Origin of the sequence: Jeotgalibacillus marinus (assembly GCF_040801915.1) — a bacterium.
Taxonomy (GTDB): domain Bacteria; phylum Bacillota; class Bacilli; order Bacillales; family Jeotgalibacillaceae; genus Jeotgalibacillus; species Jeotgalibacillus marinus.
Genome location: NZ_JBFMIA010000001.1, coordinates 1 through 57,671 on the forward strand (window position 1 = coordinate 1; position 57,671 = coordinate 57,671).

Sequence of the window (57,671 nt, forward strand, 5' to 3'; positions counted from 1 at the left end):
CCAGGTGATGATGAACCAGGTGATGATGAACCAGGTGATGATGAACCAGGTGATGATGAACCAGGTGATGGACCAGGTGATGGTGGCGAAGATACACTTTAAGAGATCGCCTATCAGGTGTCTCCTTGAACAAAAGCAGAAGCGGCTAGCTCCTTGAGGAACTAACCGCATGCGTTGCTACACAATAAGAAAAACGCACTTAGCATATTGCTAGGTGCGTTTTCTGTTCTTTATCATCTGATTTTTTGCTATCGCTTTATGAAGCTCCGTGAAAATTTCATCCAATTGTCTATAAGAGAAATACATGCTTGGCCGGTTGATGATGAATGATAATCTTTCAACTGGATTAACAAAGGATACTTGGAGTTCTTTAATCGAAGTCTCCCAATTATTCAAATCAACTGCTCTACCGTTTGACCAGTAGATCATCATATAAAAGAGTGATAAACCTTTCACCATTAACGGCTCTGCTTCTTTGCTTCGAACTTCGAATAATGGTTGAAGCTCTTCTTTCAGTAAATTCCACTCATTAAGCAATATTTCTAACCAATTCTCAAATGACTCCCATGGCGGGTTATAGCCATGATAAGTAGCTTGCAGATCCGGCTGAAAAAGTGGGCTATAAAGGGCATGTTCTTCACCATTTCGAGGCAGCTCCACCTCTTGTTCTTTGAAAAAAAGAGGATGCATGTAACGATCAGCAAGTGTGATACTACCCTTGTTCATTCATCTGCCCCTTCATCCGCTTCTTCCCTTCTCTACAAACGATAAGTAATGGACAAACGTCACATTTAGGAGATTGAGCTTTGCAATGATAACGTCCAAAGAATATTAATCGATGATGGCTAACCGACCATTCTTCTTTAGGAATTTTCCTCATTAATGTTTTTTCAACTTCCATAACGGAGTCTTTCCATCTACAAATTCCTAGTCTTTTTGACACTCTCTCCACATGGGTATCTACAGCGATTGCAGGCTCTCCGAAAGCGACAGATACAACAACATTCGCAGTTTTCCTCCCCACCCCTGGCAACGTCGTTAATTCAGCGTGCTCTCTTGGAATTTCACCACCATAATGTTCAATCAATCGCTCACACAGATTGCGGATATGCTTTGCTTTATTTCGAAAAAGCCCGATCGACCGAATGTCATTTTGCAGTTCGTCTAACGATACTGCTAAATAATCTTCAGGTGTTTTATATTTTTCGAATAAATTTTTTGTCACTTTATTAACTAGCACATCTGTACACTGTGCAGAAAGCAATACAGCAATCGTTAATTCAAAAGGATTTTCATGTACAAGTTCACAATGAGCGTCTGGGAATAAGTTTTCCATTTCGTCTAAGCAATAGCGTATGTTCGCTTTAGTAAGCATGGATGCGCTCCTATCCTATTTTTCTAACCAATTATAAAAAGGAACCTTTTTAGTTGTCGGTTTATCCTGTGCTAATTCTTGTTTTTGAGGTTGTCTAAATTTCTCGCTTTGTTTTCTTGCTTGTTCAACTGTTTCGATTCCTTGCTTTTTCCATTCGAATAAAATTCGGTCAATATAACGAAAATTTAGTTTCATCGAAATAACAGCTTCACGTAACGCTGCTTTTATTAGAGTGGGGCTTTGGTTATCTTTGTCGATCCACATCGCAAGTGTTTCACATTCAAGAGGAGATAATGGACGACCGAATTCTTGTTCGAATAGTGTAAAGAGATCAGTTTGGGCCTGCAGAGTGTTCGTTAACTTTTCATGTTGCTGTTCTTTTATGAGCTTGTTCATCAGCGTGTTCCAAAGTGGTAAAAGCGAATAACTTTCCTCCCGGACATCTTTGACTGAAGATTGATCGATCCCTAGTACCCCTTTTTTTAACAACTTTTGTATTACTGAAAAACATTCTGAAGCTGAAAGTGTCATCCGGTTAGATAGCTCTTCTGGGGTTGGAAATGAATTTCCTTTTTCGATATACGTATGGATGTGTATTAACATCATACATTCCGTTTCATTGATTCCTAATAATGAATAATTTTTTAGAAGGATTGCTGGAATTGAAACCTGCCCTTCTTTAATCCATTGTTGCCATGGGATTGATTGTTCCATGATCCCACCTCCTATTTCTCTGGTTGAAAAATGACCGAACAGCTTATTTAAGCGCGTCCGGTCATTTTTATTTCTTAACCTATTGATAAAACGAACAACTTTATTCAGAAGTCTGCTTCAAGAGCAGCTAAGCCCCACGTTATGTTCGTAAGGTGGCGTAAGCACTTCTAATTTTTAAGGATATAATCTGTTCAATAAACGAGGAAATGGAATGGATTCACGTACGTGCTCTACTCCACTAATCCACGCAACCGTACGTTCAAGTCCTAGACCAAATCCAGAATGAGGTACAGAACCGTATTGACGTAATTCCGTGTACCACTTATATGCTTCAGGATCTAGTTTGTGTTCGTCTAAACGTTGCTTAAGAAGATCTAGGTCGTGAATACGTTCAGACCCACCAATAATTTCTCCATATCCTTCTGGTGCAATTAAGTCAGCACAAAGGACAACGTCTTCACGCGTTGGATCCGGCTGCATGTAAAAAGGCTTCAAACTCGTTGGGTAATGAGTAATGAATACCGGCTTATCATAGCTTTCGGCAATGGCTGTTTCATGAGGAGCACCAAGATCATCCCCCCATTGGATGTCAGTAAATCCTTTTTCGTGTAAGAACTTAATTGCATCATCGTAATGAACACGCGGGAATGGTGCTGATATGTTTTCAAGTACAGACGTATCACGACCAAGACGTGTTAATTCAAGCTTACAGCTTTTCAATACTGATTGAATGATGAACGACACGTATTCTTCTTGTACTACAAGGTTATCTTCAAACTCGTAAAATGCCATTTCAGGCTCAATCATCCAAAATTCAATTAAATGACGGCGAGTTTTCGATTTTTCAGCACGGAACGTTGGACCAAATGAAAACACTTTTCCTAGAGCCATCGCTGCCGCTTCCATATATAATTGTCCACTTTGAGATAAATAAGCATCTTCGTCAAAATATTTAGTATGGAAAAGTTCTGATGTTCCTTCAGGCGCACTGCCTGTTAAAATTGGTGGATCCACTTTTACAAAACCATTTTCATTAAAAAATTCATATGTGGCACGAATAATTTCGTTACGAATTTTCATTACAGCATGCTGACGATTTGAACGCAACCATAGGTGGCGGTGATCCATCAAAAATTCAGTGCCATGTTCTTTAGGTGTAATCGGATAATCTACGGCTTCATGGAGTACATTAATATCCTTAACTTGTAATTCATAGCCAAATGGTGAACGTTCATCTTCTTGAACGACTCCTGTTACATAGAGAGATGATTCTTGTGTTAACGATTTTGCTTTTTGGAAAATTTCATCCCCTACCTCACTTTTTACAACCACTCCCTGAATAAATCCTGACCCATCACGAAGTTGTAAAAAAGCAATTTTACCGCTAGACCGTTTATTACCGAGCCATGCACCGATGGTCACTTCTTGACCAACAGACTGACTTACTTGTCCAATTGTTGTTTTCACACTAATTCCCTCCAAATATACTGTTCCTTTTACTAACCGATGTAAATACGTTCCTTATTATACCTTTGATCAAGCCGTCATTCAATTCTTTGTCAAAGAATAATGATTTTCTACATACGTTGAAATGCGCTTTATCGCCGTTTCAAGAGACGCTAAATCTGTTGCGTAAGATAGTCGAATATTATCATTAGCACCAAAACCTGAACCTGGAATTATTGCAACATTTGCTTGTTCCAGTAGATCAGTAGCAAAGTCGTCTACCGTCTCGAAACCGCATGCAGTTGCTGCCTCTTTTACATTTGGGAACAAATAAAAAGCACCTTGTGGCTTTAGACAACGAAATCCTGGAATGGCATTCACTGTGTCGATCACTTTATTTAAGCGTTCTTCGAATGCCACTCTCATATCTTCAACTGGTTGCTGGGTGCCAGTATAAGCAGCTAACGCACCAAATTGAGCAGTTGTCGTTGGATTTGAAGTTGAATGACTTGCAAGATTAGTCATCGCTTTAATGATTGATTGATCACCAGCAGCATAGCCAATTCTCCATCCAGTCATGGAGTGAGACTTGGAAACACCGTTTATGACGACTGACTGTTTTTTAAATTGATCAGAAACCGATGCAATGGAAAGATGTTGATTATCACCATACGTAAGTTTTTCATAAATTTCATCTGATACAACTAAAATACCTTTTTCAACACATATCTCACCAATTTCTTGTAACTCATCTCTTGAATAAATCATGCCGGTTGGATTACTCGGTGAATTTAATATGATCGCTTTTGTTTTCTCTGATATAGCTGCTTTTAATTGATCTGGTGTGATTTTATATTCATTGCTTTCTTTGCCTTCGATGTATACCGGCTTGCCACCTGCAAGTTTAACTTGTTCTGGGTAGCTCACCCAGTATGGAATCGGTATGATTACCTCATCATCTTCGTTTAAAATCGCTTGGAATAAGCAATATAAAACATGTTTTGCTCCACTACCAACAAATATTTCGTTCGCTTGATAGTTAATTTTTTGATCATCTTTAAACTTCAGGATGATCGCATTTTTTAACTCAGCGGTGCCAGCTGCAGGTGTGTATTTTGTTTCACCTGCTTTCATTGACTCATAGGCTGCTTCGATGATGTGATTAGGCGTATTAAAATCTGGTTCTCCAGCACCTAACCCAATGACATCTTTGCCTTGCGCTTTAAGATCTTTTGCCTTTGCCGTAATAGCTAATGTGGTTGAAGGGGTTAAGGCTTTCACTCGATTTGCTAGTAACTGTTTCATCTATTGATCCACTCCTTAAAGGTTACTTATCTTTTTCCAATACTCACCATCATCAAAATTAACATAGTAGTAGTTCAACGTTTTTTCTTGATCTAAATAAATAATTTCCCAGATCGGTCCAACGCTTTCATAGCCAATTTTGGCTGACACGATTTTAGAAGGGGCATCCTCCTTATAAAGCATATCTAACACTTCATCCTTTGAAATGCCCTCATCAACTAATCGCGTAACCATCTTACCTTCTGCCTCCATGGGCAAAAATACAACCAGCGATTCTTCTTCAGCTGTGTTGCCAATTACAACCGTGTAGGATTGAGAACCATTGTATACATAAGAATCCTCAATTGATTTCAGTTGAAATTCTTCTTTCGCCACAGATTCTCCTTCTTCGATGATTGAGTTAAGGGGTTCTCTTGCTATGACATAGACTGTCACACAAAAAGTGAGAATACATACAACAATCAACGAGGACACAATGACAAACCATTTCTTCATGTAATCCCTCTTTTATGTACGATATATAGTAATTACAGCCTTTTCTTGATCCTCTTTATCCAACGCCAATCCGAACATTAAATCTCGATCTTTTAATGTTCGATTGAGTTGATCGACGATTTTATAAAGATCAGAGGATTTTTGAATGGTTACGGTCGATAACACTTCGATTTTACTTTCCATATACGATCACTCCGATTTCTTTTAGGCTATTCCCTCATTTATTATAACAGTTTTATTGCATTGATTTTGTATTTTTATAGCCAATGGTCAATTTCTTTTACTATAGAATTTAATTCTCTCTCTTCGATTGGAATGGATGGGATTGATGATAAAAAATGGTCTCCATAAGAAGTCATAATCAAACGTCTATCAAAAACAACAATCAGTCCACGGTCCTGTTCATGTCGAATGAGTCGACCAAACCCTTGGCGAAATCGAATCACAGCTTTAGGAAGTGATACTTCTAAAAATGGATTGCCTCCGTTGTGTTTCACTTCATCCGATTGAGCTTTTGTTAACGGCTCATCTGGCGGAGAAAACGGCAAGCGGACCATGACTAAACACGACAAATCTTCTCCCGGAATGTCAATGCCTTCCCAAAAACTACTCGTACCGAACAAAATCGCTTTGTCAAAACGTTGAAAATTCCGGGTAAGTTTCGTACGACTTCCATTCGTAATCCCTTGAGCCATCAATACAAAGTCTTCCATCAGTCCACTATCTTTCATTAGTTCATACGTATGCCGAAGCATTTCATGAGAAGTAAACAGAACAAGCATTCTGCCTTTTGTCGCTTGCCCCATCGCAATCAAATGATCTGTGACCATTTCCACGTATTCTTCTTGTGAAACGGACTTAATATCGGGTAAATCTTTTGGTACCATCAGGCGTACAGATTGTTTATAGTCAAACGGTGAAGGATGAATAACGCAATTGATGGTCGCTTTGTCAACTCCTAGACCAGATAAAAAAAACTGAAAGGAGCCATCAACAGTAAGTGTTGCACTCGTTAGGATGACTGATCTTTTTTGTGTGAAAAAATGATCATTGATTTCTTGTTGCACATGTATGCTTCGGGAAGTTAAGGTCAAGCTTCCTGGAAGTGAGCGTAAGTCACCTTCTAGCCACATAACACGATCTTCTTCATTTTTAAGAAAAAATAACCGGATCGCATCCATCCATTCTGACCACACCAACAAAAATGAATAAATCTCTTCTGTTAATGCTTTCTTGGCATCCGTTAGTTTTTTTGTGCTTTTTTTCGCTAGATCTAAATTATGTTGTAAGACGCGATCTACTTGTTTCATATGTGAGAGTAAACGTTCAAACGCATAACCCACGCCTTTCCAATAGGAAGAACTCTTAACATCCTGTGTTAGCTGCAACGTGTATTTTTGTGTTCCATGTCTTACCGATGAGGATGACTTTAATAGGCTACTAAGTTGTTGAAAAGATGCATCCGCTTCTGCGCTAAGATCACATATAAATTCATCTGTCATTTTCTTGCTGTTTTTTGATTCATTTAGTTGATCAAGTAATTTGCTCAATCGCCCGACTAATAAATCTTGATTGTCTCCACCCAATTGACCAATGGTATACTTTAAATTCATATAATCAAGCTGTTGACCCCATTGTCTCCTGCATGTGTCTTCAAAATGATGTGCTTCATCAATGACGAGATAATCATGTTTGGGAATGAGGGGTTGCTTTCTATTCGTATCATGTACGAGCATGGAATGATTTGTGATCACGATTTGAGCATTGTTCGCTTTGTTAAGAGCACGTAAATAGAAATCTTTTTCCTTCCAAGGATCGTTCTCTTCTCCTAAAAACCATCCGTCATGTCGAATCCGATTCCAAAATAAGCGCCCCCCACTGGTCAGATTCAATTCGTCTACATCACCGTTTGATGTTTCAGTCAACCACGTTAACAACTGCATTTTTGTTAAAATCACATCATACTGCGCTTCATCTTCAGCTAGAGCTTGCTCAAACTTAAACAAATGTAAATAATGTCTGCGCCCTTTTAATAAGGCAAATTGTATATCTCCATCCAACTGTTGCTCAATCAGCCTTGCTTCTTTTTGTAAGATTTGCTGCTGCAACTGGACTGTTTGGGTGCTAATCACTACTCGATTGCCTTTTTTTGCATACTTTACTGCAGGTAAAATGTAGGCCATCGATTTTCCTACACCCGTTCCTGCTTCAACGGCTAAATGAATTCCTTTTTGGAGTGATTCATCTACCTGATTCATCATGTCAAGCTGTGCTTCACGTTTTTCATAATGTGGGAATGCTTTCTGTAAAATGGATTGGACTTTCATCTCTTTGGTTTCTGAGTATTTTTCTTTGTCATTCAATAGAGGATCCTTTTTAAGAGCAATCCCTCGTACGACTTCAATATCCTCTCGCAAATTACATATGTTTTTTCGTTTACCTCGAATCATACTCGTTAGTAAAAGAGCAATATCACTTTTTAAATGAACGGCTAAGTGTTGCATTTTTTCAATCGTTACAAGCGGGAGCTCATTCAGTTTATCGATAAACTGAATAAGTAAATGAGCTGTCGCAAGTGCATCACTATCCGCTTGATGAGGACGGTCATGTGACAAAGCAAATTGCGCAGTTAATTCAGTTAGCTTAAAGCTGTCTGTGGTAGGAAGAAGAATCCTAGCAAGTTCAACCGTGTCGATAATGGACCCTTGCCACTCTGGAAATTCTGCTTCTTGCATCTCTGTTTGAATAAACGGCAAGTCAAAATGAACATTATGCGCAACAAAAACAGCCCCTTCTAATCGTTTCTTGATCTCAGGAGCAATTAAATGAAAAAGTGGCGCTTCTTTTACCATTTGATTTGTAATACCTGTTAATTCTACAATAAACGGCGGAATGGGCTGTTGAGGATTTACGTATGATGAATAGGTATCAACGATTTCATTGTTTTCTATTAAGACAATCGCAATTTGCATAATGCGATCGCCTTTTTTTGCAGCATTCCCTGTGGTTTCAATGTCCACAACAGCCATTTTGTTATTTAACATTGCCGTCACAACCTTTGCGTCTTTTACCAATTCAATTAGGACATGATTGTAGCTTCTGGTTCGTGGTTAATCATGTCGACGATGTCATTATGTTCGTTCATGATAGCTACCTTTGGTTTATGCTCCAATGCAAGCTCATTAGGTACCATCATATAAGAAATGACAATAATTACGTCACCTTCTTGAACAAGCCTTGCTGCTGCACCATTAACGCACATTACGCCACTGCCTCGTTTACCTTTTATTATATACGTTTCAAAGCGAGCACCGTTATTGTTATTAACTATTTGTACCTTTTCATTTGCATACATGCCTACAGCATCTAATATATCTTCATCAATTGTTATGCTACCAACATAATTTAAGTTTGCTTCTGTTACACGTGCACGATGAATCTTGCCGCTCATCATAGTACGAAACATTATTTTTCCTCCTTTAACGTTAACACAATGTTGTCGATTAGCCGCGCATGAGCAAACTGTACAGCCAGTGCAATAATTATTTCGCCTTTTTTTTCAACAACTGGTTCAAGCTCTGGGTAGTGTAAAATTTGAATATAGTCGATTTTTCCACTTGTCGTTTCTTTAAGAAAAGAGGTCATGTCATCGATCGTCTGTTCAATTGACTTGCCGGATAACGCCTCAGCAGCACTATTTAATGCACGTGACAACATTGGCGCTTGTTGTCGCTCTTCGTCTGTTAAATAAACATTGCGGGAGCTTTTTGCTAGTCCATCTTCTTCCCGAACGGTATCAACTGCAATTACTTCTATAGGAAAATGATACGCATCAACTAGTCCTTGAACGACCGCTACTTGCTGTGCATCTTTTCGTCCGAAAAAAGCTTTTTGTGGTTGAACAATGTTAAATAACACCGTTAAGACAGAAACAACACCATCAAAATGACCAGGTCTTGAGGCTCCACACAACACATTCGTTCTTTTGGTAGCTGTCATCGTAACTGGCAATTCTTTTGAATACAAATCATCTACAGTTGGACAAAAAAGAAAATCTACACCCGCTCGCCTCGCAAGTTCTATATCTTGCTCAATGTTTCTTGGATAGCGATCAAAATCCTCATTTGGACCGAATTGCAATGGGTTAACGAAAATACTCATCACCGTTACATCACAAGCTTTTGTCGATTGGTCAACTAGTGATAAATGACCTTCATGTAAAAATCCCATTGTTGGCACGAAGCCAATCGTTTGATTTTGTCGAATTAATTCTTTTGAAAATCCTTGCATCTCTTTACTTGATAACACAATTTTCACCGATTCAATCCTCCGTACAATGCAACTCGCTCTTCTTCTTTCATATTAAATGAATGCTCTTGATGAGGGAATTCTCCATTTTTCACTTCTTCTATATAATGTTGCAATGCTTTTTCCATTTCAGGATACACGTTTGCATACTGTTTTACGAATTTAGCTAATTTATGATCTCCAAAACCAATTAAATCATGATAAACAAGGACTTGTCCATCTGCTAGAGGGCCTGCACCAATCCCAATTGTTGGAATAGATAATTGGGTGGTGACCTGCTCAGTAATTTGCTGAGGAATACATTCCAATACAACGGCAAATGCACCTGCTTGTTGACAACTGATTGCGTCTTCTACAAGTTGCTTTCCTTGCTCAGCTGTTTTTGCTTGGACTTTAAACCCTCCTAATACACCAGCTGTTTGAGGAGTCAGCCCTAAATGTGCCATGACAGGGATACCTGCATTTGTTAATGCTTGAATCATTGGTATAACATCCTTTGCACCTTCCACCTTCACAGCATGCGCCCCTGTTTCTTGCATCAATCTGGCGGCGGCTTTTAACGTTTCACTTTTCGACATATGATACGTCATGAATGGCATATCAACGACGATAAACGTATTTGGAGCTCCGCGCTTAACCGCTTTTGAGTGGTGGATCATGTCATCTAATGTAACGGGAACCGTTGAGTCATAACCGAGTACGACCATTCCCAATGAATCACCCACCAAAAGAATATCCATTCCTACTTTTTCAGCAATTTTTGCGGCTGGATAATCATAAGCTGTCACCATTGTAATTTTTTCATTCATTTGTTTCATTTTCAAAAAATCAGTTGTCTTCTTCATCGTTTACTCCTCCTTTATCATTCAGAGGGTAACGAAACACGAAAAATAAATCCTCCGTATAGACAGAAGGATTCTACATACTCTTTCATTGTTTCGATCCTCTGTCCCTGTCACAAATCGGATCAAGGCAGAACGGGTTATAAAATTGGCCATGACAAGGTGCAGTTCATTTGATACTGCCCACCGTTAGTATAGCAGATTTTCACTCTTTTTAGAGATTTTTTGAACTCCATTCAATATCTGCAGAATAAATCTGATGTATCGTGCCATTTTCATCTTCTAAAAGCAATACACCTTCATCGGTAATCCCTAATGCAATCCCAGTAAGTGTTCCATTCATCGTACGTGCTGTTATATGTTTGCCAATCGACAGTGCATAGCTTTCCCATAGCAACTTGATCGGTGCAAAACCTTTTTCCATGTATATCTTGTAGTACCTCTCTAAATGAAACATCACATGTTGCACAACTTTGGCACGCGAAATAATCTCGCCTTTTGCGATGGAAAGAGATGTTGCAATATCCAATAATTCTTCTGGAAAATCATCTGTTTGTTGGTTGACATTCATACCAATTCCTATTATTAACGAATGAATTTGCTCACTATCTGCTTGAAGTTCCGTTAAAATGCCTGTTATTTTTCGATTGTTTACTAATATGTCATTCGGCCATTTTATTTCCACTTGAATATCACATACATCCTGGATTGCTTGGACGACGGCCACAGCTGTAATAAGCGTAAATTGCGGTGCTTTTTGTGGTGGTAACGTTGGGCGCAGTAATACACTCATCCAAATTCCAGTACCGCTTGGAGAATACCAAGCTCTAGCCATTCTTCCCCTACCCGTCTTTTGTTCTTCAGCGATTACTAGCGTTCCTTCTGGTGCTTGATCTTGAGCGAGTTGGTGTGCAATTTTTTGCGTTGAATCGACTGAATCAAAATACACAACATTACGACCAAATGTTTTCGTTTCTAGACCAAGTAAAATATCGTTTTCTGTAAGTTGATCACTTCTTCCTACGAGACGATAACCTTTTTTTCTGCGTGATTCAATTGTAAATCCTTCGTTCCTCAGTTCTTCGATATGCTTCCAGATAGCCGTTCTTGAACAACCTGCTTCGTCTGCAAGTTGTTGCCCAGACAAATAGACATCTTGATGAGATGATAAGGAAACTAATACTGATTTTCGTATTTTTGATGCCATTGTGTCACCCACTTTTTAAGTTCACTTGAATTATTTTTTACTTTTCCTTCAATAACATCTTGTTCAGCTTCATTGAGAATGGAACCAAGCCAAGGGCCACTGCTCCGGTTTATCCAGCTTAAAATATCCTTGCCGTTTACTTGCAATTCGCTTTTGGTTTTGATTGGCAACGCGTTCCACAAGTTTTCCAGTAGCTTTCCTTCATCTTTTACCATTTCAATAATTGAAAATAACTGTTCCGCTTCTTTCGCCATTTCTAGACCCGTTTTATACAAACTGTACGGTGTAAATGGTTGTTTTTTTCGAGCATAAAAAAGTTCAACAAGACTCGTAACATGTCTGATTCGTTTTGTTGAGTGCCGCCATTGTTTTAAAAACTTCACTGGATCTTCGATTTCAAGCACAATAATTACAACTGCCCACCGTTGCTGTATGTTTAATTGGTCAAGCGTTATATTCGTTACACATTCGCATCCTTTAGAGTCCAGAGGAAAATAAGGCATTGATTTGACCAAGTCTGCTTTTTCCAAATAATAAAGTCCTTTGGAAACCTTTGGTCCGCTTAACAACTTGTCCATTTCCATCCGTTTGCGCTCTACTGCTACATGTGAAAGAAGTGAACTACACGAAAACATCGCTTTCAACGTCTCCTCTTCAATCGTAAAGTCTAATTGAGCTGCAAAACGCGCCCCACGAAGCATCCGTAGTGCGTCTTCTTGAAATCGTTCAGTTGCTTTTCCCACTGTTCGAATAATACGGGCAGTAAGATCTTTCTGCCCTTGAAAAGGATCGACAAGTTCAAATGATGGCGACATCGCCATGGCATTCATCGTAAAATCTCTTCGCTTTAAGTCTTCTTCCAATGTTCGAATAAACGTTACTTCGTCTGGTCGACGATGGTCCGTGTATGTGCTATCAGAACGAAACGTTGTTATCTCAAAACCTTCACCTTCATGTAGGACTAAAACCGTACCATGCTCAATTCCTACATCCACTGTTTTTGTAAACATTTGCTTAATTTCATCAGGGGTAGCGGAAGTAGCGATGTCGACATCATTTATGTCCCGTTGGAGTAGTAAATCTCTAACACAACCACCAACGAAATAAGCTTCATAACCATGGTCCGTAATCTTTTTTAATACAGGGAGCGCATCAGAAAACGATTTCGGTACAATCATCTTAACACCTTATTTCTCAAAACCTCAGCATATAGGTCTTCATATTTTTTAACGATTTTGCTTGAATGAAAATCTTGTTGAACCGACAATAGCGCTTGACGCGATAATGCTTCATATAATAAAGGATCATTTAACAGTTCCACTGCTTTTCTAGCGACTCCAACAATGTCTCCAACCTCACAAATTATGCCGTTTTTACGGTCGGTTATAAGCTCAGGAATGCCACCTACATTTGTACCAATACAAGGCACTCCACACGACATTGCCTCAAGTGCTACAAGACCAAAACTTTCTTTTTCAGAGAGCAACAACATGACATCACTGATTGAATAAAGGGCTTCCAAATTGTCTTGTTTGCCTAAAAACAAGACGTGGTCTGCAATTCCTAATGTAGTCACCTTTTTACAAATGGTAGACATCTCTGGACCATCCCCTACGAGTAACAGCTTTGCATTCACTTTTTCTCTTACTTTTGCAAATGACTCAACAACATCTCCGACTCGCTTTACTGCTCTGAAATTAGACACATGGATCAACACTTTTTCATCTTTAGCAATTTTATAATCTTGCTTCAACGAGGGAGCTGATACTTTTCGATACACTCGTTCATCGATAAAATTATGAATGACATCAAGGGATTTGTCTGGTGAAATTAACTCATGCGTTTGTTTTGCTAACGAGTTTGAAACCGCCGTCACTCGGTCGGATTGTTCAATTCCAAAACGAATTGCATCCGTTAGGGATGGATCAAATCCAAGTACAGTAATATCGGTTCCATGGAGAGTTGTAACGATCCCTACAGAAGACTTCGCAATTTGTTTGCCTAAAATGGCACAAACTGCATGCGGAATCGCATAATGTACATGTAAAATATCGAGATTTTCACGTTTAATCACTTCCGCCATTTTATTGGCCAGTGCAATATCGTACGGAGGATATTGAAAAACTGAATAATTATTTACTTCCACTTGATGAAAGTATATATTTGAATACATTTTATTTAAACGGAACGGAATGCTAGATGTAATAAAATGAACTTCGTGCCCTTCTTCTGCAAGCAACTTCCCAAGCTCCGTTGCAACAACACCAGATCCTCCTACCGTTGGATAACATGTAATACCAATTTTTAATTTCATCATTTTTCTCCTAAAAGGTCGTGATCAATCACAACAGGTTTTGTCGTCATAAAGCCTTCTGCAAATTGTACCCCTACTTCCTTTCCAAACAAGCGATCTCTCGCCATGACTGCATCTGTATACCCGTCCGTTAGCGGGGTTATAACGCCATTGTCTGGTCGAAATTGGCTTTTATATGCGAGTAAACTATCCATTTTTTGATCCCTCTCGTTTGAAATATCGACGACGAAATGAGGGGTATGTATACCGTTAATCATATAATAATTCAGCGTCGCTATATGTGCTTGGTCCTCTTCTCCTGTTTGAAAGCGGTGGATCCCACTTGAGAAAACTGCTTCTCGGACTAGACGGGACGTGTGACCATGATCGGGGTGGCGATCAATATGATAAGGAGCAAAAATGACACGCGGTCGATACTGTCGGATCACTCTGACTACTGCTTTAATTTGTTCGTGTGAACCAGTAATTCCACGATCAGGAAAACGTAAATTGATTCGTTTCCCTACACCAAGTATTTTTGCTGCATGTTGTGCTTCTTCTTTTCTCAGATTGGGTGTACCATTTGAAGAAAGCTCTGCTTCTGTCAAATCACAAATGACAACCTGTTTTCCTCTATGTATCCATTTTGCAATCGTTCCTCCCATGCCAATCTCCACATCGTCTGCATGAGCGCCAATGGCAAGGATATCTATTTGTTGCTTCATCTCAAACCCTCATTTCTACACTTCATTACGAATAATGGCATTTATTAATACTTTTGCCATACCTATGTTTGTCGCAATTGGAATTTGATACACATCTCCTAAACGAATTAACGCTGATACATCTGGCTCATGAGGTTGAGCAGTAAGTGGATCACGAAAGAAAAAAACAACATTAATTTCTTGATTGGCGATACGAGCACCAATTTCTTGGTCACCACCTAAAGGTCCAGATTTAAAACGATGAATAGGTAAATCAGTTAGTTCATTTATGCGTAATCCAGTGGTACCTGTAGCAAAAAGCTCATGTTGACTGAATACTTCTTTGTGTTGTGCGACAAAAGCGAGCAGATCATCTTTTTTCTTATCGTGAGCAATTAATGCAATGTTCATAACATGATCCTCCAAACATTAGTCTAAGATATTTTCAAGTCCATATACGAGCGTGTCGATTTTCATAATCGTTTCCACACAAACTTGAACACCTGACATGAACGAAGTGCGGTCAAATGAATCATGACGTATCGTAAACATTTGGCCTTCTCCACCAAACATCACTTGTTGATGAGCGACAAGTCCCGGTAAGCGCACACTATGGATTTTCATGCCGTCTACATCAGCCCCTCTTGCTCCTTGAATCGTTTCTTTCTCATTAAGATGTCCTTGATGTTTAGGCATTCGTTGTTGTGCGATCATTTGGGCTGTTTTTAAACCAGTTCCAGACGGGGCATCAAGTTTTTGATCATGATGCATTTCAATAATTTCAACATCATCAAAATATTTAGCAGCCATTTGTGAAAACTTCATCATTAAAATGGCACCAATCGCAAAATTAGGTGCAATAATTGCTCCAATGTTTCGTTCTTCTGCTAGCTCTTTAATTTCTACAAGTTGCTCCTCACTAAATCCCGTTGTCCCAACAACGGGGCGTACATGATTTAACAGCGCTGTTTTCGCATGCATGTAACCCGTCTCAGGTACCGTCAAATCAATTAAGACATCAGGCTTTGTATCGTTAAAACAGTGATCAAGATTCCCGTAAATAAGAACATCTAACCCGGTAAATTCATCTAATTGGCTTAACCTTTTACCGTCGTGTTTGTGATCAATTGCTCCTACCATTTCAAAGTGAGGAGTGTTTTGCACAAGCTTAACCGCTTCTTTTCCCATTTTCCCTCTTGCTCCAGCAATGACTACTTTTATTTTTTCAGTCATACTATTATTCCTCCCTGTCTTTACGTGTCCAACGATCTTTATCGCGTGTAGTAAACTTATGCATGACACGATTATGTGCATGTTCCAGTTTAATATTTTGTTCATTCGCAAAGCATATAAGGACAAAAAGTAAGTCGCCTAACTCTTCTTCAATTGTACTATCGTCTTCAGAAGATTTTTTCGGCTTTTCTCCATAGTGATGATTAACCTCCCGTGCAAGCTCTCCTATTTCCTCTGTCATTCGAGCAAGCATCGTCAAAGGACTAAAGTAGCCTTCTTTAAATTGTCCTATGTATTGATCTACTTCTTCTTGCATGTCGTGCATTGTCTTCTCTTCTTTCATTATATTTCACTCCCAGTCCATTGCGCATAATGGTTTGATTAGACTATAATTGCTTTTGAATATAGTTGGAGGGATGACATGTGCCTTTTGGATTAAAAATTAAAAACTGTTTGTTTATTTTATTAGGCTCAAGTATTTTCAGCTTTGGTATTGTTCATTTTAACATTCAAAACAACCTAGCTGAAGGTGGGTTTACAGGGATTACACTTTTATTATACTTCATTTTCTCAATAAAGCCTTCAATAACGAACTTAGTGCTTAATATCCCCATTTTCATAATCGGCTGGAGGTTGCTTGGAAGAAAAGCATTTCTATATACTATTCTTGGAACAGTAAGTGTCTCCGTCTTCTTAGAAATATTCTATGTCTATCAGTTCTCCATTCCACTTGCAAATGATCTGTTCCTAGCAGCGCTTTTTGCCGGGGTGTTTATTGGTGTGGGCCTTGGCATTATTTTCAGATACGGCGGCACAACTGGGGGAGTGGATATCATTGCTCGCTTAGCCAATAAATATATTGGATGGAGCATGGGACGAACAATGTTTATTTTTGATGCCGCAGTTATTTTGCTGTCACTTGTAACCTACCTAAATTATCGTGAAGCGATGTATACACTTGTCGCTGTTTTTGTCGGAGCTCGTGTGATCGATTTCATGCAAGAAGGCGCATACTCAGCAAAAGGTGCCATGATTATCTCACCTTTCCAAGCACAAATTGCTGACAAAATCACGATTGAGATGGACCGTGGTGTAACTGTGTTAACTGGTTTTGGTCATTATTCTAAAGAAGAAAGATCAGTACTTTATTGCGTTGTTGCCCGAAACGAACTCGTTCGTCTAAAGAACATCATCACTTCGATAGACCCACACGCCTTTGTTTCGGTCACAGACGTACATGATGTCCTAGGTGAAGGGTTCACACTTGATGAACATAAACGACCGATTGAATAAAAAGTGGACTGAAAAGGGTCGCAGAGTATGATCGAATAACCCTGCCATACGTGTCACCATCAAACTCTTTGTTCATGAAAAAGAAAAAACTGCCGAATGCTTCGGCAGTTTTTTGATATTTTAAACTTAATCCCTGTTCATATTCATAAACATTAGGATGAAACGAAGAAGCTCTAGTAGTGAGACTAAAGCGGCTGCAACATACGTTAAAGCAGCAGCATTAAGAACTTTTTTCGCATGCGGCTCTTCTTCGTTACGAATTAAGCCAACGCTTACCATTTGATCCATCGCACGTGATGATGCATTAAATTCAACAGGTAGTGTGACGAATTGGAACAATACAGCGGCAGAAAAAAAGATAATTCCCGGTAATAATAATGCCTGTGAAGTAAGCAATAGACCAGCTAGGATTAAAAACATTGACAAGTTTGATCCAATATTCGCTACAGGTACTAGCGCATGTCTGAAGCGTAAAAATGCATAACTTTCAGCATCTTGGATGGCGTGTCCAACCTCGTGGGCTGCAACGGCAGCACCCGCTACGGACATCCCGTGATAGTTATCTGGTGACAGAACAATTTCTTTCTTACTCGGATTGTAATGATCAGTCAAAAACCCTTTCCCAGGTTTGACTGTCACATCATAAATTCCATTTTCCTGTAAGATTCGATTAGCGACTTCTGCTCCAGTCATGTTAGCAGTCGTAGCAACTTTCGAATATTTCTTGTACGTTGATTTTACTCTACTGCTCGCCCACAGCGGTACGATCAAAATGATTGCGAAATAAATCAAAAAATCCATTATGTCCCTCCAATAAAATACGATGTGATTAAATTCTAACTGATAAAAAGATAGTCTGTCAATCGTTACGGTTCCGCACTCTCTTTCTATTTTTTCCACCTTCATATTTTCTCCATGAGACATAAGTCAACGTCGAAATAACAATCGCTCCTGTTATTAAGGACACGATCCATAAAGTAGCGTTCGTCGACTGGTCAACGTACCACTCTTCGAAAGAGGGGATAATAGGTCCGGATGATTTCGAAACGATTGGTGGAGCATCCTCCAAAGACGATAAGGAATTAATCGTGTGATTGTCTTTTTGATCAACCATTAACTGAAGCGTTGGAATCATCGCTATATATAAACCATTCATTCGTTGGAGATCACTATCTATAGACTGGTCGTGTGTCTTCCATTTTTGGTTAAATTCCGCTAATAAGAACCTCATATACGTGACCTTCTCTGTTGTAAGGTATTCTGCAAGTGACATAAAGGACCAAGTTGACATTACTTTAACACCATGGTCAACCTCAGAAGAAGACAATGTAGCAATGAACTGGCTGTATGTGTTATGTAAAACTGATTGTTGTTCATTATCAAGAGTAATATACCAGTTGTGAAGTTGATTCACACCGTCCTCGTACTGTTTCATGGTAATTTGTTGAATGACCGAATCCAATTCTGTATCTGCTTTAGCACTATGAAAGGGAGCAAGCAGCAAGAAACACATCAATAACCCTATTACTTGACGATTCTTCATTCATCATCCCTCCCATTTATAAACTATGCGGAGGTAGGGTCATTCAGAATGTTAATTCACCAAGTCCCTAACAGAACGATTTTGTCTAATACCATACCAGTAAGCAATGCCAATTGATGCAATACTTAACCAAAACGTAAAATAACCTATTTGGCGAATGCTGTCTTCAAGTTGAGCATAAACGGGGTACTGCATAAAGACATAATCAATCACGTCATTATGTAATGTCCAAATCGCAGCTAAAACTAAATGCCTCATTTTAAATCGATAAAACGGTGCGTACAGTAAACCTTGTATGGCCATTGCTCCATGTGACGCAATTAACATCCATCCAACCCATGACAATGTTCCCGTAACCATCCACGTTAAAAGGTTCATTACAATCGCCCATATACCATATTTAAAAAGTGTCACAATAGCTAATGCTTCCATAAGTCTCCAGCGTTTACCCATTAAATACATAAAAATAACGATGGTGAAAAATAAACTTGCTGTTGGACTATCAGGTACAAAAATTAGAAAAATCGGCTCCGTTTGTACAAGTTGAGACTTATACCAATAAAATCCATAGATTGTTCCTGCTAAATTGACTAAAAATAATAGCCACAAAAAGAGGCGATTACTTAGCCAAGCATAAACAAATTCTCTCATCATTTCCTCCCCTTTAAAAAAAGAGCCAGTTTTCACCGGCTCTTTTTCCATCATGTAACTATTGGTTTGACACTTCTGAAACAAATTCAGCAAGCTCTTGAAGTTCTTCATCTGTTCCATCGAACAATCCTGCTGGCATGTCACCTAGACCATTAACAGCAATTTCAGCAACTTCTTCAGGTGTTAATGTCGCTCCAGCTAATGCGGGTCCAGCTAAACCATCAAGACTGTCACCATGACAAGCAATACATCCTTGCTGGTCGTATATTAGGTAGCCTGCAGCTTCCGTATCCACGTCTGCCTCAGGTACAATTTCGCCTTGTGCACTCTGTTGTTCCCAATCGTGATACGCTACGGATTCCCATGTTAGGAAAATAGTAGCTGCAACGCCAAGTAGCATAAAACCTGTTGCAAGCGGACGCTTAACAGGACGACGTTCAGGACTGCGATCGATGAACGGTGCTAGTAATAGCGCACCAAATGCGATACCAGGAATGATGAATGCACCGAACACATTATAAGCACCAGATGCAAACTCATATTTAAGTAATTGATATAAGAATAAGAAGTACCAGTCAGGCAAAGGAATATATCCAGTATCCGTTGGATCAGCGATTTTCTCTAGAGGTGGCTCGTGCGCCACAGTTAGTGAAAGGAATCCAATTAAAAATACTGCTCCAACTAGCCATTCCTTCAATAAAAAGTTTGGCCAGAAGGCTTCCGTCTTGCCAGGGAACTCCGAATAGTCTTTTGGAATATTCGGCTTACGATTTGCAGGTATTCGAGAGTCACCAACAAATTTCATCCCTTTTCCGCGATGCATAGCTTTTCCCTCCTCTGTTTCTCTCTGTTTTTAACAACTCATCTTTATAGTGGTCCAGAGATACCTTGCTTACGAATCATGATAAAGTGAGCTGCCATAAGACCAAGAAGAGCTCCAGGCAAGAAAAATACATGAATCGCGTAGAATCGTGTTAGTGTTTGAGCACCTAAAATATCAGGATCCCCCGCAAGTAATACTCTGATCTGCTCTCCGATAAACGGTGTTGCAGCAGCAATTTCAATTCCTACCTTCGTAGCAAATAGTGCTTTCATGTCCCAAGGTAGTAAGTACCCTGTGAAGCCTAGACCTAACATGACGAAGAAAATTAGTACGCCAACTACCCAGTTTAATTCACGTGGTTTTTTATAAGATCCTGTGAAAAACACACGTAGCGTATGTAGGAACATCATAACAATTACTAAACTAGCTCCCCAATGGTGCATACCACGTACGATTACACCGAAAGCTACTTCATTTTGAAGATAATAAACTGAACTCCAAGCGTTTTCAATATCCGGAACATAGTACATTGTTAAGAACATGCCGGAAAGAATTTGGATGACCGTAACAAAGAAAGTCAGTCCACCAAAGCAGTAAACAAACGCTGAAAAGTGGTGAGCAGGATTCACATGCTCCGGCACTTCATGGTCAGCGATGTCTCGCCACATTGGCGTAATGTCTAATCGTTCGTCCACCCAATCATAAATCTTATTAAGCACCAATTACGCCCCCTCTACTTGACAATCTTGTTTGGTACAACCTTACCTAATTGTAAAATCCCATCAACCACTTTATACTCGAACATGTCTAAAGGTCCGGTCGGTGGTGTACCTGGAACATTTTTACCGGATTTTTCATATAATCCGCCGTGGCATGGGCAGTAGAATTGGTTAGGATCACTTGGGTTTCCTTCCCAGTTAACGGTACAACCCAAATGCTTACATGTAGGTTCTAGCGCAACAATTTCTCCCGCTTCGTCTAAGTAAACCCAAGCTGTATGTGTTACATCTGACGTATACCATGCATCCTTTTGCTCGAAACTAAAGTCAACACGATCTGGTACATTTGTTAATTCATCAACACTCTTACCAGTCGCTATAAAGTCCCCTCCAGCTTCAGCTGTAAGAACTGGATCAATAGCAAAACGCACCATCGGCATGAGCATTCCTGCCGCCATGAAACCGCCTACACCCGTAAGCGTGTAATTTAAAAATTGACGACGTGAAACACGTTGATTACCCATATTTTTTCCCCCCTCTATCTTCAGGTCAGTCCATCAGACAATTTTCGCACAAATATATAACTAGGACATATTCATGATATATCAATAGTTTATAGAGGTCAATAATGCGTTGAAGCTTTTCATTTCAACAATGTGACGTTTTTTTGAACGTTATGCATTCTGCCATTTTTGGACGATGATTTTTACAAGTTGATTCACCTGATCATCGACAATTTTCTGCTTATATTTTTCATCCATGTGTTCTAACGGGATGGATGGCATCCATAGAAGGCTTGCATGAAAATCTTGTTCAACTTCTTTCCACATTGGATCTGATGTTAAGCATACAACATGTTCAAATTCTTGATTTTTCAATTCATTACACCAATTTTGCAGTTTCCTCACTTTATCTTCTTTTTTCTCAATGTTCATGTACGTAAAGGGTGGAATCAGCATCATTCGACCTTTAAATTGTTTTTCGAGGAGTGTTGTCAGCAAAGTGATAAATTCTGCTTGTTCCGCTTCTTGTTTAGTATTACCCGAAAAGCTGATTGGTAACAATGGAACAATAACAGTATCGATATATGCTTTTTCTTGTATGTACATCCCCACTTCTTTAGCATTCCACAACATAGTTTTTTCATTCTCCTTTCTAATTCATCTTTCATATTAGCACAAAAAAAAGGTGATCGAATACGATCACCTTTTTTGTCCCCTACATTATCAATACATTTTTTAATTCCTCAGTCAACTTCGTAAACTTTTCATGGTCTTGAGCGTCAAGTGCGCGATCAATTTCATCGAGGAGCTTTTGTCGTTTAAACGTGACAATACTTTCTTTTAAAAACTGCTCTGCAACAATTCGGTCCTTCTCCGTTATACGTAGATATTTCGGCATATAAGGATTCTCCTCCATGACCGCCGCATACTGATGAGTAGCATGGGAAGCATGGAAATTAAGTTGAATAAAAATATCTTCCTCTCGATGCAGTCGAATATCGTGGAATGATTTCTCTGCATCTGTCGTCATAATATTTCCTTTATAAAAGCGAAAGGCTACATCATCTACGCATTGTGTTGACATGACAATTCCGCGAGGGCAATATTGAGCTTCCTCAACAAAATGCAGGTTTTCCATTAACTGATCGTGACTCATCAAGTAATTTAAAATCCATACAGACTCTCGTCTCTTAAGCTGATAATGGTTTAAAAACCAACGGATGAAATCCTTTTTTTCATGTACAGATACTGGTGCCGCCATGCGTTTCCCCCCTCTACTCATAGTCAGTAGTATGGCAGTAGATTACAGTTCCTCAAGTCTTTCAAGTCGCTCTAACCAGTCCTGATTTGTAGGATCTTTTTTTACAAGCTTATCGTAAATGGAGCGTGCTTCTTTTGACCGACCTTCTTCTAAAAGAAAAGTACCATAATCCTCAAGAAAATCTATATGATCATTATATACCACATATGCTTGGCTATATTCATTCGAAGCTTTGTCATACTCCTCAAGCCATTCATATGCTTTTGCAGCATCCCAGTGAAACTGCGGATCGCTTTCTCCAGCTTCTTCAATGTGCGCAATTAACTCGATAATATCGTCTGCACGCTCTTGCTGTATCAGCAATCGATTCATAACTAAGGCTGCTTCTAAATAGTTCGGATCAATCGCAATGGCTTCTCTTAAATGAGATTCTGCAGCTTTTACATTGCCTTGTTTTAGTGATATTTTCCCTACAAATAGAAATAACTCTTTATTAAAAGGATCTGCTTTCAATCCAGATTGTGCGGTTTCAATGGCGTCGTCAAGCTGTTCTTCATGCTCATATGCTCTTGCAAGAAGCATGTACGCCGAATGATATTCAGGATCCATTTCAACGAGCTCTGACAGTGTTTCAATTGCCGTTACGAAATGAGCTGCTTGGAATGCCGTAAATCCATAACCAAATAATGTGTTGACGTCACGATTATTTTCCAGCGCTATTTCATAATAGGGGAGTGATTCTTCAAATGCACCACCCGCACTATAACATTCGCCTAAACGTTGATTCAATTGCACACCAGCTACTTCTTCATAGTCTGCCTTCATCACTTCTTTATAATGACGAATCGCCTCTAGAAAGCGCCCTTGTTCGTTGTACAGCTCCGCTAAGGCAAAATGAATAATTGGTTCATCTGGGAGTTTTTTATTAGCGAGTAAAAGCTTACTTTCACTCACTTCGTATAACCCTTGCATTTGATAAAGATCCGCTGATAATAATAATGCACGCGGGAAAAATTCATCTTTTTCATCAATCTGATCTAATTGAAGAATGGCTGCTTCTATGTCGTCCATCTCAACAAGTGTCTCGGCAAGAAGAACGTTTAATTCACCCTCTTCAGGATAAGAAAAGATGAGTAACTCGAATAATTCTTTTGCTTGTTCTAAAAAGCCAAGCTGGAAAAGTTCCTCAGCAAGTTGGAATTTTTCATCATCCGTCCCCGCTTCTTTCACTACGGAAAATTCTTTCATTCCTTTTGTTAAATTTCCTTCATGTAATGCATGGATCATACTTTTTGCAGCATCCACTATTTTGTCCCTCATTTCATCCTGTTTAACTCTATCTCCTACATCCTAAAAAACATCTGGCCAATTAGCAACTTTTTCTTACCGGATTCTCTTAGGGGTACTAATTCGATAAAGCCATCGAAAACTCCTTTTAATCAAGAAAAAAAGTAAACGATGTCCTTCGACACCGTTCACTTTCTAGAGAATAACTGATTCTAAATCTGAAAAAAATTGTGGATAAGACACACCAATGGCTTCAACGCCTTCGATTGTGACCACTTCATCTGTTAATAGGGCCGCCACCGCTAACATCATACCAATTCTGTGGTCCCCTCTTGAATCCACTTGCCCACCGTGAAGCTTTGTCGGCCCATGGATAAGTAGTCCATCATCAGTTGGTTCAATATTTGCTCCGAGTTTAGCTAATTCACCCGCTACAGCATCAATTCGATTTGTCTCTTTTACTTTAAGTTCTTCTGCATCTTTAATCACGGTCGTACCTTGCGCTTGAGTTGCTAAAAGTGCAATGATTGGAATTTCGTCGATAAGCCTTGGAATAAGCGCACCACCGATTTGGGTTGCTGTGAGCTCTTTTTCACTTATCGTTACTTTCCCAAGTGGCTCTCCTTGTGTTGACTCTTTCTCAACTACAACATCCGCACCCATGTTAAGTAGTACATCGATGATTCCTGTACGTGTTGGATTTAATCCGACGTGATGTAACAACAGCTTGCTTTTTTTCACAACAGCCCCTGCAACTAAAAAGAAGGCAGCTGAAGAAATATCACCTGGAACATCAATCGTCTGTCCAACAAATGATTGACTACCTTTAACATAGATTTCGTTCCCGCTTCGCTCAATCGTGCCGCCAAACTGTTTAATCATTTGCTCCGTATGGTCTCTTGTTTTTTCAGGCTCAACGATTGTGGTTACTCCTTCTGTGTGGAGCCCAGCAAAGATAAGGGCTGATTTCAACTGTGCGCTTGCATACGGGAGCGTGTAATGGATGTTCGATAATGTGCCACCTCGAACGGCAAGAGGTGTATATTGACTATCTTCTCGACCATCAATAGCTGCACCCATTTTACGTAGGGGATCGGTTACCCGCTTCATTGGTCGCTTTGCAATGGATTCATCCCCAATAATGACTGTATGAAAAGGCAGACCAGCTAAAATTCCGAGGAGCAAGCGAGTCGTTGTACCCGAGTTGCCAACGTTAAGAATTTCTTCAGGTTCGCGCAATCCTTCAAATCCTTTTCCATGTATAACAATTGTATCACCATTTTCTTCTATGGTGACACCCATTTTTCTGAAGCAATCGATCGTGCTAAGACAATCATCACCCTTTAAAAATCCTGTAACGGTTGTCGTTCCATTCGCAAGTGCTCCAAACATGACCGAACGATGAGAAATCGATTTGTCGCCTGGCACACGAATGTTTCCACTTAATTTTACATCCTTATAATCTAGGGTTTTGATCATTGTCTTCTCCTCTCAGTTAAACAGTGAACACTTCATATGATGTGGTTGAGGTGATACATGATTCTCCACGACGCCTGTCCTCTTCCGTTTGAAAGCTAATGGCTAAGACACCATTGATATCTTGTCTTGTTTCCATAATTCGAATATTTACAATGCTAATTCCTTGCTTAGCTAGTAGCCCTGTAATTTCAGAAATTACACCAGGATAATCAGGGATATCAACAAACAAATCATAAAATGAAGGAATTGCACCTTTTTGTAGAATCGGCATATTATCGCGAAATTGCTTTGCCTCATCAAAATAGTGATACATTGCATCTGCATCTCCTTGATTAAGCAACTCAATTACTTGATTCATCTCACCTTGCCACTGGCGAAGCAATTCCTTTAAAATATCGGTGTTGTGCATCGTGATATCCCGCCACATCGTGGGATCGGAAGATGCGATACGAGAAAGATCTCTAAAGCCTCCTGCAGCTAATCGTGAAATGAGTGGTTGAGTTGAATGAACCTTTTTCACCTGATGGACGAGTGAGGACGCAATAATGTGAGGAAAATGACTCACCATCCCAGTGATTTCATCGTGTTCTTGTGGGTCAACAACAAAGAACTTAGCTTTGGTCCCTACCAGCCAACTCTTTAACCTATCAACATCTCGTTCATGTACATTTTTCCCTGGTGTAAGTAAGTAGAAGGCATTTTCAAATAAAATAACTTTTGACGCCGCCACACCACTTTTATGAGAACCAGCCATTGGATGGCCACCTATAAATGTGTAACCTTTGTCATAAAATAACTGAGCTTTATTCATAATTCGTTTTTTGGTACTACCAACATCTGACACAATTGTATGCGGACTTAAAGACCATGCAGATAGTTTTTCAATAAGCTGTTCTGTTTGAAAAACAGGTGTACAAAGAAAGACAACGTCTGCACCTTCTACTTCTTGTTGTAAGTTCTTAGATTCTTGTGTAATTGTATTCATTGCTTTTGCTAAACGCATTTCTTTTTCTTGAACGTCATACCCAATTACAGTTGCTTTTGGGTTACCTTTCAAGATGGAAAGTCCAAGCGACCCCCCGATTAGTCCTAAACCAATGATGACAACGGTCCCTTCCATAACACCACACCTTTTACTGCTGAAGTATGCCTCTTAATGCATGAATAAGTTGCTCGTTTTGTTCCTTTGAACCAATCGATATACGTAAAGAAGTTGGAAATCCTAGCCCTTTACCACTTCTGACAATAAAGCCATGCTCCATTAATGCCTGAAATAATTCATCACCATCACGATCAAAATCTATTAAGATAAAGTTTCCTTGTGATGGAAAATAATCGACACTCATTTCTTCACAAAATTGGTAGTACTGCTCAAGTCCTTGTCGATTGGCTTTTTTAGACGATTCAATAAATGATTGATCACTCAAGGCAGTATCAGCCGCCACTTGACCGAGTACACTCGTGTTGAATGGTGCTCTCACAGGCTCAATCGCTTGAATGATTGACTCAGAAGCCATGCCATATCCAACACGGAAACCAGCTAAGCCGTAGGCTTTTGAAAAGGTACGCAGCACGACAACATTAGAGTAGTCATGAATCAATGAAATCGCATCGTAGTAATCTTCTGCTTGAACATATTCGTGATACGCTTCATCAAGAACGATTAACACATGCGGTGGTATGTTATTCAGGAAACTTCGTAAATCTTCATTATTAATATAGCTTCCTGTTGGATTGTTTGGACTGCATACCCATACGATTGTGGTATCTTCATTTACTGCTTCAGCCATTTTCGTTAAATCATGCGCACCATCAATTAGAGGTATTTCAATTACTTCTGCTCCCTCGATAATGGCATTATGTTTATATTGAGGGAATGATGGTGCTGGCATTACCGTGTTTTTCCCTGGCTCTAATAAGGCACGTGAAATAATTTGAATCACTTCATCTGACCCGTTACCTAAAATAAATTGCTCTGGCTGTAACGAATATAGTTCGGACAACGAGTGTCGTAATTTAGTTGCATATCCATCGGGATAAATGGCATGGTTCACTCCATTCTCTTTAAACCATTCATCAATTTTCGGTGAATAGCCAAAAGGGTTTTCATTGGAAGCGAGTTTTACGATTTCACTCAGCCCAAATTCTTTTTTCACTTCATCTGTTTGTTTACCCGGTTTATAAGGAACTAAATTTGTCACTTGTGCCTTTATATTCATCGTGATCATCCTATCCGTCTCTTTAAATTAGTTATTTTATCGTATTCTCACTCACCAAGTCTGGTCTCAAACGAACGGCCTCTTTTTGGTAAACGTGATGAATGTCTTTTTGCTCGGTTGACGTGTTGACATGGAGCATTAAGCGAATACAAAGTGGAAGACCACCCTCAACTGGAATTTCTTGCATACACATGACAGGAACGTATTTCCAACCGTCAAAACGTCTGATTGCTTTTGCCGGAAAGGTTGATGTTAAATCGTGCGTAACTGAAATAAAAAGAGAAATGACTGCTTCTGGTTTAACATCATTTTCTTTTATCAATTGCTGTAAAAGACTTTCTGTGGCAGAAAGAATCAACTCTTCTTTATCCGTAGTTACTGTCGTTGCCCCTCGTATCCCTCGAATCATTGTATCTCTCCTTACATTTTTCGTATGATATGATCGATTTCTTTCAGTTGTTCAATGGTAACTTTCTGTAGAGATGGAATACCAATTGACTTTAAAATAACCAATCGAATTTCTTGTGCAATCGTCTTTTTATCTTTTAACATGAGCGTAGCAAGCTCATCAAATGATGCATCATCTGGAGGGCTCACCTCATAGCCTAATTTTTTGACCCAGTTGATAAATGAGTGAATATTAAAAGGTATATTGTTCAATTCTTTGCTTATGAGAAGGGCGTATATAATTCCTACCATAACCGCTTCACCATGGGACCATTTTCCATATCCAGCCCAGGCTTCAATGGCATGACCATATGTATGTCCAAAATTCAAGTAAGCTCGTATACCAAGCTCTCTCTCATCTTGCTCAACAATCGAAGCTTTAATTTCAATTCCCCTTTTGAGACAACGAGATAAGTAAGTTGGATCAATCTCTTCAAGAGTATTGATCGATTGCATAAGTTCCACTAGAAATGAATCATCTGCAATCATTGCATGTTTGATTACTTCTGTGAAGCCTGATCGAATTTCGCATGCAGGAAGGGTTTTTAAAAAATCAATATCATAAATGACTGCAGTTGGTTGGTGAAAGCTTCCAACCATATTTTTACCTAATGGATGATTAATTGCTACCTTGCCACCAACAGCGCTATCGTGCGCTAAAATGGTCGTAGGGAGTTGGATGAAACGTATGCCTCTCATATAGGTTGCAGCAACAAACCCAGCGAGGTCTCCTGTCGCACCGCCACCACAAGCAATAATAAGCGATTGTCGATCTAGGCCAGCATTAAGTGCAGCCCCCAAAACTTCTTGATAAACCTCGAATGTTTTTACTTTTTCACCTGCAGGCAGTACATGCCAAAAAATGCGCTTATGCTTCGGTGCAAAAGCTTTTATTATCGATTCAAACTTTTCATACACCGTTTCATCAATAAGATAAAAAACGGACGTTACAGATGGACTTAATGCATCGACAACTTGAGGAAGTGTGCCAATCGCTCCCTCTCCAAGGACGACTTCATAGGTGACGTCTTTAGTCTTGACTTGAACTGTTTCCATTTAAAATTCCTTTGTGTATGCTCGGTAGTGATTGATGGATTCTTGCAAATGATCCATTCGATCACTCTCGAATTGGTCCAATACTGCAGTAGCAATTTCCCATGCTACTGCTGCTTCGGCAACAACAGCTGCTGCTGGCACAGCACAGCTATCTGATCGTTCGATGCTCGCAGTAAATGGTTCTTTCGTTTCAATATCAACACTTTCTAATGGCTTATACAATGTAGGAATCGGTTTCATTACACCACGTACAACAATAGGCATTCCAGTGGTCATGCCACCTTCAAAGCCACCTAAACGATTTGTTTTTCGTGTGTAGCCATTTTCTTCAGACCATGCGATTTCATCGTGGACCTGACTTCCATATCGTTTAGCCATTTCAAATCCTAATCCGAACTCAACACCTTTAAACGCATTGATACTCATTATAGCACCAGCGATCTTCGCGTCTAGCTTGCGATCATAATGAACATAGCTTCCTACACCAGCTGGCATACCTTCAACAACAACTTCTACAACACCACCGATTGAATCTCCATTTTTCTTTGCTTGATCAATGGCTTCCTTCATTTTCTCTGATCCTTCAGCATCAACGCATCTCACTTCACTTTGTTCTGAACGTGATTTTATCTCTTCAACCGTTGTAATTCCGTCAGTGTTGGCCACAACGCCACCAATTTCTTTTACATGGCAAGTGATGGTTATGCCGAGGTCTGATAATAATTTTTGCGCAACTCCTCCTGCTGCTACACGCACGGTTGTTTCACGAGCGGATGAACGTTCTAATACATTTCGCATATCACGATGCCCATATTTAATGCCACCATTAAGATCTGCGTGCCCTGGACGAGGTCTTGATACTTTTCTTTTTACTTCATCTGCTGCTTCATCATCAAGCGCTTCGGCACCCATTATTTTTGTCCAGTGTGTCCAATCCTTATTTTCAACAACAAGCGCGATCGGCGAGCCTAACGTTCTGCCATGGCGAACACCACTTAGAATCTGCGCTTGGTCTTTTTCGATTTGCATTCTTCTTCCCCGACCGTAGCCTTTTTGCCTACGTGCCAGATGCTTATTTATATCCTCAGAGGCAAGTGATAAGCCAGCTGGTAATCCCTCAATAATCGTTGTTAATTGAGGTCCATGTGATTCTCCTGCAGTTAAATATCTCATAACACTTTCTCCCTTCAACTCGCTAAAGTAATTTGGATACACTATAACACACTTTTTAACCTTAATGTAGTCAATTTTTTTACTTTTCTAGCTTAAAATAAAAGACAGGAACGGTTAGCCTATCTTTTAAGAACTACTACTTAGTTTTCGATAAAAAAACGTATCCACCGATTCAAGTTCATACTTAGATGGATTAAATATGTGCTCAGTACTGCCAACAAATAAGATTCCACCATGTCTTAACGACTCGCTAAATTTTCGATAAAGTTTATCTTTTGCTTCTTCAGTAAAATAAATCATGACATTTCGGCATACGATTAAGTCAAATTGTTTGTCGAAAAGATCATTTAACAAATTCTGCTGTCGAAAATCCACCAATCGCTTGATCTCGTCTGACACCTTATAAAAAACACCTTGGTCAGTAAAAAATTCCCTGCGCACTACAGGAGGGATTTCGGCAAGTGCACGTTCTCCGTACAAACCAATTTTTGCTTTATCAATTGCATTTTGATCTATATCGGTTGCAAGAATCGAAACTTGAGATGACCGAACAAGTTGGGAAAGAACCATAGCCAGTGAATATGGCTCTTCACCAGTTGAACATGCTGCGCTCCAAACTTTTAATTTTTTATTTTCTTTCAGGAGCACTGGAAGAATTTTGTGCTGAAGAACTTCCCAGCGTTTTTCATTTCGATAAAACTCCGAGACGTTAATCGTCATTCTATCTAAAAATTCTTCAAGCAGTGCTTCATTTTTACTCAGTGATTCAAAAAATTCCATAAATGATGTAAATCCTTTTTTTTCGTATAATGATGTGAGCCGTCTTTTCATTTGTGCTTCTTTATACAACGACAAATCAATACCCGTTTTGCGATTTATAAAATGGATAAATTTATAATAATCATTTGACATTGCTTTAATCCCCTGCCTATGTAGAAACAACTTATATATACAGTATAGAAAATTCTAGTACCTGATTCCATCGATTTTTGAGTATTATATCAAACTATAAAAAAAAAGCACCTTAAAGGCGCTTTTTAGTAGATCCACTGTTCAACTGGCTTGTCATATGAAATGACTGTATCGTCGCCGAAGAATAATTTCATTTCGCGCTCAGCACTTTCAAGAGAATCAGAGCCGTGAATAATATTTTTCCCAACGATAAGTCCAAGGTCACCACGAATTGTTCCAAGTGCTGCTTCGCTTGGTTTTGTGGCTCCCATCATGTGACGAGCAGTTTTTACAACATCTTCACCTTCCCAGATCATTGCGAAAACAGGGCCAGATGTAATAAAATCAACAAGTTCTCCAAAAAATGGACGCTCTGCGTGCTCACCATAATGTTCTTTTGCAAGGTCTTCAGAAATAACCATAAGCTTAGCTGCAACTAATTTAAATCCTTTTTTTTCAAAACGATTGACAACGTCTCCGATAAGACCACGTTGCACACCATCAGGTTTAACCATTAAAAATGTTTTTTCCAATGCCAATCCCTCCAATTATGTATGATGAGTCTGATGCGACCCTATAAAAGGTTAACACTCATCGAACACTTTGGCAACGTTTTCATTCTGATTTAATACTTTCTTTTCCCAATGAAAAGAGCAATGTCACGGAGCGATTTTTTCGCGCGTGAAGGAGGTAGTCCATCCAACTCATGTAAAGCCTTTTTTAAATATCGCTGACTGAGCTCAGAGGATTTTTTAATTGCATTTGTTTGTAGAATATCCGTAATCAGCATAGCCATATCATTCGTGGGCATATCCTCATGTACATGTTTTATACGATCCGCCAGATCAGGCTCTTTAAGCGCGTATAAAACAGGCAACGTTACATTGCCTTGAAGAAGATCTCCCCCAGCTGGTTTTCCAAGCTTATCTTCAGTGGAAGTGAAGTCTAGAATGTCATCTGTTATTTGATAAGCCATTCCAACGTAATAGCCAAATCGATACAGTCGCTCATGAATGTCTGGACTTACTTTACCAGCTACAGCACCTAATTGACAGCTTACTGCAATCAGCAAAGCAGTCTTACGTCGAATACGTCGTAAGTAATCTCGTAACGTCTGATCAAAACGGTATTTATCTTGTATCTGAGCAATTTCGCCTATACAAAGTTCAACGATTGAATTGGATAAAATTTTATGAGCAATAGGTTGCTCAATAATCGTCATGTAATCCAGCGCACGAGCAAACATATAATCCCCTGTATACATCGCCACCTGGTTATCCCACTCTGCTTTAATTGTTGTTCTTCCTCGTCGTAATTCTGCATTGTCAATCACATCATCATGCACTAGTGAAGCCATATGAATCAGCTCAAGAGCAACCCCAACATTTTTAATAACATGGATATCATACTCACCTGTTTTTGCTGCTAATAATACAAATACAGGTCGAATACGCTTACCACCGGCTTGCAACAAATGAAGGGATGCCTCTTTTAATAAGGTTGTGTCGGAATCGATCGCAAGGTTCAATTCCTTTTCAATTTCTTCGATATCCGTTTTTAAAAAAGAATAAAGCATTTTGAGTTTCATTCCATTTCCACCTAGCTACCCATTTTTTATCTCGATTATGCCCTTTTATAACCGATGTGCATGGCTGCAACACCACCACTAAATGGTTTATATTCTACGGAACCAAATCCCGCCTGGTTAAATAAATGCGCAAGCTCTTTCATGCCAGGAAAATCTTTTGCAGACTCTTGTAACCAAGAATATTCTTTAAAGCTTTTAGCAAAAAGCTTACCAAACAAAGGCATAACATATTTAAAATAAACATAAAATCCTTGTCTGAAAATTGGCATCGTTGGTTGGGAGGTTTCTAGACAAACTGCCATTCCTCCAGGTTTCAATACTCGGTTCATTTCCTTTAACACTTGTAGGTAATCTGGAACGTTTCGGAGTCCAAAACCAATGGTTACATAATCAAAACTATTATCTTCGTAGGGAAGTTCCATTGCATTGCCATGCACTAAAGAGATTTGAGGATAGGACTGAACTTTGTCCTGCCCCACTTTCAGCATATTTTTACTGAAGTCAAGCCCGATTACTTGCCCATCTGGACCAGTGGCATGAGCAAGAGCAATCGTCCAATCTGCCGTTCCACAGCAGACATCTAATGCTTTCGACCCTTTTTGTACATTCATTTTTTTCATTATTTCTTTTCTCCACTTTACATGTTGCTGGAAACTTATTACAGAATTCATCTTGTCATATTGACCGTGTATTTTTTCGAAAACATGATGAACACGCTGTTCTTTTGACGGTTGCATTGCTACCCTTCCTCTGCATAAATTTTAGGACGCTCAGAAGATGACTGTAAGACAGAAGATATGGATCCACTAAGTGTTTCAAGAGGAATCGATAACTTTGACAACTTATGAACAATCTGCTCCTTCTTTTGGTCAACAAGTCCTTGATACGATCTCCAGAGCTGTTGCTCTCTTACTTGTGAAGACGCGTTTAATGGAAGTTCATTGTTTAAAAAAGCAAACAATATGGCTGGTTCATTTTTTAAGTAACACTCTTTTTCTCTAACTAATCGATTGAGAACTAAAACATCTTCTGCAAGCGTAATAAATTGCTTGAACCCTTGATGCTTGAATAATTGTGTAATTATGGCACTTTCAATTTTCATTAAACTATAAATAAAATCTTCCTTAGATGAAAAAGAGCGTAATGTAAGTTCGATTTTGTGTTCGTTAATTTCTTGAATCGCATGTGCAATACACCTGATTAATGCTACGTCGGGAATTTTCGCAAGAATACGATAATACAAACCACTGTAGTAATCCCCTGCAAGAACAGTAAGTTGTCTTACTCGTAAAAGATCCTTTTGTTCTTTTGACACTAGTTCATGAGTATCGAGTGCCGTTTGAATTAAAGTAGCAGAAGTAACGTATGAGCGATCAAGTTCTGTATAGCTCCCGTTTATTTGGAAAGGAAAAATGAGCAAAGAAAGACGATCTTCATCGATAATCGGTGCTCCAATGGATTGATGAAGATAACTATGATGAATTTGATCTTTTATATGCTGAAGGGTATCTTCTATCCAACGATTATTGTCATTTATCTTCATCGCTTTCTCCCCATTTCCGACGTACACTTTAAAACTGCTAAATAATAGCTCAGTTACTCTTTTTTAAAAGTTTTAGTATGCACTTAAGTTTTTACTCGAGTGAGCCTCATTAATATGTATTCAATCGTTTCGCACGTTTGATTATAACACATAGCCCAGTCTGTTGCTATTGGACTATACTTTACTGCTATGGAAATTACCTGTTCGGTGGTAGCGATATAAATTACACGCTCCTCGTCGCCTTCCGCTTCTAGCTTCTCGAGGTCATAGAAGACAGTCTTGTGGGCTAAGAGAGCGTTTAGCCAAAAAAATCAGCAAGAGAGAGATAGCTGTAACCTCTTTCTTGCCGACCGGTTTACGTACTCTCAAGTCCAATGATTTTAACACAGTAAAATTATTTTTTTGAGTCGCTTTCAATTTCACCATTGCTAGTCAAGATCGATGCCTTGCCTCGAATCTTAACCGCAGATGTGTGATCCGTAAACTGAGCAATCATGACTTCACCTTTATCAAGTTTTTCTGAATGATGAAACTTAGTATTTGATCCTCTAGTTAACCCGATTACGTTGACCCCATCTTCAAGTGCTTTAATGCTAATAAAATCTTTATTCGTTGACATCGAATCGATCCCTTCTTAAATAGGCTACTAACTAGGTTGTTTTCATCAATGTCAGAACTTCGTTACGTCGGACAGAATCCGTTTCAAATACACCTCTAGCAGCAGTAGTCATTGTCATTGCACCAGGTTTCCTCACTCCACGCATTGTCATGCACATATGTTCAGCTTCAACAATAACCATCGCGCCATGGGGAGCAAGCATGTCCATGATCGCATCCACAACCGTTGACGTTATACGCTCTTGTAGCTGCGGTCTGCGAGCTGTCGCTTCAACTGCTCGTGCCAACTTACTTAACCCTGTCACTTTTCCATCTTTCGGTAGATAGGCAACGTGTGCCTTTCCGTAAAAAGGAACTAGATGATGTTCACACATTGAATAGAATGAGATATCTTTTACAAAAACAAGTTCTTCATGGTCTTCATTAAAAATGGTTTTAAAATATTCTTTAGGATTTATGTGAAGTCCCTCAAACATCTCTTCATACATTTTTGCTACACGCTTAGGCGTGTCAAGTAGTCCTTCACGAGTTGGGTCTTCTCCTACCGCCTCTAAAAGAAGACGAATAGCTTGTTCTATTTGTGGACGATTTACTTTGTTTTTAGTAGTTTGATCATTTGTGTAATCTATGTCTTTACGTTTTGTTTGATCCATGTGCAGGTCCTCCTAGGCTTGCTTATCAATTCTAATTGAATTCTCTTCATATTAGCATACGGATAATGCCTTCGCAAAGCATAGCGTTTAGAGAACACGGAAAGATGTGTTTGGTAGTTCCGTTTTTCCACATAAAAAGACCGCACGCATGTGCGGTCTTTTCATCTAACGCTAAAGGTATGTATTTATTTCACAGCATCCTTAAGCGCTTTACCTGGTTTGAACGCAGGAACCTTGCTCGCTGCAATCTCGATTTCTTGACCTGTTTGAGGATTGCGACCTTTACGAGCTGCACGCTCACGTACTTCAAAGTTACCAAAGCCAATAAGTTGGACTTTGTCACCTTTAGCAAGAGCACCCTGAACCGTATCAAATACCGTATCAACAGCTTTTGTTGCATCCTTTTTAGAAAGCTCAGCTGTCTCTGCTACTGCGTTGATGAGTTCTGTCTTGTTCACATCAATCACCTCCTCCCAAAGTAAATCGTTTCATGGGCAAGTTTCATTACATTAGTCACATAATTTAGAGCATTAGAAGTGATTTCTTTAACAAGAATCACAGTAAAGCCCATAGAATCAATGTTCAAGATCAATTCTGTTAAAAGATTATCATATAAAAAATACTTAGGCAAGAATAATTCAATAATTATTGGGAATCTCTTCATGTTTCCCTAATTTCCCGAAAAAAAAACGTAAAAAGACAGTCTATTTTTACATAGACTGTTTTTTACCACGATGTAAATATTAACAATTCCTTAAAGGATAATTGCAATCATCCCTCCAGAACCCTCGTTAATCACACGTTCAAGCGTCTCTTTTAATTTATAACGTGCATTCTCTGGCATAATGGAAAGTTTAGCTTGAATCCCATCACTTACGAGTGAACTTAAGCTTCTACCAAAAATATCCGAACTCCAAATAGATAATGGATCGTCCTCAAAATCCTGCATTAAATATTCAACGAGCTCCTCACTTTGCTTTTCTGTCCCGATAATCGGTGAAAATTCAGATTCAACATCTACTTTAATCATGTGAATGGAAGGAGCAACAGCTTTTAAACGGACACCGTAACGAGGACCTTGTCGAATAATTTCTGGCTCATCTAAACTCATGTCTGACATCACAGGCGGGGCAATCCCATAACCTGTTTGACGAACCATTGTAAGCGCATCTGCAAATTGATCGTATTCTTCTTTCGCGTGAGAATAATCTTGAATTAGTTGGAGGAACTGATCCTTCGTTGCTACTCTTTCTCCAATCATTTCATGTAGAATTTCTTCAAATAAATGATCACCTGCTCGTAAATCAATATTCGCGACCCCTTGCCCCATGTTCATCCCAGCCAAGCTAGCTTCTTGAACATGCTCAAATTCTTCAAATTGACGAACGACTCGGTCCACATCACGTAATCGTTTTATATCATGGACCACTTCTGTGACTGCTTCTTGGAAGTGCTCTCTTAGCCAATGTCTATCCTCCAACACCATCACCCAGCTAGGTAAATTCACATTCACCTCAAGCACCGGAAATTCATAGAGAGCCTCACGTAAAATCATAAGGACATCTGATTCTCTCATGCTTTCAACACTCATCGCAATGACAGGAATATCATACTTTACTTGAAGCTCTTTGCGTAGTTGATCTGTTTCAGTTTGATGTGGCCTTGCACTATTCATCACCATGATAAAAGGCTTTCCAACCTCGTTTAGTTCGGATACGATTCGTTCTTCAGCTTCAACGTAACTTTCTCTAGGAATGTCTCCAATCGTGCCATCAGTTGTCATCAATACACCGATCGTTGAATGATCTTGGATTACTTTCCGTGTTCCAACCTCAGCAGCCTCATGAAACGGAATAGGCTCTTCATACCACGGTGTATGAACCATGCGAGGGCCATATTCATCTTCATGTCCTTGTGCTCCAGGTATCGTGTATCCTACACAGTCAACCATACGAATGTTTACTTCAAGTCCATCAACAACTTGAATTCGAGCTGCCTGATTAGGAACAAATTTCGGTTCGGTTGTCATAATCGTACGTCCTGCAGCGCTTTGAGGTAATTCATCCTGTGCTCTGCTTCGTTCAGCCTCATTCGTTATATGAGGGACGACTGCGAGCTCCATCATTTTTTTGATGAAAGTCGATTTCCCAGTGCGCACTGCTCCCACTACACCAATATAAATATCCCCACCCGTTCGTTCAGCTATATGTTCAAACACATTTTGTTTCTCCATTAAAGCGCCCCCTCTTTTCGAACATTCTTCGCATAATTAGTGTATGAGGACATGCATTTTTCAGAACAAAAAAACAGTCTTTTTCGTTCAATTTGCATAATGAACGAAAAAGACTGTTTTAAGATGGGTTAGAATAAATGATTTTATTTTCTTCATTTACTGCATAAGGAAAAGAGTATGCAGGTACAAACATCGAACCATTAAGTAAGATAGAACGAATGTCTTCATCGCTCTGTTCAAGTGTTAACTCTTGTTCTTGAGCAATTTGGTAAAGATCAGTAATATAATCTACGTAGATCGTTCCATCACCACTTGCAACAAGCGGTAATTCCTTATTTGTAAAAGGACTTAGTACCATCGGATCCTCTTTATAACCGAGTTTTTCATAATTGATGGTAAACACATTGTCGCCGAGTGCCTCTTTAAACGGAACACCCTGATTTGCTTGAATTCGAACATTAAGCGTTCTGATCGTCTCAGCAATTCTCAAATCAAATATCCGAACTGTAGGATCTTCTTCAACATTGGTTAACGTGTATTGAAAAACTCCTCCATTCTCATATGCATTTCCAGGAAGTTGTTTTAAATATCGCGGCTTTAATTTTGAATAATCAATTAAATATTTTTGATAGATAGGAGTATCTTCTTCCACTGTTCTTATTGGCAACAGTCCTCCAGACTCTTCTTGGAATTGATCAATTGCTTGTTGAACAGTTGCGATCTGATCTTCATATGGTAGTTCATTTTCAGATTTTTGTTGAGCTGGGTACATACATCCTGTTAGCAACAATACAGTGCAGATAATAGCAAGTATAGCACTATACTTTTTCATGAAGGCACTCTCCTTGTCAAACGCTTCTATAATGTGGGTCCGCTAAAAACGACAAAGATCATTATTAGACCAGCTAAAATCATTAACACATATGCAATTAACGCCGTAATGAACTTTATAAATTTATTCGAGATTTTATATCGACTAAAATAGATCGTGATGATTGCAAAAAACATAAACCCCATCGATCCAAACGAGATCCACATTTTTGTTAAAGATGACATTCTTGACCGCTCCTCCACTTACCAATAATCTTAGTTATCATTAAGTCTTTTAATTTAAATTATAGCATAGCCACCCAGCGCAAGAGGTTTTTTGAAAATCGTTCGTAAAACGTTCATAATTTGCTCGTTCAGCCCCTGACAAATAAAAAACTGAGAGCTAATTGCCCTCAGTTTCTTATTTGTTCTCCTAAAATATCTACCAGGCCTTCCATTTCATGCGTTTTCATTCGTGACATTAATTGATCAACTGCTTCTTTTGGATCCACATCATCAAATAATATACAATGAAGCGCTTGTACGATCGGCATCGAGACTTTATGTTTTCGAGCTAATTGGTAGGCAGCTTTTGTGGTACGCACACCTTCAACAACCATTCCCATCGTCTCCAGAACTTCATCAAGATTCTTCCCTTTACCAAGCATGTTTCCTGCTCGCCAGTTTCGAGAGTGAACGCTTGTACACGTAACAATCAAATCACCAACACCTGTTAATCCGGAAAAAGTTAAAGGATTAGCTCCTAGCGTTGTTCCTAAACGAGCAATTTCTGCAAGACCCCGTGTGATTAACGCAGCTTTTGCATTATCACCATAACCAAGACCGTCCGAAATTCCGGCAGCAAGTGCGATGATATTTTTTAACGCTCCACCGATTTCCACTCCAATTACATCAGAATTAGTATACACCCGAAAGTGTTGGTTCATAAATAAGTCTTGAACAAATTGCGACGCGTTCAGTTGATCAGATGCAGCAGTCACAGTTGTCGGATGTCGTTTTACAACTTCTTCTGCATGACTTGGACCTGACAATACAACCATGCTTTTCATTGTTTTTTCAGAAAGTGTTTGTTGCAAGATTTCAGAAATTCGCAGATGTGAATCTGGCTCAATCCCTTTACTTACATGAACGATAACCTTCGGCTCTTTACAAACCTTTTCGATGTTTTGTGCTACTTCACGAATCGCTTTAGAAGGAACTGCAAAAACGATAGTCGAAACTCCTTCAATTGCTTTTTCAAGCTCGTAGTATGCCTTTACAGAGGCAGGTAGATCTGTATCCGGTAAATATCTCTCGTTACGGTTTGTATCGTTAATTAAAGCCATTTGGTCTTTGTTATGAGTCCATAAGTTCACATCATGACCGTTATCACCTAGCACTAACGCAAGAGCAGTTCCCCAGCTTCCTGCACCTATTACAGCTACACGTTGATTTGTCTCCATTGTTATACTCCTTTCGTTTAAAGAAGGTCGTTAATCACTATTACTTACGAGCTCTAGCGATTAAGCGAATTGGTGTGCCTTCAAACCCAAAGGCTTCTCGAATTCTATTTTCTAAAAATCGTTCGTACGAAAAGTGCATCAATTCAGGTTCATTTACAAAAATCACAAAAGTTGGAGGCTTAACAGCTACTTGAGTAGCATAGAAAATTTTCAATCGTTTCCCGTGATCTGTAGGTGTTGGGTTCATAGCAACAGCATCCATCACAACCTCGTTTAAAACGCTTGATTGTACACGCATTGAATGGTTTTCACTTGCCATATTGATGACAGGAAGTAAGGTATGAATTCGTTTTTTTGTTAAGGCAGATAAGAACACGACCGGTGCATAATCCAAGAATTGAAAATGGTCACGTAATTTTTTTTCAAAACGATCCATTGTTTTATCATCTTTATCAACAGCATCCCATTTATTTACGACCATAATCACCGCTCGTCCTGCATCATGAGCGTATCCTGCAATTTTTTTATCTTGGTCGATTATTCCTTCTTCTGCATCAATGACAACAAGAACAACGTCGGAACGTTCAATCGCTCGAAGCGCACGCAACACACTATACTTCTCTGTTGTTTCATACACCTTACCTTTTTTCCTCATTCCTGCAGTATCAATAATCACATATTCTTGGCTGTCGTATTTATAAGGTGAATCAATTGCGTCTCGTGTCGTTCCTGCAATGTCACTTACAATTACACGGTCTTCACCAAGAAGTGCATTTACAAGAGAAGATTTCCCGACATTTGGTCGACCTATTAAAGAAAACTTAATTACTTCATCGCCGTACTTAACTTCATCTTGGGGTTTAAAGCTTTTCGTTACTGCATCAAGCATCTCACCAAGACCAAGACCATGAGAACCAGAAATTGGATATGGTTCCCCAAAACCTAAAGAATAAAAATCATAAATTTGATTTTTCATATCAGGATTGTCCACTTTATTAACAGCTAGTACAATCGGTTTACTCGAGCGAAATAAAATTTTCGCAACTTGTTCATCAGCTGACGTAACGCCTTCACGACCATTTGTCATAAAGATTATTACATCTGCTTCATCGATCGCGATCTCAGCTTGTTGGCGAATTTGCTCTAGAAATGGTTCGTCACCAATTTCAATTCCACCTGTATCTATAATATTAAAATCGTGCGTTAACCACTCTGCAGAGCTATAAATACGGTCTCTAGTGATACCTGGAATATCTTCAACGATGGAAATTCTTTCTCCAACAATTCTGTTAAAAATAGTTGACTTCCCTACATTAGGACGTCCAACTATTGCAACGACTGGCTTTGCCATGACGTTCACCCTTTCTCTCTGTCCAACTTATCTATAGTATATATCAAATCGTACGTTTCCACGTAACACAACCATAAAAAGACAGCAAGTTGATCCTATCTTTTTCTAAAACGACTCGCATAATTGTATCAATAAATATACAGAAAAACAATCGGCAATCAAGGAAGAACGGAACAGTGAGCTTAACACAACGAAAGAGCAAGTGGCTCGTACACCCAAGATGATCATTAATTCAGTTTATGACATCTAGAGACTCTCGACACTGAATTGGACGAAGATTAAAGTCAAGTTCCCAGGCTTTTTATCCGTGTCCGTTCTAAACCGAAACAAAAAACGCTAATTACCGCTTTAACCAGCAGTAATTAGCGTTTTTCATGGCAACTTCATTTTTCTTGAAAATTGATCAGGTTTTTCATTGTTGACAAAAGGCGAACTTAAATTAAGTTCGCCTTTTGTCAGCATAGAGTCAGAAACCACTAATCGCACTATTTGGTCAGTTTTGACGGATAACAAAGCAACTTCAAATCCCTCTTCACCAGAAGTGACGGTAGATAATAAATAATCACTATGATCAAGTTTTATCTTCGCCCTGATTCTCACCTTTAATTTAGATCTTTTAATTTGTCTCCGATCATTTCGCCTAACTGGAATCCTTTTGACTCATCAGGTATGTCATACGAGTGATTACGTCTGCTATCGCCCTTAGATTCTTCTAACTCTTTGATTGAAAGCGAAAGACGTTGATCGATAATATTTACATCTAATACTTTAACTTTGACATCTTGCCCCTCTTCTAGCACTTCATGAGGTGTTCCGATGTGCTGGTGTGAAATTTGAGAAATGTGCACAAGTCCTTCTACACCTGGGAACACTTCGACGAATGCACCATAGGATACAAGGCGTCGAACCTTCCCTTCTAATAGGTTACCTTTAGGAGCTTTCTCCTCAATATCAGTCCAAGGTCCAGGTAAAGTTTCTTTAATTGATAGCGAAATACGTTCATTATCACGATCGACAGAAAGTACCTTCACTTGTACTTTTTGACCTTCTTCAACTACATCGGATGGCTTTTCAACATGTTGATGAGAAAGTTGGGATATATGTACGAGCTCATCAACTCCACCAATATCAACAAATGCCCCGAAGTCAGTAATTCGTTGGACCGTTCCATCCAATACGTCATTTGGTTGGGTGCTTTCGAGCAAAGCTTTTTTCTTTTCAGCTTTCTCACCTTCCACAACCGCTCGGTGTGAAAGAATTAAACGGTTTTTTTCTTCATCTAATTCAACGATTCTGAAAGCTAAGCTTTTACCACGATAATCTTCAAAGTCTTCAACATAATAATCTTCAACAAGTGATGCAGGTACAAATCCTCGTACGCCAAGATCGACAACGAGACCACCTTTAACAACATCTTTGACTTCAGCGTCGAATACTTCTTGAGATTGGAAACGTCGTCTCATTTCATCCCATGCTTTTTCTGCTTCGACTTTACGTTTCGATAGGACGAGAAGTTCATCCTCAACCTTTGTGACAACAAGATCAAGCTCGTCTCCTTCTTTGACAACATCAGATGCTTGTTCTACATGGAGACTCGACAGCTCGCTAATTGGAATAATGCCATCCACTTTGCTGTCCTTGACATCAACAAGAACCTGCTTTTCTTCCACTTTCGTTACGGTACCGGTCACGCGGTCTCCCACCTCGAGAGAGTTTACTTCGATGTGATTCATGTCTTCTGTCATATGTACTCCTCCTTAATCCATGACTACTGAAATAATATTAAATGTGAATTTAATCACACTAATTATAAATTCAGAATATACTACTAACTTCTAATAAACTGAACAGTTTGTCAAGTGAGAACTTTTATCGATGATTGTCGATAAGCTGTTTAATATGGCACATGATTAATTCCGTTGCCTCTTCAGCTGATGCTTTTCTTTCTCTTAATTCATCCATTGGAATGGGTTTGCCGTACACTACTTTTAAACGTTTAAAAGGTTTGTATGGACCAATTATGGCACATGGAATGACATCAGCCTTTGAACGTAATGCAAAAAAACCTGCACCCGCTAAACCTTTTTTAATTTCACCATCTTCACTGCGTGTTCCCTCTGGAAACAAACCCATAACATTGCCTTCTTTAAGAATTCCGAGACCGCGTCTTAGTGCTTCGCGATCACTCATCCCACGCTTTACAGGGAATGCACGAATGTTTGGAAGCAATTGTTTTAAAATTGGTGCCTGGAACAGTTCATCTTTCGCCATAAACGAAACGGGTCTTGGCGCTGTTAAACCTACAACTGGAGGGTCTAAAAGAGCAATATGATTTGCACAAAGAAGGACGCCTCCTTCTTTAGGAAAATGTTCAAGTCCAATCGTTTGAAAGCGGTAGATGGGTGTTAATACCATTTTAACTAGTGACCTAGCAAATGTATATAAATTCATGATTTCCCTCCACGCTTTTCAACCAGCAGGATAATTTCATTAACAACACTTTGAATATTCATCAACGTCGTATCCATTTCGATCGCATCTTCCGCTTTTATCAGTGGAGATACAGCTCTTGTCGAATCAAGATGATCCCGCTCTTCAATTTCACGCTGAAGCTGTTGCAAATTTGATTCAATTCCTTGTTTTTTGTGTTCTTCATGGCGTCTTCTTGCACGTTCTTCAGCACTTGCAACCATAAAAACTTTCACTTCTGCGTCAGGTATTACATGCGTTCCAATATCACGACCATCCATTACAATACCGCCATTTTCAACGAGTTGCTGCTGACGTTTCACCATTTCTTTTCTTACACCAGCGTGCTTAGCAACTTTTGAAACCATATTGGTCACTTCAATGGACCGTATCTCTTGTGTAACTTCTTTTCCATCTAAAAAAACACGCTGTCCAAGATCCCCTGCTTCCAGCTCTATAATAGTATTCAATAACAAGCGTGTTAATTCCTGCTCGTTTTCCAAATTTACTCCTTTGTTTATCGCTTTGTATGTTAATGTGCGATACATTGCTCCTGTATCGATATAAACAAAACCTAACCGTTCGGCTAGTTGTTTTGCAACGGTACTTTTGCCAGCAGCTGCTGGTCCATCTAAAGCAATCCTCATTGTCATCCATTTTTCATCCACAGGTCATTCTCCTTCATCTTGCATTTTCAGTGTCATTATATCATAATTCGACGTTTTTTTCTTCTTTCAAGAGAGTCGAAATTTAGACGAACTGTCAAAGAGCACCTCCCGATAATGTCGAGAAATGCTCTAATTTGGTTTTTATTGAGTTGTAAGCCCTTTTTGTCTCAACTGAAGTTGACATTCAAATATAAAACGGATAAGAAGTTGACGTTCTAGACTTGTTAAATCTAAAAACTTTATCGTACCTATTTGAATATTATTGTGAGACTTTATACGGACAAAACGGCTTGTTGTTTTAATATATTGATTTTCACCCATTTTCATTGGCAAAACAAGAAAAATTTCAAGCTCTTCTTCTTTACGAAATTCAACACCCTTGTGCAAAATAAAGGCAAGACCTCCAGCACTTAGATCGTGTGTAACTGTATGATACCAACGGCCATCCCCCCTGATGGCAACGTCGATCGCCATATCAATCCTTACATACTGACGACGTTGTATACGGCGGAATTCCTCATCTCCTGGGTAATGAAGTGAAACCATTGGAATTTTCCCTTTCACACGGTCTTGCACCTCTGTTTCAAATACAAACGCTGCTCTTTCACTTTGGGTGAAACTTGCTTTTAATTGCATTCCTTCACGTAAAAATACGGTTTTATCTGTCGCAATGTTAATTGGATAATCAATATGGATTTTGGATCCATGAATTTCGACTACACGGCTACGGTATTTATCATCTGTATTTGTGTACATGGGTTCTAGAGTTAACTTCATTCCTACTTTGAGCATGGAAAAGCACTCCCTATCGTTATCTTTCAATTCTGACTCTATTATGTCATGAAAAGTAAGGGTTTCCAATAAGAACTGTTGCTAAGATAGGAATTATATCCGGGACTGAGCAAGCCCCTTCCACTTTACTTGCGATGTCTAGCTTCAGCATCCAGACACTCGGGTCATAAGGGAACCGACTGCGGTGGTAAGATTATGCCGATCGAGGCTGAACGCCTGCTTACGCTTTTTTCTTTATAATTTTTCAACTTTCTCTTCTTGCCCATTTTGACTGTTTATGAAGATTCTGAACGTATCTTCCCCAAGTGTTCCAATGAATTCGTGGCTGAGTACTTCGTCTCCCATTTCATTTCGGATTATGGCAAGTCTTGATTCGTGAACCTTAAAATTAGAATGGAGTTGCTCAAGCGCTTCAGATTCTGTGATCGCAGGTTCTTCTATTTGTCTTGCTTCACCGTTTTTCAAATAATCCATTCCCAGGAATCCAATCACTTCACCGTTATCTAGCGCTACTTTTAAATGAATCGAATCTGAATTAACATAGATATTTTGTGGTTCAATAAGTCGTATAAAGGTCAACACAGCAACCCCATCATCTTGTCGACTGTTTTCAAGAACTACGTCATCAAATCCCTGTTCTTTTAAAAAGGCAGCTCCCTTTTCGCCTGCTTCATAAAGACTTAATGTTTCTTTTTCTATTTCACGACTTAGAAGATAATAAAGAGGATACCCACCTTTTTTCGTTAAGTCCATTGTTGCATGATTACCTTTTTCAGTTTCCCAATAAACAGAATAGAAAGGATAATCTGCTCCATCTAAGCTTTCTGTTACTTCCATCTCAGTACCTTCTTTGGTTCCTGTAAAATCTTGTACTTTTGTCATTGCTTCTTTATCTGTTATTTCTTTACCTTCAATGTGTGATAGTTGTATTCTTCGTTGTTCAGCTGTTTCTTGCTCTGTCATAACAAAACTCTCGGCCGTATATCCTTCAACAGATTTATCTACCGCCTTAAAGCCATCAATCACTGAATTATCTTTAACTTCATCAGCTGTTGCAAGAAGTACTTCCAGGTCCGCCCACCGCAATTGCTCTGTTAAAACTTCATTTTGTATACTTCTTAGCTCGTATTGTATGTCAGCTGCTTGGGAATAGAGAGTTTCGAGTTTGGCGTATTCATCGTCTGATAATGGTGTTGATTCAAAATCTCTGACAGCTGCTTTATAGCTAAAATCACCGATTTTTGTTAGGAAGCCTTCCAGTTCATTAAAAGGCAATAATCCAAGTGGAAGTTGGCCAATCCCTGAATGGACTAACGAGGTCAATCGCCACACTTCTGTTAATGCAGGTGTTAAACTTTTTCCTGCATTCATCGCAAGTGTTGAACCTATTTCATCATGTAAAAGGTCCATTTGATAGTTAACCTCGTGAAATGCGCGTTGGTACTGATTTTCCATATGGACTCTGAGTGCGTCTTTTTGAGTCTTTTGATACATTCCCCATGAAACGGCTGCAAAAACTGCGATAAATAGCACAGATAGAATGAGGGTTTTCTTCATAATTAACATCCTTCCTTTAGAGACCGAATATATGTTGTCCAATTTTTTTGATTTGTGGTCTTCCCCATATCCAACCACTTGTTGCGGTATCAGGATTAAAGTAATAGAGTGCATTCTCTGAAGGATCCCAGCCGTTTATTGCATCCAGAACCGCACGCCTCGCTTGCTCATTTGGCTCCAACCAAATTTGCCCGTCAGCAACTGCTGTAAACGCCAACGGCTCAAAAATAACACCTGAAGCTGTGTTTGGAAATTGTTCAGCTTGAATGCGGTTTAATATAACCGCCGCAACAGCTACCTGACCAACATAAGGTTCTCCTCGTGCTTCACCATACACAGCGTTTGCCATTAGCTGAATATCATTATCAGAATAACCAGCTGGATACTTCGGTGCTTTGGTAGGTACTGCTTTTCCTTTTTCTACTTGTTGCTCTTTGGGAACCCCCCCGTAATGCGTAAACCGATTTCCCTGCTCGATATTTGACCTCACATAACTTTCATCATAGTCTGTTACATTTACAAGTTGGTCTCGCGTTGTTTGACCTGCAAATCCATCAATATCTAAGCCATAGTCTTGTTGAAAGTTTCTAAGCGCCCAATACGTTCCCCAGCCAAAGTCAGCATCAATTTGCCCTTCATAATAGCCAATATATTGAAGCCTTGATTGAAGTTCCATAACGTCATCACCAAAAGCTCCACGTTGAATCACTTGACCACTAAAGGCATGTGATTCATTCGTGTAAAAAAAACCTTGTACCATCACCAATGCCATAATAAATAATCCACATCGTTTCACTTTTTTGTACCTCCGTTCTATTAACTAATCATCCGAAGTTAGTATAAACGTCATTAGAATGGACTATACATACACACAAAAAAGCCAGCAATGCTTCTTAAAAGAAACGTTGCTAGCCTCCGATGTTAATTTTATTATGATGTAATTCCGTCAAACTGTGAGCTTTCTTGACTTTCCATAGTCCAAGCCACCATAAAAACAGCATAAATGGAATGATATAATATACCCAATGACGACTACTCATGAGAATAAAATCGTATAAACCGTGTAATCCTACCGGAATGAAAAGTGAAAGAACCAATAATCTTTTGCGTTTCGTTGATAGTGAGAATTTCGCTTTTCCCACATAAAAACCCATGATAACTCCAAACAGTGCATGGCTAGATACAGGTAACAACGCCCGACCAAACGCTGATTCTAATCCATTTACTGCCAGAAACAGCACATTCTCAAATGTCGCAAACCCTAAAGAGACAGCTGCACCGTATACAATGCCATCATACGGATCATCAAATTCAATAAGATGGAAAATAAAAAAGTATAGAATAAACCATTTAAAAAATTCTTCTAAAAGACCGAATGAAATCAACGAACGAAAGAATATTGTCGAAAAAATTTGTTCTGTTTCAAGTACATATTGAACAAACATAATTGGAAAGGTAATCGCTAATCCTAAAATAAATGCTCGAAGAACTGACCTTATAGGCTCAGTATCATACTGATCTCTCAAATAAAAATAACTAAGAAGAGCTAAGCCTGGGGCAATCGCAGCAGAGATGATCGCAAGCATAAAAGTGCCTCTTTTCAATCTGTTTTTCTCATCGTATCATGTATAGGGACGGTTTAACATAGAAAAACGTGCTATGGAGGGAATGAAATGTCAAAAAAACAAATATTATTAATTCATACAGGTGGAACCATCTCAATGGCAAAGGACAAGCAAAGTGGTGCTGTTTTACCTAGCCAACAAAACCCGATGGAAGAACAATCTACTCAAGTAGGTGATTACGCTGATTTGCTGATTGAAACACCTTTTACACTTCCTTCTCCACATATTACACCGGATCATATGCTGACAATTAAACGGTTAATTGAAAAATGTTATTTAGAATCTGGTATAGAGGGGGTTGTCATTACACACGGAACCGACACACTTGAAGAAACTGCTTATTTTCTTGACCTAACTGTTCGGTTATCTATCCCGATTGTACTGACAGGTGCCATGCGTTCATCAAACGAAATTGGTTCAGATGGATTATACAATTTAATTAGCTCAGTACGTGTTGCCTCATGCAACGAAGCATATGGAAAAGGTGTACTTGTCGTTTTAAATGATGAAATTCATACGGCTATAAACGTTACAAAAACACACGCAAGTAATGTATCCACTTTTCAAAGTCCTCAATATGGACCGATCGGCACTGTAACAAAGAGCGGGGTTATTTTTCATCACACACCAAAGCTAGATCGAAAATATACATTGACCGCAGCGAATAAAAAAGTGACGATTTTAAAATCGTATGCTGGGATGGATTCGCAGTTGTTTTCAAGTTTATATGAAATGGGTTTTAATGGAGTTGTTGTGGAAGCGCTAGGACAAGGTAATTTGCCACCCGGTGCTGTTGAAGGTATTCAGTTCCTCATTAATCACAACATCCCCGTAGTTCTCGTATCTAGATGCTTTAACGGCATTGCACAAGATGTCTACGGCTATGATGGCGGCGGACGTCATTTAAAAGAACTCGGTGTTATTTTTTCAAATGGACTGAACGGTCAAAAGGCAAGAATTAAATTGATGATTGTTTTAGCTCAATCGTCAGACCATACCTTCATTGCAGATATGTTTGAGTAACCTCAAAAGCCCTCACATTGATGTGAGGGCTTTTCAATAGATAATCACTCAGAAATAGAGCGATTATCTATCATTGACTGGGCAATTTGTTCACCATGAAAGCGACCATTTTCAATAAAGATTTCATTGGCATTGTTTCCGGCTGCAATGACACCTGCGATATAAATACCTTCTACGTTAGTCTCCATTGTTTCCGGGTTGTAAAGCGGTCGACCAGATTCCTCGTCAATCCTTACACCCATCTTTTTAAGAAATGGATGATCTGGATGGTAGCCAATCATGGCAAAAACAAAGTCATTTTTCAGGTCATGCTCCTGACCCTGATAGGAATAATAAATCTTATCTTCTTCTATTCTTGTCACTTCGGATTCAAACACAATATCTACAGTACCATTTTTTACGAGTGCTTCGAATTGGGGTAGAATCCACGGCTTAATGCTTTTAGAATACTCCGAACCACGATAAAAAACGGTTACTCTTGCACCTGCTTTTTGCAATTCTATCGCTGCGTCCACAGCTGAATTTTTCCCACCGATCACCGCAACATCTGTATCGAAATAAGGGTGCGCTTCTTTAAAATAATGCTGAACTTTCGAGCGTTTCTCACCAGGAACATTCAATGCATTTGGATGATCATAATAGCCAGTCGCGATGACGATTTGGTTGGCTGAATAAAGGCCTTTTGATGTCTGTACATGAAAAAGACCTGCCTGAGATCGCGAAATTTCATTTACTGTTTCAAAACGGTTAATTCGCAAACCCATTCTTTGCACTACTTCTCTATAATAGACGAGGGCTTGGTTCCTTTTCGGCTTATGTTGTTCGATAATAAATGGAACATCCCCGATCTCTAGCTTTTCACTCGATGAAAAAAATGTCTGGTGAGTAGGATAGTGATAGATGGCATTAACAATGTTCCCTTTTTCTATAATCAGTGGGTTAACGTTATGTTTTTTTAGCGCAATAGCTGTTGCTAGACCACACGGACCCCCACCTACAATGATAACTTTTTCATGCTCCATGACTCGTCACTCCCACTTTAAGAAAATCCTTTTATGAGGAAAGGAAAAATCCCCTACCTTATATAGGATAGGGGATTGGAAAAGTGTTTTCAATTATCAAGCCTTATGATTGTTGTAGCCTTTTGGTTAAATCCATCCTCTAAAGCGACTTGCTTCTGCCATTTTGCGTACACCAACCATATAAGCTGCTAGTCTCATATCCACTTTTCTTGATTGTGAAGCTTGGTATATGGCTTCAAATGAACGTACCATAACATGCTCAAGCTTTTCTTTAACTTCTTCTTCTGGCCAGTAATAACCCTGATTGTTTTGCACCCACTCGAAATAAGAAACCGTTACACCACCAGCTGAAGCGAGCACATCTGGCACGAGTAAAATTCCACGGTCAGTAAGAATTTTTGTTGCCTCAAGTGTTGTTGGACCGTTTGCCGCTTCAACAACGATACTTGCTTTGATTTTATGTGCATTGTCTTCCCGAATTTGGTTCTCAATTGCAGCTGGTACTAAAATATCACAATCCAGCTCAAGTAGTTCATCATTTGTAAGAGTAGAGTCAAATAATTTAGTTACGGTTCCAAAGCTATCTCTGCGATCAAGTAGATAATCGATGTCTAATCCTTCAGGATCATGAAGTGCACCATAAGCATCTGAGATTCCGATCACCTTAGCACCAGCATCATGCATAAATTTCGCTAAGAAACTCCCAGCATTTCCGAAACCTTGGACTACAACTCGAGCACCTTGGATCGATATACCTCGCTTTTTAGCTGCTTCACGAATACAAATCGTAACACCTTTTGCAGTAGCAGTTTCGCGTCCATGAGATCCACCTAGTACAAACGGTTTACCCGTAATAAAGCCCGGTGAATTAAATTCATCAATTCGACTGTACTCGTCCATCATCCATGCCATAATTTGGGAGTTCGTAAACACGTCTGGAGCGGGTATATCTTTGTTTGGTCCTACGATTTGACTGATTGCTCGAACATAGCCTCGACTAAGTGTTTCAAGTTCTCTAAAAGACATTTCGCGTGGATCACAAATGATACCACCTTTTCCTCCACCATAAGGCAGATCAACAATGCCACATTTTAAACTCATCCAAATTGATAAAGCTTTTACTTCTTTCTCGGAGACATTCGGATGGAAACGTATACCACCTTTAGTTGGTCCAACAGCATCATTATGTTGCGCACGATAGCCAGTAAAAACTTTGACTTTTCCATCATCCATTCGAACTGGTATTTTCACTGTCATCATTCGAATTGGTTCTTTTAACAATTCATATACTTCTTCAGAGTATCCTAATTTATTTAACGCATTATGAATCACCGTTTGCGTTGATTTTAATACATCATAAGTAGCGCTTTCAGAAGAATGATCTGACCCTTTCTCGGTTACCATTTGTAAACCTCCCAGTTTCTGTAGAACTTTGACGGAACCATCCATCTTTCATGACATAGTATACACGGTTTACCTACTATATGAAAGATGAAATTCTAGTTTTTTTAAAGCGCTCTCATTTATAAAAAAAACAAAAATACCTTTCAAACAAACCAATCGAGAAGGTATTTCCCGTTAAAGTTGTTCCCTAACTAATTTTCCATTTAATGTAATGTCGATTCATCACTCTTTTTATTTTGCAAGATAATATGATGCGTTTCAGATTTGGCTCCTAATCTAAACGGTACAAGTGTTGTACCAAATCCATTACTAATAAGGTGGATGCTGTTACTATTGACAGTAGTCATGCCTCCTTTATCATAGGGACTATAATCAAATAAACGTATTTGGCCTCCATGTGTATGACCACTTACAATAAAGTCAATTGTCTTCTGTTGATCGTCTAATTTATGGATGACTCTTGGGTCATGGCTCATTAATACGATAAGATCCTCATTATCTATTTCACTTATTGCTCTTTTTAAATCATCCTTTTGATAATTAATATCTCCAATCCCTGCAAGCCAAATTGATTGTCCATCCTCTAAGTGCCACTTCACTGCTTTATTTTCAAGAATTGTTACCTCATATTTCAGCAATAATGATTCTAATCGATCTTTTTCCACTTCTTCGTCATTATTTCCAAACACAAAGAACACTGGCGCTACTTCTTTCAGGAGTCGAATATTATGTTCGACTCTTGAAAACGGAACACCCTTTTCCATAATATCGCCACCAATCATGACAATATCCGTTGGTGGAACCTTTTTAATCCATTTTTCAGAAATAGATCTTCTATGTATATCTGAAATAAAAAAGATCGATAATTCACTTGATGATGTATATCGATTTAACCGGATTGAGGTTGAGACAACATTTTTTTCAAATGCCCGTTTCAACATAAACAAACCAAAAGACAAACCTGATAAAAGTACAAAAAACCAAGATTTCATAATAACCTCCTATCTTAAAAGCGCAAGCAGGCGATCAGCGTATGGGTAGCCGGCGAGTAGGGCGTTCTTTACCACCGCAGTCGGATCACTTACAAGACTGCCTGCTTGCGCTGGATGAAGTGAAATCTGCTTTGTTCAGACCCAAAACATATAAAAGCGTTTATGCACGGAACTAGATTCTGTCATAAGAAATTACTTAACTTTCCTAAACAAATAAAAACATTTCCTTTGCTACACATGTAGCAAAGGAAATGTAGTTAATTCAATCGTCTTCTTTAATATCTAAAATACGAAATCCTGATTTCTCAAGTTTTTTGAGGAAGCGATTAACATTATCACGTTTTTCAATTTTTAACACGATCCGGCGAACTAATTTGTCTGTTTCATCGAACGTTACAAGTGAAATAACTGACTCGTGGAACTGTTGAATAATGTCTGCTAATCGAGAAATTCTTCCTTCTGTTTCCACTGACGTAAAAGCGATTCGAACACCTTTTTTATGCATCCCAAATGCGCTTTGAAATTGATCAAATACATCATAGCGTGTAACAATTCCTTTAAATTCCTGATCGCTATCGACGACTGATAATAATGGGAAATCGTTTAGCTCATATAATGTCCTTTCAAAAATTTCGTCTCCTTTTAAATATGTTTCTTCATGTGACAATATGTCTTGTGCAGTAGTGGATGAGTAATAATCTTCCCTAGATTTATTTGATTCAAAAAATGACTTATACACATCATAACGTGTTACTACTCCAACATACTTTTTCCCATTTAAAATAGGTAATCCGTCAATCCCATGCTCTTCTAACATGGTAATAACATTTTTCACTGGTTCACTTTCTTGAACCGTGTAACACTTTGCTTGGGGAATCATTGCACTTTTAACAAACATTTAGTTCACCTCATTATCTCGTAATATTACTTAATACTACAAAAAACCAAAGATTCCTTCTTTGTTTTGTACAACATTGACTATTTTATTAGGGTACGGGAATTTCTAGAACTTGTCCTTCATAAATCTCGTCGTCAGACAATCCGTTAAGTTGTTTGATTTGTTCCATGCCATCAGCACTTCCTACCTGGTTAATAGCTATTCTATAAAGGTTTTCTCCGGCTTGGACAGTGTGTTTCCTTATACTATCTTGTGGTTCTTCCACAGCAGTTGTCTCTTCTGCTGGCGGTGTCTCCTCAACTGGTGCTGGTGCTTCTGGTTCTGGTTCTGGTTCCTCCACTGGTGCATCTTCTATCGGTTCCTCTACGGCTTCTTCCTCAGATTCCTCATTTGTAACTGGTTGTTCTTTTTCAGGAGAATCATCGTTTTCTATCTGATCGTCGCTTGCACCCGCACCTCCAGAACGATCATTTTGTTCAACTCCAACAGACTGCCCTCGGTCAAAGTCCTTTTCATCATCATTTAAAAAAAAGAATGATAAAGCAACTACTGTCAATGGCAATAAAATAAAGACTGCCAATAAAACTTTTCTCAATGGGAACTGTTTTTTCTGAGCTGCTTTTACATTTCTCTTTTTCTCATGAAGCACACTCCTGGAAAGTTCACCACTTTTTAGTTCAGGTGTGTCCTCGACTTCTTTTTTTGCGTTTATTTCTTGGCGAGATTTATTCGCTTGGTCTCTATATGGATCTCGTTTCATGCGATTCCCCTTCTTCTCGTTTGTTATGTCTTGATAGCTTGAGCAGATAAAGTCCTAATATACAATCTACAATGAAATGAAGAATGATTGTCGCCCATAGACTTTCAGTCCATTCATATATTCCACCGATGAAAAAACTAAGAATAAGTATATTTAATGCTAAAAACCAATGGGCAAAATAACGAAAATGCACAAAAGCAAATACAAAACTCGCAACAACAATTCCACTGTTCGTATGAATAACGCCTCTAAATAGAACCTCTTCAGAAATTGCTATGCATAAAGTCAAAAAGGCTATTTTAGCTGGAGATAGTGAAGAAAATAACTTCTTGTTCACTCCGCCGTCATCATAGTAATGCTTGGGCAATGCTTTCATTAACCAAATATCTATGGTAACAACTAATAGTCCAGCGACCACACCAATCAATACAACAAAAAAATCGAGTTTTAAAACAGTTAAAAATGATTGGAAATCTTGAAATAAAAATATCCCAAGCACAACAGCGATTACAATAAGAATAAGCTGCGTTAACAGAACATGGTGATAAATTTGTTTATCAGAAAGTTGTTGAATGACCTTTTGCTGTTTGTTCATTGCATTCCACCTAAAATAATTGACTTAATCGTTCCTGCCAGCTTACAAAGTTTGAGTTGTCATTATTAGTAGTTAACAGTTGCTCTCCATATGGTTTCTTTAACCCACAAACATCACAGCAGTCATCCTGTTCGTTAAGACCTTCAGAAAAAGTTTCAACTAGAACTTTTCTTCTACAATTATCTGTTTCAACAAATCGTACAACATCCATAATCTTTCGCTGTTTTTCTACAAGTCTTCTCGCTAATTGAGAATCTACTTCAGACACCCATTGATTATTTTTTTCTATGTGTTTTTCAAAATGCTGTAGTATGCGTGTTTGAATTTCAGTTAATCCAATGCTTTCGGAAACGGTCACTAGATCTTGATTTGACTCACGCCTGCGATAATATTCACGAACCTGGAGTGAACTTGGTCGTTCAAGGTCCAATAAATTTGTCGGTATTTGTTCGTCTCCAATTAAGTATAACAGAATTGATAAACTTTTTTGACCATCACGCCCCGCACGTCCAATTTCCTGTACGAACGATTCCATGCTAGATGGCATGTGAAAGTGAATAATCGTGCGTATATTTTCTTTGTTGATCCCCATGCCGAAAGCGCTTGTCGCGAAAACCCAATCCAATTGATCATTTAAAAATTGCTGCTGAATTAGTATGCGCTGTTCTTGATCAAGTCCTGCATGATAGCTTGCAATTCGCCTTGAAGTCGTTGAATGGAACTCATAAGCTAATTCATCTGCTAATTGTTTGCTTGAAAAATATACGATTCCTGGAGCAGAAAAAGATGTAATACATTTTTCTAGCAACTTCACTTTTTGTGAAAAAGACTTCGACTTTTCCACTGACAAAGAAATGTTTGACCGGTTAACAGAATAAATCCATTCAACAGGTCTAATCATATTTAATGACTGCTTTATATCTTGTCTTATTTTTTCGGTTGCAGTTGCGGTTAACGCAAGAGTAGGAGGATTCCCGAGTTGTTCTTTTACTTTCCCTAACAGTAAATAGTCAGGTCTAAAATCAGGACCCCATTGTGAAATACAATGCGCTTCATCTACTACAAATAAACGAATGGAACACATTGATAGAGCTCTCTTAACATTGTCCAGTGTTAGCATTTCTGGTGAAACAAAAATAAATCGGTAGCGATGCAATTGGTTGATTGCTTTTAAGCGTTCTTTATAAGGTAAGAAAGAATTAAGTGCAACAACCCTTTTTTCTCCTCTTACCATAAGTTGTTCAACTTGATCTTGCATGAGAGATAGTAATGGAGAAACAATTAAAACAGGACCATTAAGTACATAAGATGGCATTTGATAACATAATGATTTACCCTTCCCTGTCGGTAGCATCGCAAGTGTATCGCAACCAGCAACGACGCTCTCAATCACTTCCTTTTGACCTTCTCTAAACGATCGGTAGCCAAATTTTTCGAAGAGTAGTTTTTCCATTTCTCATCCTCCCTTCCCCGTTTGACAAGTACGAGCCGAATTTGAAAATAACTTGCAGCAGGAATTTCTTCCTTAAACTCACGTAGCCGACGATGATTGATTTTTTTTGCCGTTAACCATACATCATCTTGAAGATCCTTTGGAACAAACTCAATGATGTCAAAAGTCGGGATCATCAGTGCTAGTTCAATAATATGATCTTCAATTGTACTTTCTTTTAAATTCCTAACAGTTGCAATATCGGTTAATGAAAGACCCTTTTCAATATAAGAAAATGTTTTTTTAGTTGAAGAGGTTAATCTGATTGATTGATTCATTAAGTCTTGTAGTAATCCAAATAGTAATGGATAGAGTAAAGGTTGATTTTGTATTTTTATCATACAATAGTGAAGGCTATGTAAAAATCGGTAGTGAACTTCAACTTGTTCAATTTGGAAATGTTGAGAAATTTGATCAATGGTCAATCCAATTAATTGATATCCTGAAAGTCGATTAATAATAAACTCAGGATGGTCTGGAAAATCCTCTCTTTGACACAGGGTAATAAGTTCTTGATGGAACTCTGCTATCTTTTTATTCCGTTTTTCTCCCCATTTCACAAAAGTTTCCCTAACCCATCGCTGAATATCTGGGTCTCGTTGCACAGGATAAAAACTTTTTTCCTTATGACGTATATTTGACGCAGATTGCACGAGAAGATTTAAGCGTTTCCAAAAAACCATCGCGCGGTCATGATAGATCCAGCCATTTAGATAAGAAGGAAATGGATGATCCTGAAAATAATTTACCAAACGACTATTTCCTTTTTTTGTAATAGAAAAACGTTG

General features: G+C 38.9%; 64 protein-coding genes (1 of these 64 running past the window's edge). 2 read left to right on the plus strand and 62 right to left on the minus strand.

The annotated features are described in order from the left end of the window. Positions 1 to 210 precede the first annotated feature (210 nt). From AB1471_RS00005 to AB1471_RS00090, 18 genes are all read right to left on the minus strand, one after another. On the minus strand, positions 211 to 726 hold the full coding sequence (locus AB1471_RS00005) for a YpoC family protein (protein WP_367777462.1): 516 nt from the start codon (positions 724 to 726) through the stop codon (positions 211 to 213). Then, positions 713 to 1,375, minus strand: a complete 663-nt coding sequence (nth, locus tag AB1471_RS00010; RefSeq protein WP_367777463.1) for an endonuclease III — start codon at positions 1,373 to 1,375, stop codon at positions 713 to 715. Before nth ends, AB1471_RS00005 begins: the two co-directional genes overlap by 14 nt. Positions 1,376 to 1,390: 15 nt before the next feature. Further along, on the minus strand, positions 1,391 to 2,089 hold the full coding sequence (locus AB1471_RS00015; protein ID WP_367777464.1) for a DnaD domain-containing protein: 699 nt from the start codon (positions 2,087 to 2,089) through the stop codon (positions 1,391 to 1,393). A gap of 174 nt (positions 2,090 to 2,263) precedes the next feature. Then, positions 2,264 to 3,556, minus strand: coding sequence for an asparagine--tRNA ligase (gene asnS, locus AB1471_RS00020; RefSeq protein ID WP_367777465.1), 1,293 nt, complete (start codon positions 3,554 to 3,556; stop codon positions 2,264 to 2,266). A gap of 81 nt (positions 3,557 to 3,637) precedes the next feature. Continuing rightward, positions 3,638 to 4,840, minus strand: coding sequence for a pyridoxal phosphate-dependent aminotransferase (locus tag AB1471_RS00025; protein ID WP_367777466.1), 1,203 nt, complete (start codon positions 4,838 to 4,840; stop codon positions 3,638 to 3,640). Positions 4,841 to 4,855: 15 nt separating this feature from the next. Continuing rightward, entirely contained in the window at positions 4,856 to 5,335 is a 480-nt protein-coding gene (locus AB1471_RS00030; protein ID WP_367777467.1) for a cell wall elongation regulator TseB-like domain-containing protein, read from the minus strand. Positions 5,336 to 5,347: 12 nt separating this feature from the next. After that, complete coding sequence (locus AB1471_RS00035) at positions 5,348 to 5,518, minus strand: YpmA family protein (protein WP_367777468.1); 171 nt, start codon at positions 5,516 to 5,518, stop codon at positions 5,348 to 5,350. A 74-nt stretch (positions 5,519 to 5,592) separates the two neighbouring features. Then, entirely contained in the window at positions 5,593 to 8,379 is a 2,787-nt protein-coding gene (dinG, locus tag AB1471_RS00040) for an ATP-dependent DNA helicase DinG (protein ID WP_367777469.1), read from the minus strand. Between the two features lie 35 nt (positions 8,380 to 8,414). Further along, positions 8,415 to 8,801, minus strand: coding sequence for an aspartate 1-decarboxylase (gene panD, locus AB1471_RS00045; protein WP_367777470.1), 387 nt, complete (start codon positions 8,799 to 8,801; stop codon positions 8,415 to 8,417). Continuing rightward, the gene (gene panC / locus AB1471_RS00050; protein ID WP_367777471.1) at positions 8,801 to 9,652 is read right to left on the minus strand and encodes a pantoate--beta-alanine ligase; all 852 of its coding nucleotides are present in this window, start codon (positions 9,650 to 9,652) and stop codon (positions 8,801 to 8,803) included. Before panC ends, panD begins: the two co-directional genes overlap by 1 nt. After that, a complete protein-coding gene (panB, locus tag AB1471_RS00055) occupies positions 9,649 to 10,488 on the minus strand; it encodes a 3-methyl-2-oxobutanoate hydroxymethyltransferase (RefSeq protein ID WP_367777472.1) in 840 nt (279 codons plus the stop codon). The genes panC and panB overlap by 4 nt, the downstream gene beginning before the upstream one ends. Positions 10,489 to 10,699: 211 nt before the next feature. Beyond that, positions 10,700 to 11,692, minus strand: a complete 993-nt coding sequence (locus tag AB1471_RS00060) for a biotin--[acetyl-CoA-carboxylase] ligase (RefSeq protein WP_367777473.1) — start codon at positions 11,690 to 11,692, stop codon at positions 10,700 to 10,702. Continuing rightward, positions 11,662 to 12,870, minus strand: a complete 1,209-nt coding sequence (locus tag AB1471_RS00065) for a CCA tRNA nucleotidyltransferase (RefSeq protein ID WP_367777474.1) — start codon at positions 12,868 to 12,870, stop codon at positions 11,662 to 11,664. The genes AB1471_RS00060 and AB1471_RS00065 overlap by 31 nt, the downstream gene beginning before the upstream one ends. Then, complete coding sequence (gene bshA / locus AB1471_RS00070; RefSeq protein ID WP_367777475.1) at positions 12,867 to 14,009, minus strand: N-acetyl-alpha-D-glucosaminyl L-malate synthase BshA; 1,143 nt, start codon at positions 14,007 to 14,009, stop codon at positions 12,867 to 12,869. Before bshA ends, AB1471_RS00065 begins: the two co-directional genes overlap by 4 nt. Continuing rightward, positions 14,006 to 14,710, minus strand: a complete 705-nt coding sequence (gene bshB1 / locus AB1471_RS00075; protein ID WP_367777476.1) for a bacillithiol biosynthesis deacetylase BshB1 — start codon at positions 14,708 to 14,710, stop codon at positions 14,006 to 14,008. Before bshB1 ends, bshA begins: the two co-directional genes overlap by 4 nt. 15 nt (positions 14,711 to 14,725) lie before the next feature. Next, entirely contained in the window at positions 14,726 to 15,100 is a 375-nt protein-coding gene (mgsA, locus tag AB1471_RS00080; RefSeq protein WP_367777477.1) for a methylglyoxal synthase, read from the minus strand. 18 nt (positions 15,101 to 15,118) lie between these two features. Next, positions 15,119 to 15,922 carry a 4-hydroxy-tetrahydrodipicolinate reductase gene (gene dapB / locus AB1471_RS00085; protein ID WP_367777478.1) on the minus strand — a complete coding sequence of 268 codons (804 nt, stop codon included), beginning with the start codon at positions 15,920 to 15,922 and terminating at the stop codon, positions 15,119 to 15,121. Between the two features lie 4 nt (positions 15,923 to 15,926). Then, positions 15,927 to 16,265 carry a nucleotide pyrophosphohydrolase gene (locus AB1471_RS00090; RefSeq protein WP_367777479.1) on the minus strand — a complete coding sequence of 113 codons (339 nt, stop codon included), beginning with the start codon at positions 16,263 to 16,265 and terminating at the stop codon, positions 15,927 to 15,929. Positions 16,266 to 16,345: 80 nt separating this feature from the next. On the opposite strand from AB1471_RS00090, the gene AB1471_RS00095 reads away from it, so the two are divergent. Then, a complete protein-coding gene (locus tag AB1471_RS00095) occupies positions 16,346 to 17,215 on the plus strand; it encodes a YitT family protein (RefSeq protein ID WP_367777480.1) in 870 nt (289 codons plus the stop codon). A gap of 126 nt (positions 17,216 to 17,341) precedes the next feature. Here AB1471_RS00095 and AB1471_RS00100 read toward each other — a convergent pair whose 3' ends face one another. The 36 genes from AB1471_RS00100 to prsW form a co-directional block, all read right to left on the minus strand. Beyond that, complete coding sequence (locus AB1471_RS00100) at positions 17,342 to 18,016, minus strand: zinc metallopeptidase (protein ID WP_367777481.1); 675 nt, start codon at positions 18,014 to 18,016, stop codon at positions 17,342 to 17,344. 58 nt (positions 18,017 to 18,074) lie between these two features. Then, entirely contained in the window at positions 18,075 to 18,758 is a 684-nt protein-coding gene (locus tag AB1471_RS00105) for a sporulation protein YpjB (protein ID WP_367777482.1), read from the minus strand. Positions 18,759 to 18,809: 51 nt separating this feature from the next. Further along, a complete protein-coding gene (gene lhaT / locus AB1471_RS00110; RefSeq protein ID WP_367777483.1) occupies positions 18,810 to 19,409 on the minus strand; it encodes a lipoprotein heptaprenylglyceryl N-acetyltransferase LhaT in 600 nt (199 codons plus the stop codon). A 58-nt stretch (positions 19,410 to 19,467) separates the two neighbouring features. Next, the gene (locus AB1471_RS00115; RefSeq protein WP_367777484.1) at positions 19,468 to 20,232 is read right to left on the minus strand and encodes a menaquinol-cytochrome c reductase cytochrome b/c subunit; all 765 of its coding nucleotides are present in this window, start codon (positions 20,230 to 20,232) and stop codon (positions 19,468 to 19,470) included. A gap of 44 nt (positions 20,233 to 20,276) precedes the next feature. Next, complete coding sequence (gene qcrB, locus AB1471_RS00120) at positions 20,277 to 20,951, minus strand: menaquinol-cytochrome c reductase cytochrome b subunit (protein ID WP_367777485.1); 675 nt, start codon at positions 20,949 to 20,951, stop codon at positions 20,277 to 20,279. Positions 20,952 to 20,965: 14 nt separating this feature from the next. After that, positions 20,966 to 21,475 carry a Rieske (2Fe-2S) protein gene (locus AB1471_RS00125; RefSeq protein WP_367777486.1) on the minus strand — a complete coding sequence of 170 codons (510 nt, stop codon included), beginning with the start codon at positions 21,473 to 21,475 and terminating at the stop codon, positions 20,966 to 20,968. Between the two features lie 150 nt (positions 21,476 to 21,625). Beyond that, positions 21,626 to 22,087 (minus strand): YpiF family protein, encoded by a 462-nt coding sequence (locus AB1471_RS00130; protein ID WP_367777487.1) that lies wholly within the window; start codon positions 22,085 to 22,087, stop codon positions 21,626 to 21,628. Between the two features lie 82 nt (positions 22,088 to 22,169). Beyond that, positions 22,170 to 22,715, minus strand: a complete 546-nt coding sequence (locus AB1471_RS00135; protein ID WP_367777488.1) for a ReoY family proteolytic degradation factor — start codon at positions 22,713 to 22,715, stop codon at positions 22,170 to 22,172. A gap of 42 nt (positions 22,716 to 22,757) precedes the next feature. Further along, positions 22,758 to 24,020 carry a tetratricopeptide repeat protein gene (locus AB1471_RS00140; protein ID WP_367777489.1) on the minus strand — a complete coding sequence of 421 codons (1,263 nt, stop codon included), beginning with the start codon at positions 24,018 to 24,020 and terminating at the stop codon, positions 22,758 to 22,760. Between the two features lie 177 nt (positions 24,021 to 24,197). Beyond that, the gene (gene aroA, locus AB1471_RS00145; protein WP_367777490.1) at positions 24,198 to 25,481 is read right to left on the minus strand and encodes a 3-phosphoshikimate 1-carboxyvinyltransferase; all 1,284 of its coding nucleotides are present in this window, start codon (positions 25,479 to 25,481) and stop codon (positions 24,198 to 24,200) included. 16 nt (positions 25,482 to 25,497) lie between these two features. Beyond that, positions 25,498 to 26,601 (minus strand): prephenate dehydrogenase, encoded by a 1,104-nt coding sequence (locus tag AB1471_RS00150; RefSeq protein ID WP_367777491.1) that lies wholly within the window; start codon positions 26,599 to 26,601, stop codon positions 25,498 to 25,500. A gap of 13 nt (positions 26,602 to 26,614) precedes the next feature. Further along, on the minus strand, positions 26,615 to 27,700 hold the full coding sequence (gene hisC / locus AB1471_RS00155; protein ID WP_367777492.1) for a histidinol-phosphate transaminase: 1,086 nt from the start codon (positions 27,698 to 27,700) through the stop codon (positions 26,615 to 26,617). A 31-nt stretch (positions 27,701 to 27,731) separates the two neighbouring features. Then, positions 27,732 to 28,109, minus strand: coding sequence for a chorismate mutase (gene aroH / locus AB1471_RS00160; RefSeq protein WP_367777493.1), 378 nt, complete (start codon positions 28,107 to 28,109; stop codon positions 27,732 to 27,734). An 11-nt stretch (positions 28,110 to 28,120) separates the two neighbouring features. Continuing rightward, positions 28,121 to 29,203, minus strand: a complete 1,083-nt coding sequence (aroB, locus tag AB1471_RS00165) for a 3-dehydroquinate synthase (protein WP_367777494.1) — start codon at positions 29,201 to 29,203, stop codon at positions 28,121 to 28,123. After that, the gene (gene aroC / locus AB1471_RS00170) at positions 29,204 to 30,376 is read right to left on the minus strand and encodes a chorismate synthase (RefSeq protein ID WP_367777495.1); all 1,173 of its coding nucleotides are present in this window, start codon (positions 30,374 to 30,376) and stop codon (positions 29,204 to 29,206) included. It lies immediately after the preceding gene. A gap of 126 nt (positions 30,377 to 30,502) precedes the next feature. Next, positions 30,503 to 31,288, minus strand: a complete 786-nt coding sequence (locus tag AB1471_RS00175; RefSeq protein WP_367777496.1) for a CheR family methyltransferase — start codon at positions 31,286 to 31,288, stop codon at positions 30,503 to 30,505. Between the two features lie 125 nt (positions 31,289 to 31,413). Next, positions 31,414 to 31,860 carry a nucleoside-diphosphate kinase gene (gene ndk / locus AB1471_RS00180; protein ID WP_367777497.1) on the minus strand — a complete coding sequence of 149 codons (447 nt, stop codon included), beginning with the start codon at positions 31,858 to 31,860 and terminating at the stop codon, positions 31,414 to 31,416. Positions 31,861 to 31,952: 92 nt separating this feature from the next. Then, complete coding sequence (gene hepT, locus AB1471_RS00185) at positions 31,953 to 32,915, minus strand: heptaprenyl diphosphate synthase component II (RefSeq protein ID WP_367777498.1); 963 nt, start codon at positions 32,913 to 32,915, stop codon at positions 31,953 to 31,955. 35 nt (positions 32,916 to 32,950) lie between these two features. After that, positions 32,951 to 33,652, minus strand: coding sequence for a demethylmenaquinone methyltransferase (locus AB1471_RS00190; protein WP_367777499.1), 702 nt, complete (start codon positions 33,650 to 33,652; stop codon positions 32,951 to 32,953). A 2-nt stretch (positions 33,653 to 33,654) separates the two neighbouring features. Further along, a complete protein-coding gene (locus tag AB1471_RS00195) occupies positions 33,655 to 34,458 on the minus strand; it encodes a heptaprenyl diphosphate synthase component 1 (protein ID WP_367777500.1) in 804 nt (267 codons plus the stop codon). A 394-nt stretch (positions 34,459 to 34,852) separates the two neighbouring features. After that, the gene (gene mtrB, locus AB1471_RS00200; RefSeq protein WP_367777501.1) at positions 34,853 to 35,077 is read right to left on the minus strand and encodes a trp RNA-binding attenuation protein MtrB; all 225 of its coding nucleotides are present in this window, start codon (positions 35,075 to 35,077) and stop codon (positions 34,853 to 34,855) included. Between the two features lie 31 nt (positions 35,078 to 35,108). Then, positions 35,109 to 35,729 carry a GTP cyclohydrolase I FolE gene (folE, locus tag AB1471_RS00205; RefSeq protein ID WP_367777502.1) on the minus strand — a complete coding sequence of 207 codons (621 nt, stop codon included), beginning with the start codon at positions 35,727 to 35,729 and terminating at the stop codon, positions 35,109 to 35,111. A gap of 185 nt (positions 35,730 to 35,914) precedes the next feature. Then, positions 35,915 to 36,187 (minus strand): HU family DNA-binding protein, encoded by a 273-nt coding sequence (locus AB1471_RS00210; RefSeq protein WP_367777503.1) that lies wholly within the window; start codon positions 36,185 to 36,187, stop codon positions 35,915 to 35,917. A gap of 5 nt (positions 36,188 to 36,192) precedes the next feature. Next, positions 36,193 to 36,393: a hypothetical protein gene (locus AB1471_RS00215; protein WP_367777504.1), complete on the minus strand. Its 201-nt coding sequence runs from the start codon at positions 36,391 to 36,393 to the stop codon at positions 36,193 to 36,195. 90 nt (positions 36,394 to 36,483) lie between these two features. Beyond that, positions 36,484 to 37,962: a stage IV sporulation protein A gene (spoIVA, locus tag AB1471_RS00220; RefSeq protein ID WP_367777505.1), complete on the minus strand. Its 1,479-nt coding sequence runs from the start codon at positions 37,960 to 37,962 to the stop codon at positions 36,484 to 36,486. A 118-nt stretch (positions 37,963 to 38,080) separates the two neighbouring features. Continuing rightward, positions 38,081 to 38,794, minus strand: coding sequence for a YphF family lipoprotein (locus AB1471_RS00225; RefSeq protein WP_367777506.1), 714 nt, complete (start codon positions 38,792 to 38,794; stop codon positions 38,081 to 38,083). Positions 38,795 to 38,820: 26 nt separating this feature from the next. Then, positions 38,821 to 39,018 (minus strand): DUF2768 domain-containing protein, encoded by a 198-nt coding sequence (locus AB1471_RS00230; RefSeq protein ID WP_367777507.1) that lies wholly within the window; start codon positions 39,016 to 39,018, stop codon positions 38,821 to 38,823. Positions 39,019 to 39,185: 167 nt separating this feature from the next. Continuing rightward, entirely contained in the window at positions 39,186 to 40,235 is a 1,050-nt protein-coding gene (locus AB1471_RS00235; protein ID WP_367777508.1) for an NAD(P)H-dependent glycerol-3-phosphate dehydrogenase, read from the minus strand. 40 nt (positions 40,236 to 40,275) lie between these two features. Further along, positions 40,276 to 41,586, minus strand: a complete 1,311-nt coding sequence (der, locus tag AB1471_RS00240) for a ribosome biogenesis GTPase Der (RefSeq protein ID WP_367777509.1) — start codon at positions 41,584 to 41,586, stop codon at positions 40,276 to 40,278. A gap of 602 nt (positions 41,587 to 42,188) precedes the next feature. Beyond that, positions 42,189 to 43,331 carry a 30S ribosomal protein S1 gene (rpsA, locus tag AB1471_RS00245; RefSeq protein WP_367777510.1) on the minus strand — a complete coding sequence of 381 codons (1,143 nt, stop codon included), beginning with the start codon at positions 43,329 to 43,331 and terminating at the stop codon, positions 42,189 to 42,191. Positions 43,332 to 43,455: 124 nt separating this feature from the next. Beyond that, positions 43,456 to 44,037 carry a lysophospholipid acyltransferase family protein gene (locus AB1471_RS00250; RefSeq protein WP_367777511.1) on the minus strand — a complete coding sequence of 194 codons (582 nt, stop codon included), beginning with the start codon at positions 44,035 to 44,037 and terminating at the stop codon, positions 43,456 to 43,458. Further along, positions 44,034 to 44,708, minus strand: coding sequence for a (d)CMP kinase (gene cmk, locus AB1471_RS00255; protein ID WP_437342317.1), 675 nt, complete (start codon positions 44,706 to 44,708; stop codon positions 44,034 to 44,036). Before cmk ends, AB1471_RS00250 begins: the two co-directional genes overlap by 4 nt. 156 nt (positions 44,709 to 44,864) lie before the next feature. Next, the gene (locus AB1471_RS00260) at positions 44,865 to 45,515 is read right to left on the minus strand and encodes a flagellar brake protein (RefSeq protein ID WP_367777512.1); all 651 of its coding nucleotides are present in this window, start codon (positions 45,513 to 45,515) and stop codon (positions 44,865 to 44,867) included. Between the two features lie 234 nt (positions 45,516 to 45,749). Beyond that, positions 45,750 to 47,072 carry a germination protein YpeB gene (ypeB, locus tag AB1471_RS00265; RefSeq protein ID WP_367777513.1) on the minus strand — a complete coding sequence of 441 codons (1,323 nt, stop codon included), beginning with the start codon at positions 47,070 to 47,072 and terminating at the stop codon, positions 45,750 to 45,752. Positions 47,073 to 47,088: 16 nt separating this feature from the next. Then, positions 47,089 to 47,844, minus strand: coding sequence for a spore cortex-lytic enzyme (gene sleB / locus AB1471_RS00270; RefSeq protein WP_367778097.1), 756 nt, complete (start codon positions 47,842 to 47,844; stop codon positions 47,089 to 47,091). 136 nt (positions 47,845 to 47,980) lie between these two features. Beyond that, entirely contained in the window at positions 47,981 to 48,658 is a 678-nt protein-coding gene (prsW, locus tag AB1471_RS00275) for a glutamic-type intramembrane protease PrsW (RefSeq protein ID WP_367777514.1), read from the minus strand. 87 nt (positions 48,659 to 48,745) lie between these two features. Here prsW and AB1471_RS00280 point away from each other — a divergent pair, with 87 nt between their 5' ends. Then, entirely contained in the window at positions 48,746 to 49,720 is a 975-nt protein-coding gene (locus AB1471_RS00280; RefSeq protein WP_367777515.1) for an asparaginase, read from the plus strand. A gap of 44 nt (positions 49,721 to 49,764) precedes the next feature. Here AB1471_RS00280 and AB1471_RS00285 read toward each other — a convergent pair whose 3' ends face one another. The 8 genes from AB1471_RS00285 to AB1471_RS00320 all read right to left on the minus strand — a co-directional run. Further along, the gene (locus tag AB1471_RS00285) at positions 49,765 to 50,742 is read right to left on the minus strand and encodes a YpdA family putative bacillithiol disulfide reductase (RefSeq protein ID WP_367777516.1); all 978 of its coding nucleotides are present in this window, start codon (positions 50,740 to 50,742) and stop codon (positions 49,765 to 49,767) included. Positions 50,743 to 50,868: 126 nt separating this feature from the next. Next, positions 50,869 to 52,146, minus strand: a complete 1,278-nt coding sequence (locus tag AB1471_RS00290) for a Glu/Leu/Phe/Val family dehydrogenase (protein ID WP_367777517.1) — start codon at positions 52,144 to 52,146, stop codon at positions 50,869 to 50,871. A gap of 203 nt (positions 52,147 to 52,349) precedes the next feature. Continuing rightward, positions 52,350 to 53,138, minus strand: coding sequence for a metallophosphoesterase (locus AB1471_RS00295; RefSeq protein WP_367777518.1), 789 nt, complete (start codon positions 53,136 to 53,138; stop codon positions 52,350 to 52,352). A gap of 262 nt (positions 53,139 to 53,400) precedes the next feature. Further along, positions 53,401 to 54,036: a CBS domain-containing protein gene (locus tag AB1471_RS00300; protein ID WP_367777519.1), complete on the minus strand. Its 636-nt coding sequence runs from the start codon at positions 54,034 to 54,036 to the stop codon at positions 53,401 to 53,403. 88 nt (positions 54,037 to 54,124) lie between these two features. Further along, positions 54,125 to 54,796 carry a LysM peptidoglycan-binding domain-containing protein gene (locus AB1471_RS00305; RefSeq protein ID WP_367777520.1) on the minus strand — a complete coding sequence of 224 codons (672 nt, stop codon included), beginning with the start codon at positions 54,794 to 54,796 and terminating at the stop codon, positions 54,125 to 54,127. Next, positions 54,777 to 55,391, minus strand: a complete 615-nt coding sequence (locus AB1471_RS00310) for a CPBP family intramembrane glutamic endopeptidase (protein WP_367777521.1) — start codon at positions 55,389 to 55,391, stop codon at positions 54,777 to 54,779. Before AB1471_RS00310 ends, AB1471_RS00305 begins: the two co-directional genes overlap by 20 nt. Positions 55,392 to 55,401: 10 nt before the next feature. Then, positions 55,402 to 56,844, minus strand: coding sequence for a RecQ family ATP-dependent DNA helicase (locus AB1471_RS00315; RefSeq protein ID WP_367777522.1), 1,443 nt, complete (start codon positions 56,842 to 56,844; stop codon positions 55,402 to 55,404). Beyond that, positions 56,781 to 57,671, minus strand: partial view of a YpbB family protein gene (locus AB1471_RS00320; protein WP_367777523.1) — the 3' portion only. The gene runs 234 nt beyond the window's last position; only the last 891 of its 1,125 coding nucleotides appear in the window; the start codon falls outside the window, past its right edge — the gene reads right to left on this strand; its stop codon occupies positions 56,781 to 56,783. The genes AB1471_RS00315 and AB1471_RS00320 overlap by 64 nt, the downstream gene beginning before the upstream one ends.

What these genes read in the sequence shown, in the direction of transcription:
- AB1471_RS00005 (WP_367777462.1), bottom strand. Translation starts at nt 726, where the DNA reads ATGAACAAGGGTAGTATCACACTTGCTGATCGTTACATGCATCCTCTT.
- nth (WP_367777463.1), bottom strand. Translation starts at nt 1,375, where the DNA reads ATGCTTACTAAAGCGAACATACGCTATTGCTTAGACGAAATGGAAAAC.
- AB1471_RS00015 (WP_367777464.1), bottom strand. Translation starts at nt 2,089, where the DNA reads ATGGAACAATCAATCCCATGGCAACAATGGATTAAAGAAGGGCAGGTT.
- AB1471_RS00025 (WP_367777466.1), bottom strand. Translation starts at nt 4,840, where the DNA reads ATGAAACAGTTACTAGCAAATCGAGTGAAAGCCTTAACCCCTTCAACC.
- AB1471_RS00030 (WP_367777467.1), bottom strand. Translation starts at nt 5,335, where the DNA reads ATGAAGAAATGGTTTGTCATTGTGTCCTCGTTGATTGTTGTATGTATT.
- AB1471_RS00035 (WP_367777468.1), bottom strand. Translation starts at nt 5,518, where the DNA reads ATGGAAAGTAAAATCGAAGTGTTATCGACCGTAACCATTCAAAAATCC.
- dinG (WP_367777469.1), bottom strand. Translation starts at nt 8,379, where the DNA reads ATGTTAAATAACAAAATGGCTGTTGTGGACATTGAAACCACAGGGAAT.
- panD (WP_367777470.1), bottom strand. Translation starts at nt 8,801, where the DNA reads ATGTTTCGTACTATGATGAGCGGCAAGATTCATCGTGCACGTGTAACA.
- panB (WP_367777472.1), bottom strand. Translation starts at nt 10,488, where the DNA reads ATGAAGAAGACAACTGATTTTTTGAAAATGAAACAAATGAATGAAAAA.
- AB1471_RS00060 (WP_367777473.1), bottom strand. Translation starts at nt 11,692, where the DNA reads ATGGCATCAAAAATACGAAAATCAGTATTAGTTTCCTTATCATCTCAT.
- AB1471_RS00065 (WP_367777474.1), bottom strand. Translation starts at nt 12,870, where the DNA reads ATGATTGTACCGAAATCGTTTTCTGATGCGCTCCCTGTATTAAAAAAG.
- bshA (WP_367777475.1), bottom strand. Translation starts at nt 14,009, where the DNA reads ATGATGAAATTAAAAATTGGTATTACATGTTATCCAACGGTAGGAGGA.
- bshB1 (WP_367777476.1), bottom strand. Translation starts at nt 14,710, where the DNA reads ATGAAGCAACAAATAGATATCCTTGCCATTGGCGCTCATGCAGACGAT.
- mgsA (WP_367777477.1), bottom strand. Translation starts at nt 15,100, where the DNA reads ATGAACATTGCATTAATTGCTCACGATAAGAAAAAAGATGATCTGCTC.
- dapB (WP_367777478.1), bottom strand. Translation starts at nt 15,922, where the DNA reads ATGACTGAAAAAATAAAAGTAGTCATTGCTGGAGCAAGAGGGAAAATG.
- AB1471_RS00090 (WP_367777479.1), bottom strand. Translation starts at nt 16,265, where the DNA reads ATGAAAGAAGAGAAGACAATGCACGACATGCAAGAAGAAGTAGATCAA.
- AB1471_RS00100 (WP_367777481.1), bottom strand. Translation starts at nt 18,016, where the DNA reads ATGGATTTTTTGATTTATTTCGCAATCATTTTGATCGTACCGCTGTGG.
- AB1471_RS00105 (WP_367777482.1), bottom strand. Translation starts at nt 18,758, where the DNA reads ATGAAGAATCGTCAAGTAATAGGGTTATTGATGTGTTTCTTGCTGCTT.
- lhaT (WP_367777483.1), bottom strand. Translation starts at nt 19,409, where the DNA reads ATGAGAGAATTTGTTTATGCTTGGCTAAGTAATCGCCTCTTTTTGTGG.
- AB1471_RS00115 (WP_367777484.1), bottom strand. Translation starts at nt 20,232, where the DNA reads ATGCATCGCGGAAAAGGGATGAAATTTGTTGGTGACTCTCGAATACCT.
- AB1471_RS00125 (WP_367777486.1), bottom strand. Translation starts at nt 21,475, where the DNA reads ATGGGTAATCAACGTGTTTCACGTCGTCAATTTTTAAATTACACGCTT.
- AB1471_RS00130 (WP_367777487.1), bottom strand. Translation starts at nt 22,087, where the DNA reads ATGTTGTGGAATGCTAAAGAAGTGGGGATGTACATACAAGAAAAAGCA.
- AB1471_RS00135 (WP_367777488.1), bottom strand. Translation starts at nt 22,715, where the DNA reads ATGGCGGCACCAGTATCTGTACATGAAAAAAAGGATTTCATCCGTTGG.
- aroA (WP_367777490.1), bottom strand. Translation starts at nt 25,481, where the DNA reads ATGATCAAAACCCTAGATTATAAGGATGTAAAATTAAGTGGAAACATT.
- AB1471_RS00150 (WP_367777491.1), bottom strand. Translation starts at nt 26,601, where the DNA reads ATGGAAGGGACCGTTGTCATCATTGGTTTAGGACTAATCGGGGGGTCG.
- hisC (WP_367777492.1), bottom strand. Translation starts at nt 27,700, where the DNA reads ATGAATATAAAGGCACAAGTGACAAATTTAGTTCCTTATAAACCGGGT.
- aroH (WP_367777493.1), bottom strand. Translation starts at nt 28,109, where the DNA reads ATGATTCGAGGGATACGAGGGGCAACGACAGTAACTACGGATAAAGAA.
- aroB (WP_367777494.1), bottom strand. Translation starts at nt 29,203, where the DNA reads ATGGAAACAGTTCAAGTCAAGACTAAAGACGTCACCTATGAAGTCGTC.
- aroC (WP_367777495.1), bottom strand. Translation starts at nt 30,376, where the DNA reads ATGAGATATTTAACTGCAGGAGAATCACATGGACCTCAATTAACAACG.
- AB1471_RS00175 (WP_367777496.1), bottom strand. Translation starts at nt 31,288, where the DNA reads ATGTCAAATGATTATTATAAATTTATCCATTTTATAAATCGCAAAACG.
- hepT (WP_367777498.1), bottom strand. Translation starts at nt 32,915, where the DNA reads ATGAAACTCAAAATGCTTTATTCTTTTTTAAAAACGGATATCGAAGAA.
- AB1471_RS00190 (WP_367777499.1), bottom strand. Translation starts at nt 33,652, where the DNA reads ATGCAACCGTCAAAAGAACAGCGTGTTCATCATGTTTTCGAAAAAATA.
- AB1471_RS00195 (WP_367777500.1), bottom strand. Translation starts at nt 34,458, where the DNA reads ATGAAGATAAATGACAATAATCGTTGGATAGAAGATACCCTTCAGCAT.
- mtrB (WP_367777501.1), bottom strand. Translation starts at nt 35,077, where the DNA reads ATGTCAACGAATAAAGATTTTATTAGCATTAAAGCACTTGAAGATGGG.
- folE (WP_367777502.1), bottom strand. Translation starts at nt 35,729, where the DNA reads ATGGATCAAACAAAACGTAAAGACATAGATTACACAAATGATCAAACT.
- AB1471_RS00215 (WP_367777504.1), bottom strand. Translation starts at nt 36,393, where the DNA reads ATGAAGAGATTCCCAATAATTATTGAATTATTCTTGCCTAAGTATTTT.
- spoIVA (WP_367777505.1), bottom strand. Translation starts at nt 37,962, where the DNA reads ATGGAGAAACAAAATGTGTTTGAACATATAGCTGAACGAACGGGTGGG.
- AB1471_RS00225 (WP_367777506.1), bottom strand. Translation starts at nt 38,794, where the DNA reads ATGAAAAAGTATAGTGCTATACTTGCTATTATCTGCACTGTATTGTTG.
- AB1471_RS00230 (WP_367777507.1), bottom strand. Translation starts at nt 39,018, where the DNA reads ATGTCATCTTTAACAAAAATGTGGATCTCGTTTGGATCGATGGGGTTT.
- AB1471_RS00235 (WP_367777508.1), bottom strand. Translation starts at nt 40,235, where the DNA reads ATGGAGACAAATCAACGTGTAGCTGTAATAGGTGCAGGAAGCTGGGGA.
- der (WP_367777509.1), bottom strand. Translation starts at nt 41,586, where the DNA reads ATGGCAAAGCCAGTCGTTGCAATAGTTGGACGTCCTAATGTAGGGAAG.
- rpsA (WP_367777510.1), bottom strand. Translation starts at nt 43,331, where the DNA reads ATGACAGAAGACATGAATCACATCGAAGTAAACTCTCTCGAGGTGGGA.
- AB1471_RS00250 (WP_367777511.1), bottom strand. Translation starts at nt 44,037, where the DNA reads ATGAATTTATATACATTTGCTAGGTCACTAGTTAAAATGGTATTAACA.
- cmk (WP_437342317.1), bottom strand. Translation starts at nt 44,708, where the DNA reads ATGACAATGAGGATTGCTTTAGATGGACCAGCAGCTGCTGGCAAAAGT.
- AB1471_RS00260 (WP_367777512.1), bottom strand. Translation starts at nt 45,515, where the DNA reads ATGCTCAAAGTAGGAATGAAGTTAACTCTAGAACCCATGTACACAAAT.
- ypeB (WP_367777513.1), bottom strand. Translation starts at nt 47,072, where the DNA reads ATGAAGAAAACCCTCATTCTATCTGTGCTATTTATCGCAGTTTTTGCA.
- sleB (WP_367778097.1), bottom strand. Translation starts at nt 47,844, where the DNA reads ATGGCATTGGTGATGGTACAAGGTTTTTTTTACACGAATGAATCACAT.
- prsW (WP_367777514.1), bottom strand. Translation starts at nt 48,658, where the DNA reads ATGCTTGCGATCATCTCTGCTGCGATTGCCCCAGGCTTAGCTCTTCTT.
- AB1471_RS00280 (WP_367777515.1), top strand. Translation starts at nt 48,746, where the DNA reads ATGTCAAAAAAACAAATATTATTAATTCATACAGGTGGAACCATCTCA.
- AB1471_RS00285 (WP_367777516.1), bottom strand. Translation starts at nt 50,742, where the DNA reads ATGGAGCATGAAAAAGTTATCATTGTAGGTGGGGGTCCGTGTGGTCTA.
- AB1471_RS00290 (WP_367777517.1), bottom strand. Translation starts at nt 52,146, where the DNA reads ATGGTAACCGAGAAAGGGTCAGATCATTCTTCTGAAAGCGCTACTTAT.
- AB1471_RS00295 (WP_367777518.1), bottom strand. Translation starts at nt 53,138, where the DNA reads ATGAAATCTTGGTTTTTTGTACTTTTATCAGGTTTGTCTTTTGGTTTG.
- AB1471_RS00300 (WP_367777519.1), bottom strand. Translation starts at nt 54,036, where the DNA reads ATGTTTGTTAAAAGTGCAATGATTCCCCAAGCAAAGTGTTACACGGTT.
- AB1471_RS00305 (WP_367777520.1), bottom strand. Translation starts at nt 54,796, where the DNA reads ATGAAACGAGATCCATATAGAGACCAAGCGAATAAATCTCGCCAAGAA.
- AB1471_RS00310 (WP_367777521.1), bottom strand. Translation starts at nt 55,391, where the DNA reads ATGAACAAACAGCAAAAGGTCATTCAACAACTTTCTGATAAACAAATT.
- AB1471_RS00315 (WP_367777522.1), bottom strand. Translation starts at nt 56,844, where the DNA reads ATGGAAAAACTACTCTTCGAAAAATTTGGCTACCGATCGTTTAGAGAA.